Source organism: Nostoc sp. NOS(2021) (genome assembly GCF_017115025.1).
In the GTDB taxonomy this organism is placed as follows: domain Bacteria; phylum Cyanobacteriota; class Cyanobacteriia; order Cyanobacteriales; family Nostocaceae; genus Nostoc.
Genome location: NZ_JABXKM010000130.1, coordinates 57,672 through 115,342 on the forward strand (window position 1 = coordinate 57,672; position 57,671 = coordinate 115,342).

50 protein-coding genes and 1 pseudogene (2 of these 51 cut by a window edge) are annotated in these 57,671 nt (G+C 41.8%); 18 read left to right on the forward strand and 33 right to left on the reverse strand.

What is annotated here, in order from left to right; genetic code table 11:
• Positions 1 to 3,483, forward strand: partial view of a translocation/assembly module TamB domain-containing protein gene (locus HWQ41_RS16975; RefSeq protein WP_292765033.1) — the 3' portion only. Its footprint begins 2,502 nt before the window's first position; 3,483 of the gene's 5,985 nt are visible here — the last part of the coding sequence; its start codon lies off the left edge, out of view; the stop codon is at positions 3,481 to 3,483.
• Positions 3,484 to 3,497: 14 nt separating this feature from the next.
• Here the strand turns inward: HWQ41_RS16975 and HWQ41_RS16980 are convergent, their stop codons facing one another.
• A complete protein-coding gene (locus tag HWQ41_RS16980) occupies positions 3,498 to 4,325 on the reverse strand; it encodes an Rpn family recombination-promoting nuclease/putative transposase (protein WP_292765035.1) in 828 nt (275 codons plus the stop codon).
• A gap of 450 nt (positions 4,326 to 4,775) precedes the next feature.
• Complete coding sequence (locus HWQ41_RS16985; RefSeq protein WP_292765038.1) at positions 4,776 to 5,705, reverse strand: carbohydrate ABC transporter permease; 930 nt, start codon at positions 5,703 to 5,705, stop codon at positions 4,776 to 4,778.
• 126 nt (positions 5,706 to 5,831) lie between these two features.
• On the opposite strand from HWQ41_RS16985, the gene HWQ41_RS16990 reads away from it, so the two are divergent.
• Both HWQ41_RS16990 and HWQ41_RS16995 read left to right on the forward strand, forming a co-directional pair.
• Positions 5,832 to 6,494: a GIY-YIG nuclease family protein gene (locus HWQ41_RS16990; protein ID WP_292765041.1), complete on the forward strand. Its 663-nt coding sequence runs from the start codon at positions 5,832 to 5,834 to the stop codon at positions 6,492 to 6,494.
• 216 nt (positions 6,495 to 6,710) lie between these two features.
• On the forward strand, positions 6,711 to 7,130 hold the full coding sequence (locus HWQ41_RS16995) for a hypothetical protein (RefSeq protein ID WP_292765044.1): 420 nt from the start codon (positions 6,711 to 6,713) through the stop codon (positions 7,128 to 7,130).
• A gap of 195 nt (positions 7,131 to 7,325) precedes the next feature.
• Here the strand turns inward: HWQ41_RS16995 and HWQ41_RS17000 are convergent, their stop codons facing one another.
• From HWQ41_RS17000 to queA, 5 genes are all read right to left on the reverse strand, one after another.
• Positions 7,326 to 8,102 (reverse strand): ABC transporter ATP-binding protein, encoded by a 777-nt coding sequence (locus tag HWQ41_RS17000; RefSeq protein WP_292765046.1) that lies wholly within the window; start codon positions 8,100 to 8,102, stop codon positions 7,326 to 7,328.
• Positions 8,103 to 8,273: 171 nt separating this feature from the next.
• Complete coding sequence (locus HWQ41_RS17005) at positions 8,274 to 8,486, reverse strand: hypothetical protein (RefSeq protein ID WP_292765049.1); 213 nt, start codon at positions 8,484 to 8,486, stop codon at positions 8,274 to 8,276.
• A gap of 855 nt (positions 8,487 to 9,341) precedes the next feature.
• Entirely contained in the window at positions 9,342 to 10,184 is an 843-nt protein-coding gene (locus tag HWQ41_RS17010; protein WP_292765052.1) for a methyltransferase domain-containing protein, read from the reverse strand.
• A 371-nt stretch (positions 10,185 to 10,555) separates the two neighbouring features.
• On the reverse strand, positions 10,556 to 11,665 hold the full coding sequence (locus HWQ41_RS17015) for a tetratricopeptide repeat protein (RefSeq protein WP_292765054.1): 1,110 nt from the start codon (positions 11,663 to 11,665) through the stop codon (positions 10,556 to 10,558).
• A gap of 110 nt (positions 11,666 to 11,775) precedes the next feature.
• Positions 11,776 to 12,981 (reverse strand): tRNA preQ1(34) S-adenosylmethionine ribosyltransferase-isomerase QueA, encoded by a 1,206-nt coding sequence (queA, locus tag HWQ41_RS17020; RefSeq protein WP_292765194.1) that lies wholly within the window; start codon positions 12,979 to 12,981, stop codon positions 11,776 to 11,778.
• Between the two features lie 245 nt (positions 12,982 to 13,226).
• On the opposite strand from queA, the gene HWQ41_RS17025 reads away from it, so the two are divergent.
• Positions 13,227 to 13,616 (forward strand): hypothetical protein, encoded by a 390-nt coding sequence (locus HWQ41_RS17025; RefSeq protein WP_292765057.1) that lies wholly within the window; start codon positions 13,227 to 13,229, stop codon positions 13,614 to 13,616.
• Between the two features lie 70 nt (positions 13,617 to 13,686).
• Here the strand turns inward: HWQ41_RS17025 and HWQ41_RS17030 are convergent, their stop codons facing one another.
• Both HWQ41_RS17030 and HWQ41_RS17035 read right to left on the reverse strand, forming a co-directional pair.
• Positions 13,687 to 14,187, reverse strand: a complete 501-nt coding sequence (locus tag HWQ41_RS17030; RefSeq protein WP_292765059.1) for a YraN family protein — start codon at positions 14,185 to 14,187, stop codon at positions 13,687 to 13,689.
• A gap of 99 nt (positions 14,188 to 14,286) precedes the next feature.
• Positions 14,287 to 14,802: a hypothetical protein gene (locus HWQ41_RS17035; protein WP_292765062.1), complete on the reverse strand. Its 516-nt coding sequence runs from the start codon at positions 14,800 to 14,802 to the stop codon at positions 14,287 to 14,289.
• An 87-nt stretch (positions 14,803 to 14,889) separates the two neighbouring features.
• Here HWQ41_RS17035 and HWQ41_RS17040 point away from each other — a divergent pair, with 87 nt between their 5' ends.
• From HWQ41_RS17040 to HWQ41_RS17050, 3 genes are all read left to right on the forward strand, one after another.
• The gene (locus HWQ41_RS17040; protein ID WP_292765064.1) at positions 14,890 to 15,399 is read left to right on the forward strand and encodes a pentapeptide repeat-containing protein; all 510 of its coding nucleotides are present in this window, start codon (positions 14,890 to 14,892) and stop codon (positions 15,397 to 15,399) included.
• A gap of 86 nt (positions 15,400 to 15,485) precedes the next feature.
• Positions 15,486 to 15,620: a hypothetical protein gene (locus tag HWQ41_RS17045; RefSeq protein ID WP_292765067.1), complete on the forward strand. Its 135-nt coding sequence runs from the start codon at positions 15,486 to 15,488 to the stop codon at positions 15,618 to 15,620.
• 171 nt (positions 15,621 to 15,791) lie between these two features.
• The gene (locus HWQ41_RS17050; protein WP_292765070.1) at positions 15,792 to 16,571 is read left to right on the forward strand and encodes a Uma2 family endonuclease; all 780 of its coding nucleotides are present in this window, start codon (positions 15,792 to 15,794) and stop codon (positions 16,569 to 16,571) included.
• Between the two features lie 150 nt (positions 16,572 to 16,721).
• Here the strand turns inward: HWQ41_RS17050 and HWQ41_RS17055 are convergent, their stop codons facing one another.
• A complete protein-coding gene (locus HWQ41_RS17055; protein ID WP_292765072.1) occupies positions 16,722 to 18,335 on the reverse strand; it encodes a HEPN domain-containing protein in 1,614 nt (537 codons plus the stop codon).
• 495 nt (positions 18,336 to 18,830) lie between these two features.
• On the reverse strand, positions 18,831 to 20,585 hold the full coding sequence (locus HWQ41_RS17060) for an N-acetylmuramoyl-L-alanine amidase (RefSeq protein WP_292765075.1): 1,755 nt from the start codon (positions 20,583 to 20,585) through the stop codon (positions 18,831 to 18,833).
• A gap of 84 nt (positions 20,586 to 20,669) precedes the next feature.
• Between HWQ41_RS17060 and HWQ41_RS17065 the strand changes: the two genes are divergently transcribed.
• From HWQ41_RS17065 to HWQ41_RS17075, 3 genes are all read left to right on the forward strand, one after another.
• A complete protein-coding gene (locus tag HWQ41_RS17065; protein WP_292765077.1) occupies positions 20,670 to 22,307 on the forward strand; it encodes a CTP synthase in 1,638 nt (545 codons plus the stop codon).
• 101 nt (positions 22,308 to 22,408) lie between these two features.
• Positions 22,409 to 22,831: a hypothetical protein gene (locus tag HWQ41_RS17070; protein WP_292765079.1), complete on the forward strand. Its 423-nt coding sequence runs from the start codon at positions 22,409 to 22,411 to the stop codon at positions 22,829 to 22,831.
• Between the two features lie 36 nt (positions 22,832 to 22,867).
• Positions 22,868 to 23,458, forward strand: coding sequence for a Uma2 family endonuclease (locus HWQ41_RS17075; RefSeq protein ID WP_292765082.1), 591 nt, complete (start codon positions 22,868 to 22,870; stop codon positions 23,456 to 23,458).
• Between the two features lie 54 nt (positions 23,459 to 23,512).
• On the opposite strand, the gene HWQ41_RS17080 is transcribed toward HWQ41_RS17075, so the two are convergent.
• The gene (locus tag HWQ41_RS17080; RefSeq protein WP_292765084.1) at positions 23,513 to 24,178 is read right to left on the reverse strand and encodes a type I restriction endonuclease subunit R; all 666 of its coding nucleotides are present in this window, start codon (positions 24,176 to 24,178) and stop codon (positions 23,513 to 23,515) included.
• A 390-nt stretch (positions 24,179 to 24,568) separates the two neighbouring features.
• On the opposite strand from HWQ41_RS17080, the gene HWQ41_RS17085 reads away from it, so the two are divergent.
• Positions 24,569 to 25,102: a VCBS repeat-containing protein gene (locus HWQ41_RS17085; RefSeq protein WP_292765086.1), complete on the forward strand. Its 534-nt coding sequence runs from the start codon at positions 24,569 to 24,571 to the stop codon at positions 25,100 to 25,102.
• Positions 25,103 to 25,355: 253 nt separating this feature from the next.
• Here the strand turns inward: HWQ41_RS17085 and HWQ41_RS17090 are convergent, their stop codons facing one another.
• From HWQ41_RS17090 to trxB, 4 genes are all read right to left on the reverse strand, one after another.
• Positions 25,356 to 26,252 (reverse strand): ROK family protein, encoded by an 897-nt coding sequence (locus HWQ41_RS17090; protein ID WP_292765089.1) that lies wholly within the window; start codon positions 26,250 to 26,252, stop codon positions 25,356 to 25,358.
• 198 nt (positions 26,253 to 26,450) lie between these two features.
• Positions 26,451 to 26,660, reverse strand: coding sequence for a hypothetical protein (locus HWQ41_RS17095; protein WP_292765092.1), 210 nt, complete (start codon positions 26,658 to 26,660; stop codon positions 26,451 to 26,453).
• A gap of 129 nt (positions 26,661 to 26,789) precedes the next feature.
• Positions 26,790 to 27,686 carry an ABC transporter permease gene (locus HWQ41_RS17100; RefSeq protein WP_292765094.1) on the reverse strand — a complete coding sequence of 299 codons (897 nt, stop codon included), beginning with the start codon at positions 27,684 to 27,686 and terminating at the stop codon, positions 26,790 to 26,792.
• A gap of 249 nt (positions 27,687 to 27,935) precedes the next feature.
• Complete coding sequence (gene trxB, locus HWQ41_RS17105; protein ID WP_292765097.1) at positions 27,936 to 29,306, reverse strand: thioredoxin-disulfide reductase; 1,371 nt, start codon at positions 29,304 to 29,306, stop codon at positions 27,936 to 27,938.
• 254 nt (positions 29,307 to 29,560) lie between these two features.
• Between trxB and HWQ41_RS17110 the strand changes: the two genes are divergently transcribed.
• The gene (locus HWQ41_RS17110) at positions 29,561 to 30,121 is read left to right on the forward strand and encodes a type IV pilin-like G/H family protein (RefSeq protein ID WP_292765101.1); all 561 of its coding nucleotides are present in this window, start codon (positions 29,561 to 29,563) and stop codon (positions 30,119 to 30,121) included.
• 146 nt (positions 30,122 to 30,267) lie between these two features.
• The gene (locus tag HWQ41_RS17115) at positions 30,268 to 32,487 is read left to right on the forward strand and encodes a tetratricopeptide repeat protein (protein ID WP_292765104.1); all 2,220 of its coding nucleotides are present in this window, start codon (positions 30,268 to 30,270) and stop codon (positions 32,485 to 32,487) included.
• 181 nt (positions 32,488 to 32,668) lie between these two features.
• Here the strand turns inward: HWQ41_RS17115 and HWQ41_RS17120 are convergent.
• The 11 genes and pseudogenes from HWQ41_RS17120 to HWQ41_RS17170 form a co-directional block, all read right to left on the reverse strand.
• Positions 32,669 to 33,070, reverse strand: a pseudogene (locus HWQ41_RS17120) (Uma2 family endonuclease); the annotation flags it as partial.
• Positions 33,036 to 34,712 (reverse strand): O-linked N-acetylglucosamine transferase, SPINDLY family protein, encoded by a 1,677-nt coding sequence (locus HWQ41_RS17125; RefSeq protein WP_292765107.1) that lies wholly within the window; start codon positions 34,710 to 34,712, stop codon positions 33,036 to 33,038. The gene HWQ41_RS17125 and the pseudogene HWQ41_RS17120, both read right to left, overlap by 35 nt.
• Positions 34,709 to 38,566 (reverse strand): glycosyltransferase, encoded by a 3,858-nt coding sequence (locus tag HWQ41_RS17130; RefSeq protein ID WP_292765109.1) that lies wholly within the window; start codon positions 38,564 to 38,566, stop codon positions 34,709 to 34,711. The genes HWQ41_RS17125 and HWQ41_RS17130 overlap by 4 nt, the downstream gene beginning before the upstream one ends.
• Before the next feature lie 24 nt (positions 38,567 to 38,590).
• Positions 38,591 to 39,805 (reverse strand): aminotransferase class I/II-fold pyridoxal phosphate-dependent enzyme, encoded by a 1,215-nt coding sequence (locus tag HWQ41_RS17135; protein ID WP_292765112.1) that lies wholly within the window; start codon positions 39,803 to 39,805, stop codon positions 38,591 to 38,593.
• A 113-nt stretch (positions 39,806 to 39,918) separates the two neighbouring features.
• Positions 39,919 to 40,974 carry an FkbM family methyltransferase gene (locus tag HWQ41_RS17140; protein ID WP_292765114.1) on the reverse strand — a complete coding sequence of 352 codons (1,056 nt, stop codon included), beginning with the start codon at positions 40,972 to 40,974 and terminating at the stop codon, positions 39,919 to 39,921.
• A gap of 396 nt (positions 40,975 to 41,370) precedes the next feature.
• Positions 41,371 to 42,003, reverse strand: coding sequence for a NeuD/PglB/VioB family sugar acetyltransferase (locus tag HWQ41_RS17145; protein WP_292765116.1), 633 nt, complete (start codon positions 42,001 to 42,003; stop codon positions 41,371 to 41,373).
• On the reverse strand, positions 42,003 to 42,767 hold the full coding sequence (locus tag HWQ41_RS17150) for an SDR family oxidoreductase (protein ID WP_292765119.1): 765 nt from the start codon (positions 42,765 to 42,767) through the stop codon (positions 42,003 to 42,005). Before HWQ41_RS17150 ends, HWQ41_RS17145 begins: the two co-directional genes overlap by 1 nt.
• Positions 42,764 to 43,837, reverse strand: a complete 1,074-nt coding sequence (locus HWQ41_RS17155; RefSeq protein WP_292765122.1) for a ketoacyl-ACP synthase III — start codon at positions 43,835 to 43,837, stop codon at positions 42,764 to 42,766. The genes HWQ41_RS17150 and HWQ41_RS17155 overlap by 4 nt, the downstream gene beginning before the upstream one ends.
• A 7-nt stretch (positions 43,838 to 43,844) precedes the next feature.
• Complete coding sequence (locus tag HWQ41_RS17160; protein ID WP_292765125.1) at positions 43,845 to 44,069, reverse strand: acyl carrier protein; 225 nt, start codon at positions 44,067 to 44,069, stop codon at positions 43,845 to 43,847.
• 17 nt (positions 44,070 to 44,086) lie between these two features.
• Positions 44,087 to 45,106, reverse strand: coding sequence for a ketoacyl-ACP synthase III (locus HWQ41_RS17165; protein WP_292765128.1), 1,020 nt, complete (start codon positions 45,104 to 45,106; stop codon positions 44,087 to 44,089).
• 98 nt (positions 45,107 to 45,204) lie between these two features.
• Positions 45,205 to 45,603: a tetratricopeptide repeat protein gene (locus HWQ41_RS17170; RefSeq protein WP_292765130.1), complete on the reverse strand. Its 399-nt coding sequence runs from the start codon at positions 45,601 to 45,603 to the stop codon at positions 45,205 to 45,207.
• An 87-nt stretch (positions 45,604 to 45,690) separates the two neighbouring features.
• Between HWQ41_RS17170 and HWQ41_RS17175 the strand changes: the two genes are divergently transcribed.
• Together HWQ41_RS17175 and HWQ41_RS17180 are read left to right on the forward strand one after the other, a co-directional pair.
• Positions 45,691 to 45,828: a hypothetical protein gene (locus HWQ41_RS17175; RefSeq protein WP_292765133.1), complete on the forward strand. Its 138-nt coding sequence runs from the start codon at positions 45,691 to 45,693 to the stop codon at positions 45,826 to 45,828.
• A gap of 695 nt (positions 45,829 to 46,523) precedes the next feature.
• Positions 46,524 to 46,742 (forward strand): DUF4327 family protein, encoded by a 219-nt coding sequence (locus tag HWQ41_RS17180; protein WP_012407469.1) that lies wholly within the window; start codon positions 46,524 to 46,526, stop codon positions 46,740 to 46,742.
• A gap of 44 nt (positions 46,743 to 46,786) precedes the next feature.
• Here HWQ41_RS17180 and HWQ41_RS17185 read toward each other — a convergent pair whose 3' ends face one another.
• The 3 genes from HWQ41_RS17185 to HWQ41_RS17195 form a co-directional block, all read right to left on the reverse strand.
• Complete coding sequence (locus HWQ41_RS17185; protein WP_292765136.1) at positions 46,787 to 48,070, reverse strand: FHA domain-containing serine/threonine-protein kinase; 1,284 nt, start codon at positions 48,068 to 48,070, stop codon at positions 46,787 to 46,789.
• A gap of 207 nt (positions 48,071 to 48,277) precedes the next feature.
• A complete protein-coding gene (locus HWQ41_RS17190; RefSeq protein WP_292765139.1) occupies positions 48,278 to 50,281 on the reverse strand; it encodes a serine/threonine phosphatase in 2,004 nt (667 codons plus the stop codon).
• Between the two features lie 230 nt (positions 50,282 to 50,511).
• Positions 50,512 to 51,324 (reverse strand): basic amino acid ABC transporter substrate-binding protein, encoded by an 813-nt coding sequence (locus HWQ41_RS17195; RefSeq protein ID WP_292765142.1) that lies wholly within the window; start codon positions 51,322 to 51,324, stop codon positions 50,512 to 50,514.
• Between the two features lie 256 nt (positions 51,325 to 51,580).
• On the opposite strand from HWQ41_RS17195, the gene HWQ41_RS17200 reads away from it, so the two are divergent.
• A complete protein-coding gene (locus HWQ41_RS17200) occupies positions 51,581 to 52,780 on the forward strand; it encodes a PLP-dependent aminotransferase family protein (protein ID WP_292765145.1) in 1,200 nt (399 codons plus the stop codon).
• A 150-nt stretch (positions 52,781 to 52,930) separates the two neighbouring features.
• On the opposite strand, the gene HWQ41_RS17205 is transcribed toward HWQ41_RS17200, so the two are convergent.
• From HWQ41_RS17205 to HWQ41_RS17215, 3 genes are all read right to left on the reverse strand, one after another.
• Positions 52,931 to 53,554, reverse strand: coding sequence for a J domain-containing protein (locus tag HWQ41_RS17205; protein ID WP_292765148.1), 624 nt, complete (start codon positions 53,552 to 53,554; stop codon positions 52,931 to 52,933).
• Between the two features lie 224 nt (positions 53,555 to 53,778).
• Positions 53,779 to 54,390, reverse strand: a complete 612-nt coding sequence (locus HWQ41_RS17210) for an ATP-dependent Clp protease proteolytic subunit (RefSeq protein ID WP_292765150.1) — start codon at positions 54,388 to 54,390, stop codon at positions 53,779 to 53,781.
• A 120-nt stretch (positions 54,391 to 54,510) separates the two neighbouring features.
• Complete coding sequence (locus tag HWQ41_RS17215) at positions 54,511 to 55,173, reverse strand: ATP-dependent Clp protease proteolytic subunit (RefSeq protein WP_292765153.1); 663 nt, start codon at positions 55,171 to 55,173, stop codon at positions 54,511 to 54,513.
• Positions 55,174 to 55,411: 238 nt separating this feature from the next.
• Here HWQ41_RS17215 and HWQ41_RS17220 point away from each other — a divergent pair, with 238 nt between their 5' ends.
• Entirely contained in the window at positions 55,412 to 56,668 is a 1,257-nt protein-coding gene (locus HWQ41_RS17220; protein ID WP_292765156.1) for a VWA domain-containing protein, read from the forward strand.
• Positions 56,665 to 57,671, forward strand: the 5' portion of a protein-coding gene (locus tag HWQ41_RS17225) for a VWA domain-containing protein (RefSeq protein WP_292765159.1). It continues 274 nt past the right edge of the window; the window shows 1,007 of its 1,281 coding nt (coding positions 1–1,007); it begins with the start codon at positions 56,665 to 56,667; its stop codon lies off the right edge, out of view. Before HWQ41_RS17220 ends, HWQ41_RS17225 begins: the two co-directional genes overlap by 4 nt.

Consider the following 57,671-nt stretch of genomic DNA (forward strand, 5'->3'; position numbering starts at 1 on the left):
GGTGGGACGATCGCAGCCTCTAATATTCAAGTAGCTAATGGTCTATATCAGGCGCAAGTCCAGGCAAATAATGTACCGTTGCAGCAGTTGGTAGCAGTACCACCGCAGTTACGAGGGACGTTAACTGGTCAAGTGAACGTGGCGGGTTCTGTTGAATCTTTCCAACCGCAAACTATTCAAGCCAGTGGTCAGGGACGGCTGAATGTTGCAGGTGGAACGATCACAGCCTCTAATATTCAATTATCCAATGGTCGCTATCAAGCTGTAGTTAATGCTGACGGTGTGGAATTAAATCGCTTAAATCAGCAATTGCGTGGTCAATTTGGCGGTCAGTTGCAATTAGCTGGCACCCTTGGATCATCCAAATTAGCTGATGTGCGTGCTGCTGGACAGGTGCAATTATCCCAAGGTATTCCTGGTCTTGAGCAACCCTTGAGTGCTGCGATCGCTTGGAGTGGTGAAAGGCTTACCATTGAGCGAGCAACTGCTCCCGGTTTAAATGTTACTGGTAACATATTAGCCAATGCAACTAAGGCAGGTATCCCGGAAATTACTGCCCTAAATCTCAACGTCCAGGCGCAGAATTACAACCTCAAACAGTTACCGATCAATCTTCCTAATCAGGTTGCTGTGGCGGGGAGAGTAGATTTTAATGGTCAAATAACTGGTAAGTTGCCCTTGCCAAATGTGATCGGGCAAATCAACTTACGAGACTTGGTTGTTCAAAATATTGCTTTTGAGCCGTTGTTAACTGGAAACATCGATTCAGTACAGGGACGCGGTTTAAATTTGAACTTGGCGGGAAATAGCGATCGCCTGGCCTTCAATTTAGATGCCAATAATCGCCCTAAATCCTTCTTAGTAAAATGGCAGCAAGCATCAGCCACAGGTAATGTTCAAGGGAATGATTGGGCACTCAAAGTTGCAAATTTCCCCTTACAAATATTGAATTTGACTCCGCCACCAATTACTCGTCTGGGTACTGGTAAGATAACTGGGTTGTTAACTGGGGATTTACTGTTTAATCAGCAGACATTGGCAGCAACAGGAAATTTAGCGATCGCTAATCCGCAAATTGGCCGGCTTAAAGGCGATCGTTTAGCGGCTCAATTCCGCTACAGCAATGGTAAAGCCACAGTCGCAAGTAGCGAATTTGTCAAAGGCAACAGCCGCTACGCCCTTGTCGGTACTTTAGCTCAAACCTCTAAAGGCCCTCAACTACAAGGTAAACTGAACGTCAACCAGGGAGAGATCCAAGATGTTCTAGCTGTAGCACAGGTATTTGATTTACACGATTTGCAACCCAGTTCAGCAGCCCCAATCTACGGCACAGCAGCGGATCTGACCACCAACCCCCAAGGGTCGCTAAATCAGCCCTTATTAAACCAAATCCAACGGTTTTCTGAAATTGAAACTTTGGTAGCAGAACAGGAACAACAGCGACTTGATTCCACTCCCATACCGGATTTGGTAGACTTAAAGGGGACTTTCAACGGAGAAGTGGCTGTAAATACAGCTACAACCAATGGATTGTCAGTGGATTTTAATTTGAATGGACAAAACTTTGCCTGGGGTAAAAAGGAAGAACGAAATCGTTTTTATACTGCCGACAAAGTGATTGCTGAAGGCAACTTTGAAAACGGTGTTTTGAGTTTGCGACCTTTACGAATCGAGTCTCAAAACAGGCTGATTGCCTTCACGGGTAACGTTGGCGGTGATGAACAATCTGGTCAGTTGCGGGTGAATAATTTTCCAGTACAAATACTGAATAATTTTGTCAAACTGCCAGTTGGAATCACAGGCAATCTTAACGCTACAGCCGCTTTAGCAGGCAGCATTGCTAATCCCCAAGCTAGAGGGGAATTGCAAATCACAGAAGGAATACTAAATCAGAACAAAATAGAGTCAGCGATGGCAAGTTTCAGCTATGCCAACGGACGCTTAAACTTTGGTAGTACTGTAGCAGTTGCTGGGCCAAAACCTGTTGATATTACTGGCAGCATACCTTATAAATTGCCTTTTGCTTCCGTGGCACCAGACAGCGATCAAATCAGTTTGGATATGAAGTTAGAAAACGAGGGATTGGCACTATTAAACGCATTCACTAATCAAGTGGTATTTGAGAAAGGTGAAGGAGAAGTAGACCTCAAGGTACGCGGAACATTGCAAAAACCCGAAGTAGATGGAATTGCAACTGTCAAAAATGCTACTTTTTCAGCCCAGGCTTTGCCAGGTAAGCTGAGACATGTCACAGGTAAAGTGCTGTTTAATTTTGACACCATCTTAGTAGAAAATCTTCAGGGTAGATTTAGCCGTGGTCAGGTAGAAGCTGCTGGAGAAATTCCCATCTTCAACAATCAGAACGTGATTATCAACAATCCCTTAACCGTTAATCTCGAACAGCTGGCGTTGAATCTCAAGGGACTTTACCAGGGAGGTGCTAGCGGCAATTTACAGATTACTGGTTCTGCCCTTAACCCCTTGATTGGCGGTAGAGTAAATTTATTTGATGGTCAGGTATTGCTAGCAGAATCTACCGACGCTAATACATCTGCAAATAGTAGTCTTGGTGTATCACCCACAAAAGCCAATAACCAGAGTAAACCTGAAATTGGCAATGGGACAGGAAATGGGTTGGCGCCAGCCTTGCCGTTAGGCATCGCCAAATTTAATAATCTAGATTTGGAACTAGGCAAAAACGTCCAAATTACCCGTCCACCTATTCTTAGTTTCCTCGCAACTGGTAATCTCATCGTTAACGGTTCAATCAATCAGCCTATACCCGATGGTACTATCCGCTTAGAGAAAGGTGGCGTCAATTTATTTACTACCCAATTTAACCTTGCTTCTGGCTATAAACACACCGCAACTTTTAGTCCCTCTCAACCCCGCGACCCCGACTTAGATATTCGGCTATTTGCCAAGGTACTAGACGTAACTCAAAATAATGACTTCAGCCGGGTAAATTCCACAGGTTTATCAGCCTTAGAAAGTGTTCGAGTCGAAGCCACTATCAACGGTTTCGCTAGCAAACTAAATGAAAATATAGAATTAACAAGCAGCCCGTCACGTAGTCAAACCGAAATTGTTGCTCTTTTAGGAGGTGGATTTGTAGACACCCAAGGACGAGGTGACAGTACTTTGGGTCTGATTAACATCGCAGGTTCGGCTGTGTTCAACAATTTTCAGTCAGCTTTTAACCAGATTGGGAGTACCTTTGGCTTAAGTGAACTGCGAATATTTCCTACCGTTATCTCTGAGAATCCCGAAGCGGGAAGAAGCAGTTCAACTTTGGAATTAGCAGCGGAGGCTGGGGTTGACATTTCTTCTAAAATATCCGTTTCCAGCATCAAAATTTTGACAACAAATGACCCCTTCCAATGGGGTGTTAATTACCGGATAAACGACGAATTTCGTGTGCGTGCTTCCACTAATTTATCTGATGATAGTCGTGCTGTAGTGGAGTATCAAACGCGGTTTTAAAGAAATCTCTTCAATTATGAATTACTTCCTGTTCCCTGTTCTCCTTGCTTTTCAATAACTTGTCGTACCTGTTTAACATCCAATTCTAATGCTTCGGCGATTTGCTCTATACTCAAACCAAACTTAAGCAGACGGGGTATAGTCTCCAGCTTTGTTTCTTCTCGAACCTCCTCTTTTACTTCCTGCTTTGTTTCTTCCTTTACCTCCTGGTAAAATTTAGTTTGTCTCCAATCGGTTAATCCAAACATCGCTTCCAACTCCTGCTGACTTTTATTTACAAATTTATAGATAAGCATTCTCTCTACTAATTCTAAGAGATTGCTACGGTTAGCTTCATTCGTTTGTTGTACTTGATTTATCAAGTTTTTCGCTTGCTGTACGGCTTTATCTTCTGGTGCAACTACTAACTTAATCACGCCTAGCCCAATCGAAGATGATGGTACATCATCTAACTCGTCTAAATAAATTATCCGAATTTGCTGTTGAGCTAATGATGTTTGATAAATGAATGGCACACCTGGGTCGAGACTGCGTTGAGCAAAAAGTAATACTGCTTGCCAGCGACGTTGAGGTTTATATTGATTTATATACAGGAAAGCTTCTGTGATTATTCGCCAGTAAATATCATCATCGCGCTGAAACTGTACCTCAACAATATAGATTGTGTCTTCTGGGAAGTCAGGTTTGGGTAAGAATAAACCATCGATGCGACGCGCTAGTTCTTTGATTTCTACTGAGGTAAATTGGTAGTGCAACGCCAGGGATTGAGATTGTTCCAAAAGTTCAAATAAGACACCTGGAAGAGTTTGGAATAAGGTGTAAAAAATCGTGTCTGTTTTCATGCACTCTGGATATTTGAATATTTTCAGATTATCGTGACTGATCGGGCAATACGCTTGGGTTAGTGATATTTAGTGTTTGGAGATCCCCCCAACCCCCCTTAAAAAGCAGGGCTGTTTCATTCGATCTCTTAGAGATTTTGTCAAGAGTACGAGTCAGAAATTTGCTTGATTTGGTCATCGAAAAGCTACCACCTCAACGAGTAAATTTCAGTGCGAACGCGATTTTCTTGCCCAATCAGATTTTTTAGTCACCTGACTTTTTTGCTTGAAACGCTTGTAAATCAGAGCCTTTTAGGGAATGAAACAGCCCTGCCCTTTTTAAGGGGCGCTAATATCTCTTTTACCCTCTTAAAAAGGGGGTCGCCGGATGCGTGGGGGATCTTAACCCAAGCGTATTGGCTGATCGGGGATGATTTTTCTAAATTTAAGATATTTAAATTAAGTCAATATTCAGATTGTGATATTATCGTCCCCCTGCTGATTAATAATTAATCGCAAAATTGATAACCCCAAAATTATCAAAAATAGCACTAGCCCAATTGTGCAAGCATAGCTAATTTCTAAATTGTTGAAGGCTTGCTCATATAGATAATAAACAATCGTTTTCGAGCTACTGAGTGGCCCCCCTTGGGTCATAATGTATACTTCTTCAAACACTTTGGTCGCAGAAATAGCCGAAATCACCGCCACTAATGCTAGATACGGCTTCATTAAAGGTATGGTAATATCCCAATGTTTGCTGATACCATCAGAGCCATCGATCGCAGCGGCTTCGTACACATCAGTGGGAATTGATTGCAAACCCGCTAAATAAATCACCATGTAGTAGCCTAGTCCCTTCCATACGGTGACAGCCATCACGCTGGCAAGAGAAATTGGTAGAATACCAAAAATCTTGGCTGGGCTAGTTAGCCAAGGAATACCTTCTGGAAAAAGACCTAAAGCTTTCAGTAACTGATTCAGTAATCCGTTTTCTGCATACAGCCATTTCCAAGCTATTCCCGCAACTACCATTGAAATTACCACTGGGGTGTAGTAAGCTGCTCTAAACCAATTCATCCCCCGCAGTTTCTGATTTACCAAAATTGCCAGCACTAAGGGAGCAATTACTAAAATTGGTACTACACCCACAAGATATAAAAAAGTGTTTTCCAAGGTTTTCCAAAAAACTGCATCTTTCCAAAGCTTGAGGAAGTTGGCGAAACCTATCCATTGTGGCGGCTGGGCAATATCTTCATAGCGAGTAAAGCTAAGGTAAAACGCTTGCAGTGCTGGCCAAAAGACAGTTAACCCCAAAAGAACCAAGGCGGGTAGTAAAAATAAATAAGGGGTTAGCCGTTGTTTGATGAACATCCAATTTTTAGGTGTCAATTGATTCATATAAGATTTAATAGTTGTTTTCGCTTTGTCAGAACAAGAATTTGGGGATGTGAGTAGATTTAAGCTTCAATATTTTAAGGGCATATATTTGCGTAACGCTAATTAATAACTCGGAGATAAACTGCAATGGAAACTCAGCACAACTCGCCAATTGAACATCAAAATGTCCCCATAAACCACCGTGGACTACATGAATTTTTGTACAGTTCTGACGACGAACACGCCGCCATTGAGGTGAGTATAACTCCTGAACTGGCAAACAATGGTACTGAAATCATTGACCTTCAGATTTGGAGTGCGGCTGCTCAGAATGCTAAAATTGCAGGTGTTTACGGCGTATTGGATGCAGAACGCCGCACACAGTATATTGGCTATTCTCGGAATGTGTTGCTTTCCCTAAACGGCCATCTTCGCCAAAATGGTGAGCAAAAGTGTGCTTTTGTGCGTGTGCAAGCATTCAAGTTCCCTAAGCGTCAAGAAATGGAAGATTTGCGAGATGCGTGGATAGCAGAACTCGAAAGTACGCCAGCTGGTAATGCTTCCGAATGCGAAATGTGGGCTAGCACGGTAGGCGAAGCTACGAAGGCGGTAATGTCAGAGGCGGAACGCCAAGCCTATGAGGAGAAAAAGCTAAAACTGCGGAAAGCAATGGCTGACACAACCCTTTCTAAAGAGTCAGAAACAATAGATGCGAATGAAGGTGAACGTCAGCGTCAACTTGAAGCTGCTGTGAAAAACGATGACTGGAGTGTAATTATCGACGCACAGACACAGGAAACTAAGTCTTAGGTGTCAAACTAATTCATAATTAATAATTACTAATTCATAATTGCAATTAGTGTTGGCTCTGAACCCACCACTAATTGTAGACCACTAAATTGAAAATTTAGTGGGGGCTTGTACCCATTCTTTAATTATGAATTATGAATTATGAATTAATAATTATTTGGTCAATTAAATTAGTTGATAGTTTCTAAACTTAGCTAGATCATCGGTGACCTAAATATGAATCCCATTCGGAAATCTACCATAGTACTAGGTACAGTAGGCTTCATCCTATTTTCTGTACTTTTGCTTGTATTTCTACCGTGGAGCTTTAACTTCTTTGGCTACGCACTACCAGGAAAAGGAGGATTACCTTGCCGAGTTTCATACGGTCATCGGGTCTATATTGCTTCAAATAAGTGCATTGGAGTTTTTTCCTACGGGATACAGCTTCCCTGTAGGACAGAGTTAGATTTGATAGATAAAAAGTCGTGGCCGCTTACCCAAGTTAGACAAATACCTACCTTGTTGGGTGAACCCTATCCACTGTTCCTAGATGCTCCTTCTATCAAACAGATCAAGCAATGGACAGCAACAGGTGTATTTGTTCGCACTGGCAGTAACTGCTACATTGGCTATAACCTTTCAGGCGGGCCGTAAGAGTAACATATCGCCCGTGTGGAGATGCTATACCTCCACGCTTGATTAAATAGCAGTTTTCCAAACATTTGCAGACATAAACCAACCCTAGTCTAGACACGCCAGCATGAAGATGAAAAGTTAAAATACCTCTGGCAGATTATTGGGAGGTTTTTTTATTATGAAAAATTTAGGATACGATACTATGATTTGATTTTAAACAGCAGAAATGGCACAAACCTGTAAACCCACCGGTGTGTGAATAATCACTGATTCTACACCGAAGACTTGGGCGATCGCATTTGGTGTCAGAACTTGTTCAGGTGTACCAACTTCCCAAATACGACCCTGTTTTAATAATGCAATGCGGGAACTATACCGGGCTGCTAAATTCAGTTCGTGTAAAACTGTGACAATAGTTAATTCCTGCTGCTGATTCAGTTCTTTAAGCAGTTCTAATAGTTGCAATTGATAGTTGATATCTAAAAAAGTTGTCGGTTCATCTAATAGTAAAACTTTTGGTTCTTGCGCTAGTGCTAAAGCTAAAAAAGCTCGTTGTCTTTCACCGCCTGAGAGTTGTTCGACTAAGCGATCGCTCAATTTTTCTAGTTGCGTCTTTTTAATTGCAGCTTCTACTTTTACCCCATCTTTGGCGTTTAATTCCCATTGCCACCAAGGTTGATGTGGTGTGCGTCCTAAACTTACTAATTGTCGCACTGTTAAGCCAACGGGAACAGTTTGTTGTTGCGGTAATAATGCCAGTTTCTGTGCAACTAGATTTGGGGGTTGAGAGTGAATTGCTTTACCATCAAGTAGCACTGTTCCCTGCTGTGGGGAGAGAATACGACTCAACAATTTGAGTAAAGTAGATTTACCTGAACCATTAGCACCAACTAAACTCAACCATTCTCCTGTTTGCAGAGTCAGGTTAATGTCTTGAACAATTGGTACTGAGGTGTAACCGCCTGTGAGGTTTTGCAGTTCGAGTGGCATTTGCTGAAATTTCAGTAAATCACAAAGTTTTTTCCAAGAGAGCTGGTAATTCAGCGTCACGATAGTTATGCCTTGTTGATTTATTTTGGCATAACCTCTATGAATGGGGATTCTATCAGCGCTAAGGTGGAGAAGTGAGGTTATTGGTAGGTAGCCGTTGGATACTGAGGTTTAAGCTTGGTTGCGTCGTTGTTCTAGGTGCTGTTGATGCAATTCTGGGAAGTTTTCTAAGTCATCTATTGTTTGTGGCGGTGGAAATATTTTGTTATTGGCAGATTGAAACCTATCAACGTAAATTTGTAACGCCTCTTCATCATCTCTGTGGTCAAGGATATATTGACGCAATTCAGTACGGGTCAACGATGTAAAATCAGGTTTGCTCATAAATATCTCCATTCCCCGTTTGGGTAAATTACTATTTCTGTTTCTTCCCCTGCCAAAATCACTAAATTTTTTGTCCGTTTGTCTACAGTTACTAAATATAGCGCTTCTCGGTTGAGTGCAATACAGACCTAACAAGAACAGCCCCAACCCTTGTAGCGTTGGGGAGTAAGATTCAAAGCTTCTCTCCTTTTAGGAGAGAGGAATGGAAGTGAGGTCAAAGTGTATTGCTTCCATTCGAGAACCGCTAATATGGGTAGATACATTTTAGTATTTCTATAGCAGAGAATAAAGCAAGTTCTTATTTGCTCTTGTGTAGGCATATTTTAACGAGTCGCGGAAGTCCCCACCTTCAATGTACTCATAAGGTGGGGATTGTGAGCGGGGGATGAAGATTGCATCTGGAATTGATTTTTTGCTTGGTAAAAACTTTCTTCCAGATGTATGACGAATCCCCAGGATTTTCTGGTAAGATACTTACTGTCTTGACCATCAATGCCACAAGCGAAAACCAAGCTAATAGGTATATGTCGCAAGAGAAAGATTTGGGTCTTGGGAACCAGGACTCCTGCCCTTGGAGGGAATATAAGACCAAAAAAACTACGGAGTTCTGGAGGCTATTCCCGATGAATTGGGAAGCTCAGACTTCAGCCTTAGGCAAGTCTGAGTAGTTCACTAGTCTTCATCTATTACTAGGTGGTCTGGTCAGCACGACTTCTAGTTTTTAGGCTAGAGAGCCACCGTACCTTCAGGTCGGGGGTGCTGACCAATTCCCGTAATCGGCGTATGTTCTCAGGCTTGACCGTTGCGTATTTTTTTCTAGCTGAAGTTGACACGCATAAGCAATGCTGTGCTACCCTACTTATTGCCGCACAATAAGCCAAACCGAATTAACCCACGCTGATAACCGCGACGCATTAATCCCAGTGATAATGCCCCTTGAATGGTAGTCCAACCAGCATTTAGTAGGCCCCAAAGCGCTTGGGGAGTGAATGCGGAATCAATCACCACATTCCAAAAGGGGGCGACGGCGGTTGACCAATCAGCGGTGCGGATATTATGTAATGGTAGTTGATGTGCGATCGCTTCATACTCTGGCAAAGAAATCACATAAGGCAAACAATATACCCGATAAATATCCTGCAAGTGCTTTTGTTCATCCGCCGTCAGTGGTGACTCATCAGTTGGTCGATGACACCAAGTCACCATAATTAACTTGCCACCGGGCTTCAATACTCGGTAGCACTCCTGGAGAAACTTCTTTTTATCTGGCATATGTTCACCGCTTTCCAGCGACCAAACCAAGTCAAAAGAATCGTCAGCAAAGGGCATTGCTTGAGCATTTGCAACCTGGAACTGTGTTCTCTGGCTCAAATTAGCCTCTAGGGCGCGTTCCGTTGCTCTCGCGGCTTGCACAGGACTCAATGTAATCCCTGTAGCTTTAGCATTAAACTTTTGTGCGAGGTATAAAGAACTGCCGCCAATACCACAACCTACATCTAGGATATTTTCTGCTGCTTGTATCCCTGCCCAATTAAGCAGTTCTTCGATTAAATCAATTTGAGCCTGACGACGGTCTTTTTTCTGGGTACCGTCCGCACCATAGTAGCCGTGATGCATGTGTTCGCCCCAAATCTGTTCCCACAGACCAGAGGAAGCATCGTAAAATTGCTGAATTTGCTCGGAAAGTGTTGCACTCATGAAAAAACCAGTGTTAAGACAAAGCCGAATTAAAAAAACATATAGATAAGGCTAGCATGTGTGTTTTTAATTAAAATAGGGTCTTTTGGTTTGCAGAGATAATAAACTCCGGTTTTTCTCCCTTGGAAAAATTTACTAATTTTACCTTAATAAGTTGCCTTTGCTCTCAGTTGTATACCGTAATTTATCAAGAAAAATAAAAGCACCAGTCGCCAGAATTTATGCTGAATTCTGACGACTGGCTGATGAATAGAAAGTTTAATACCCCGCCTCTACAGGCTTTCTACATTGAGGTAGTGGTGTAGAACTCTACTTCAACGATTCTAACTCCTGAATTCTGACTTATTCTTTTATACCTAACTCTGAGTTTTTTATTGTTCAGGACTCGTTGAAGTAGACTGTGGTTCAACTGAGGCAGGGTTCGCGGGCGTTTTCGTAGAAGTTTCTGGTTGGTTTGGGGTTTGTGGCTGAGGTGTTTGTACTACATTACTTGTAGAATCTGAACTCTGAGAAGGAGTAGCTGTTTGACTGGCTTGAGGTTGCTGTTGCCCAGCTTTCTGGGCAATTTGCTGCATTAGCTGTTCAATTTTCTCAGCTTGCTCAATGTTCCCTTGCTGACGATACTCGTTATGGGCACGTTTCAAGACTCCACTAGCTTTTTTGATGTCGCCCTGATTATATAAAGTTACTCCCAAGTTATAGTAAGCTGAGGCATTTTTAGGATTTAGGCGAATAGCTTGCCGATAAACAGAAATAGCCTCAGCAGTTTGACCTTGAATTGCTAGCAAATTTGCCATATTGTTGTAGGCTGTGGCGTTTTTAGGATCTAGCTGCAAGGCTTGGCGATAAGTGGCGATCGCAGGCTGGATTTGACCTTGTTGTTGCAAGGCGATCGCTAAGTTAAAATAAGCATTGGCATTGCTGCTATCTAGACTAATTGCTTTTTGGTATGCAGCGATCGCTTCCTCTAGCTGTCCTTGTTCATACAGCGCCAAACCTAAATTATACAGCGCTGCTACCCTTGTGGGATCGATCACAAGGCTCTGGCGATAAGCAGTAATCGCTGCATCTTTTTCTCCTTGTCGCTGCAACACTAACCCTAAGTTGTAATAAGCTTCACTAAAATTGGGATTAACTTTAACCGCCTCTGCATATTCTTGTAAAGCTAGTTCAGGGTGATTTTGCTGCAAGAAGATATTACCTAAATAGTTCCGCGCTGCTCCAAAGTTGGGGTCATGCTGCAACGCTTGGCGAAAGGCATATTCCGCACCCTGTAAGTCTTTGCGGTTATAGCGCGTGACTCCCTGCTGGAAAAAGCTAGCTGCTTCCAAATCCTGAGAAATTGCGTTTTCTGCCAGCAGTTTGCTGACTGGGAAATTAGTAATTGTCGGTGCAGCCAAGACCAAAAACGTAGAACAGCCACAGAGTGTCACCTGGCAAAATAAATGTAACCACTGAGAAAATAGGGATTTTTCAGACATGAATTGTAGACCTATACTTATTTTTAGCTCCTCATAAGTCAGAGTACCCATCACGAAAGAAAAAATTCCAAATTCCCAACTTTTAACTCCTAACTCCTAACTCCTAACTCCTAACTCCTAACTCCCACAGCTGACGGCAAAATTAGCATTGCATCACCGAATGAATAGAAACGATAGCCTGAAGCGATCGCTTCCTGATATATATTCAATAACCGTTGTCTGCCAATTAGCGCACTTACCAACATCAGTAAACTGGAACGTGGTAGGTGAAAATTGGTAATTAAACCATCCACCACCCGCCATTGGTAGCCGGGATAAATAAACAAGTCTGTTTTACCGCAAAATGGTTGTAAATTCCCAGATTTAGCCGCCCCTTCTAATGCCCGTACTGCCGTTGTTCCCACAGCGATAATCCGACCGCCAGCTGCTTTAGTGGCGCGGATTTGCTCTACTGTGGCAATGGGAACTTCAATCCATTCTTCATGCATGTGATGGGTAGTTACGTCCTCTACTTCCACAGGGCGAAATGTACCTACACCAACGTGCAGCGTTACAAAAGCTTGATTGATTTGGCGATCGCGCAACTTTTGTAATAATTCTGGAGTAAAATGTAGTCCGGCTGTCGGAGCTGCGATCGCTCCTGGCTGTTTGGCATAAACTGTCTGATACTGATCATCAGCAGCTTCTGAGGCAGTGATGTACGGTGGTAGCGGTACTTCACCAAATACCTCTAACAGTTGCACCAAAGATTTTCCCTCTGGCACATCAAATTGCAACAAACGCCCCCCGGTGGCTGCGTCTGTTTCTAGAACCGTAGCCGTGAGTTGGGGCCTGTTTACTGGGTAGGAATCTTCCCAATCCCCAATGCCTAATCCCTGATCTCTAATGCCCAATTGCCTTGCTTCAAAAATAATCTTCGCTCCCTGTTTGAAGCTTTTTCCGGGCTTAACTAAAGCTAACCAACAGTTATACTGCCGTTCTTCCAACAGCAACACCTGGATTTTAGCACCAGTGGATTTATGACCATAAAGCCGCGCTGGAATAACTTTTGTATTGTTCATCACCAACAAATCACCAGAGTGCAGCAGTGCAGGCAAATCATGGAAAATGTGGTGTAGGGGTGCTGTTTCGGTGTCTGTAGTGGGAGAATTAACCACCAGTAACCGTGAACTATCTCTAGGAACTGCTGGGTTTTGGGCAATGAGTTCTGGAGGTAGTTTGTAGTCATAGCCAGCTACCGAGCAATCTAATTCAAAATCTTTTGCTTGTGGGCGAGAGGTGTCTTTCAAATTGGCTTGTACTAGTTTTTGCTTTATTTAGTATTTATACTCTCTTAAAAAAGCTGCTTTGAGCTTTCCCTTCTAAAGGAACTTTAAGGCATCTTCGCTCAGTTTTATCGCTAGGCTATAAGATTGATACTATTAAGTAACACGGAAAAATTAACATAAAAATTGGGTAAACCTCCCCATCTAAAAGCGGGGGCTTTTACCCTACCGGGAACAGGCATTGATTGACGAAGATAGATATGTAGGATTGGCTTTGATCCCAAGCACCAACAAACATGGAATACTTGTACTATCTGGCAAATGCCAGTCTAACCCTGAGGGTCGTTCAACACCTGCACGCTAGACCCCAGACACCAGTTTCTTTCGTCACCGTAATTCATCAAATTGATGGCTGGGTGGTTAGGATCAAACTCAAAGGCCAAGTCTCGTCCCAAGAAGATGGCGACTTTCGCGCTTTTCTAAATGAATTAGGAATTAGCTACGAACCGCCAATGAGGGTGCAAATGGCACTTTGGAGTTTGGAAGCGGGACAGTGCCCTGTGGAAGTGATGCGTCGCTATCAGGTAGCGATCGTTTCTCATGGTAGCCCAGAGAGAGACGAAATTGAGGCGTTCCGGCAACAATTTGTCCGTGGCTTAGGCTACTGCCCAGAAACTTTGGCGTGACACTATTTGGTTGTAACGGCACTACAAAATTATTGGTCATTGGTAATCAAGATATTTTATCCATTACCGATTAACCATTATCAATTAAAGAGTCGAAAGCTGCGGGAATGTATTCTTGCAGCTTAAACTTGTATTCGGCTGCTGATGAAGTAGCTAGAGCTTCCTGGGTTGCTGTAACCCCACTGATAATTTTTGATATCCTCTGACAGTAGACAATAGCAACATCGAATCGGCAAGAATAATCTGCCTTCTCAGGATACTGGGCTAAGAATATTCCAGCTGTGCGCCAGATTTTTGCTTGCTTTTGTGGGGTGATTGCGCTTCTTCCCCCTGCATCCCAACTGCCTGAACTGCGGGTTTTAACTTCAACAAATGCTAGTAATGAGTGCTGAGTACTGAGTCCTGAGTTCTGAGTAAGGAGTTTTTCCCCTACTCCTCCATCATATTGGGCGATGATATCGATTTCTCCCCAACGGCTAGAAAAGCGACGATGGAGAATTATCCAACCTGTAGATTGCAACCATTGGGCTACTAGGTCTTCTCCTAATTGACCACTATTTGTACAATGCATATAAACTTTAGTATAGTATTCTGGGTTATTTAATGACTTAATTCAACAGGAAAATAAGAGTTTCTAGCAGTTAACCAAAATCATATTCCCATGATGTGCTTATTCTTCCCTTCCTGGCGTGGCATTCCCAACAGTCAAAATAAAGTGATCATAATTGGGGTAAATATCCATAAAAGAGTGATGCTCGACATATATGCCACCACCGCATTCCAGAAAGGTGATGAACGGCTCATAAGGGTCAGGAAGACCATTCGCTGGGACTGCATCAAATTCCCGTAGACGACACCAAAATAAGTAATTACGTACCCCTAGCACAACATAGACACTACCACGCCTAGTTGGTATCCGGTCGCTGTTGTATAACTCCTCCAGCCATTGCATTAGGGGAGACGCGAGTTCAATGTCAGGGCGAATCTGGACAGCAAGATTTTCAAAAATATGCTTCTGTTCGCTCTGCAAAAACTTTGCCCATTGTCTTACCCGCGACAGAAATTCTAACATCAGTTCTGTAAGTCTTTCGTCTTTCTCCCCCATTCCCAGCGTATCCCACTGAATAGCCTGAAGTCGTGCGAAGGCAATGTTCAAATCGTCATATGAACTTGAATTAGTATTCATAAAAATATTTTTAAAGGATTTTTGCGCTAACATCTCTGACTCAAGGATAATGAGATGGAGGAGGGTTCGCCATTGGCTAAAAATAGCATGAATTTTAAGTTAAGCGCCCGGATTTGGGCAAGCATACTCAGCCTATTCCTGTGGGGAATAGTTGCCATCACCGCAACAGTCGGTTTTGCTTCCACAGCTTTGGCACTCGAATATAATAAGGAAATTTTGGTTGAGGCTGATTTCTCAGGACGTGATTTAACAGATTCCAGCTTTACCAAAGCTAATCTTCGCCAGAGCAACTTCAGCCGAGCTAATTTGCGCGGTGTCAGTTTCTTTGCGGCAAATTTGGAGTCTGCGAATTTGGAGAGTTCTGACTTGAGAAATGCCACTTTAGACTCAGCTCGTTTAGTCAGAGCAAATTTGACAAATGCATTGTTGGAGGGTGCCTTTGCTGCTAACGCCAGATTTGATGGTGCAATCATTGACGGGGCAGATTTTACCGATGCGCTGCTGCGTTCCGATGAGCAAAAAAAATTGTGCAAACTTGCCAAAGGAACTAATCCGATTACAGGACGAGATACGCGTGACACGTTGTTTTGTCCTTAGTATTTTCTACCTGGGCATTGGGGATTGGGCACTTGTACTGACTTGTACTGAGCGGCGTCGAAGTAGCGTTGCCGAAGTATTGGGCATTGGTTATTTCCTCTCTGCTCCTCTGCTCCCCATTTCCTGCTTATAAAATAGTGATATATCTTTATGCATCTTGGGCGATCGCACTGCCATTACTCAATAAAATAGCGATCGCTCCCACCATGCCGCCTATTTAAAAATACATACAGTTTCAAAATATAAGATTTCATATATTTCTACCCGCAATCAAAGCGGTTCTGGCAGGGTAAAAGCACTGAAATCAAGACAGAGCAAGGTGTTATACTAGTTCGGAACACCTTATGGGAAGCGTAAAGCACTAAACAAATAGCTGCAATACTTTTCAAAGTATGAGTGAAACACTTGCTGATATTGCCATACCGCCTCAGTTTCCCGATCACACTCAACTACCAGAGTCTGATGGTACGTTTGTGAAAAATTTTCAAGAGCATCCCCAAACCGTCATTTTGACAGACTCAATTGCTCAAGTTTTGCAACGCCTACATCCAGATGGACAGTATTGCATTGGTCAAGATTGTGGTATTTATTGGCGAGAGACTGAACCACCAGAAAAAGGAGCAGCAGCACCGGATTGGTTTTATGTCCCTGGTGTACCACCAAGGCTAGATGGCAAAAACCGTCGCTCCTATGTTTTGTGGCGGGAATACATACCGCCATTGATTGCCATAGAACTAGCTAGTGGTAATGGCGATGAAGAACGAGATGTCACTCCTTTACCTCTAGCTGGTAGTAGGGAAGGCGCAAAACCAGGTAAATTCTGGGTATATGAGCGAGTAATCCGAATTCCCTACTATGCCATTTATGAAATCAGTAATGAGAAACTGGAGGTTTATCACCTGGTAGATTTTTCTTACCACAAAATGCAGCCTAATGAGCGAGGCCACTACCAAATTCCTCCTTTAAGAGTGGAACTAGGGTTATGGCAGGGAACCTACTTGAATAATCCTGAGCAATTTTGGTTGCGCTGGTGGGATTTAGAGGGAAATCTGTTGCTGATTGGTAAAGAAGAAGCTGAGTTGCAAAGGCAAAAAGCCCAGCAAGCAGAACGAAAAGCTGCACAATTAGCAGAACGGCTCAGGGCAATGGGTATCGATCCAGAAGTAGAGTAATATTTACTAACGTTATGGCAAGCCGAAAAACTTAGTAATTATAGGCAAAAGCTTACCACAGACTTCAACTAGCTTTTCAGTAGTGGACTTAAAGCATTCTAAGCCCAAACTCTCAACACTGCAATCAATATTTGCAACGGCAAAGATTTATTATTGTCGCATTAAAATTTGCTCAACTCTCCTTTTTATAACTTCTTCATTCACACCTAGAAACCTCATAATGCAACATCTTAGTAAAGCTTCTAGGTGATTAGAAAGTCTATACAGTTGACGATATTCAATTATAGATTGGATATCTGTATTCTCATCGAGATGTGTGAGTTTATTTCTAATAAGAACTACAGAGCCTATAAAATTATCGCGTAACTCCTTTTTAGTTATAAACCCTGTTGGAAAGCAAGATTGATTAAGCCGAATAAGTTCCTTAAGACGTTTTCTAAGAGAAAATTCATATAGATAGGATAGCCTTAGCTTAAGGGAGTCTTTGAACTCTGAACTCAGATTATATAAATTTGAATCTGATTCGATTACTTGTAAAAGGCTTTGATAAATGCCATTTTCATATTCTTGTTTATCAATATATCTGCCACCAAACAGAATTCTATGAAATGCTTCTATAGCTTGTGCAAGGGTGAGAAATCTTTCTGTTAAATACCTTTTGGGAAGATAGAATAGTCCAAGATATAGATTTATTACTGGTTCTATTTTTTTGGAATCGCTATACCATTTTAAAAATACAATGTCTAAAATATCTTCAACGTCAGCAAAATAAAATAAGACTTTATCTTCATCGAAATTCTCCTTAGAGTCTGATATCGATATACGAAAATATATTTTTATTGGAACTATTTCCTCAGTTTCATCTTCAATTACTTTTACATCAGATTGATTGCTTATACTGAAATATTCATTTTGGAATATTACATTTTCATCACTATGAGGCATTTTTTTGATTAAAGATTCAATATCGCCTTCAATTTTTGGCTTTTTTACTTTTGTTTTGAAAAGTGTCCCTACTTCTGTCAAGTTGGTAGATTGTCCTGTAGCAAATACCAAAAAATCTTGAACTTTAAAAATGCCTTTTATATAACTGTCTAAATCATTTGGCTCAGGAGAGTTTAGTTCAAAAAGCTTATCCTCTAGTATGTTTACCTCTCCAATATGCTGACTAAAGATTGATGCAAAGTATAACCCTGTCGGATTTATTGGTCTATCCTTTATACCTAAATTAAAATCTCCTACATCGCATAATGATTTTCTAGGTAAAGGATTATATTGTACACGAAGCTCCTCAATTCTTGTCTTGGAAAAATCGGAAGTCATTGTTACATTAATATTCTGGATGCGAAGCCACTTCTCTAGATTCACGAAATGAAAATATATATTTTCTAATCGAATGTCTTCTTCCCTATAGAAGTGAAATCCTCTTAAAATATAAGCTGGTATACATTTAGTTTGCACTAATCCTGTACTTATACCTTCACCATAAACTACATTTTTGTAAAGAGTTACTTTCTCTCCAATAGTTTCACCATTTGAGAGAACACCAAGGATAATGGGTATATTTTCTTTGCTAAAAGCTTTTTTTAACTGTTCCTCTACAGTTTCTTCCATCCTCTCAATTAGGCTTCCAACTAATTTTAATTCTGGAAGCTCATAAGGTGAGAATTTTAGTATTCCTACTACACCATAATCAGGATTCTCTGGCAAAAACCAACGTCCTTGAACTTCAAACTCAGGAAAAGTTAATTTCGCAGTAACCATCTAAAATCACTCTTAGCTGAAGGAACATTTAGCGTTATCAGGAGTTTCGGAGCTTAAGTTATACAACAAAACTGATATTGACAAGTAGCAACCAGCAGGAATTAATTGCACCTCATGCTTCCTTTAATATAACCAGTTTAATAGCAAAACTCAGCCTTTTACTTAGGTTTACACTTCGTTGCAATACAGAAAAGTGCAAGGAAGTTATATAGCATTGGCTTAAAAAACCCTTGTAGTAACGTACTTTTCACTTTGATACCACAAGCATTTTTTACTTTTGACTTATTAGAACTCTCAAAAATGACGCGCCAAATCCTTAATGCCCAATGCTGTATTCGCAGTCTTGCCCGTGACGATCGCACTATAAAAGTCAAAAAGCTTGAACAAAGACCGATCGCAACATTGAGCAGGAACTAGCTAAAAAAGAGCGTTAGCGCTAGCCTTGTCGTCAGACATCGCACTCCACCAAATACAACACTAGTTGTACCTCCAAATTTACTTAACACTTCTAAGCCACTCAGTAATTCCCTGAGCGATCGCATTTGCCGTTTTCTTCTGTACCTCTGGGTTCACTACCTGCTCAAATTCATCGGGATTGCTCATAAAACCCAATTCCAGTAACACCGATGGCGCAGCTGTCGGACGTGTTAGCGCCAGGTTATCCCAAAACACACCATAGGAAGGTCTACCGAGTTTTTTGACTACATAGTTGTGTAAAAACATTGCGAGGTTCTGGGCTTGGGGTTGATACCAAAATGCGCCGAATCCCTTGATTTTTTCGGCATCGCCATCATCTGGTAGAGAGTTGTGGTGTATGGAAAGTGCGATCGCTGGTTCTTCTTTACTAATAATTGCCTGACGTTCTACTAGGGAAAGTTCGCGATCGTCCTCCCGCGTCATCACCACTGTCGCCCCTTGCTTCACCAAATCGTCGCGCAGCAACTTAGATACCACCAAATTCACATCCTTTTCTAAATATCCAGTTGGGCCACTGGCACCAGTTTCTTTACCGCCATGCCCTGGATCTAGTACAATCTTGAAATTAGCTAAAGGCTTGCGTCTTGTGTTCCCAATTTTAGGCGGATGACGCAAAGCTAAAACCAGGGTTGTACCGTCGTATCTCAGCTTATATCCCCACTGTTGAGCTTTTTTGAGGTTAAAGGTGTATTTTACTTGTCCTGGAGCTTCCTGTTGCCAATCTAGGCGAGAAATTAGGGGGTTATCATCCAGGCGAATAATGTCCGTTTGAGCAGTGGTATTGTAGAGAGTGAGAGCGATCGCTTGCTCATTTTGTTGTACGCTCACAGGTATGGGAACTTGCAAAGGGAAAACTATCTCTGTCGCACTAGGGAGTTGACGGTATCCGACACTGCGAATTATTGTTTGTGGCGGAACTGCACCAGGTAAAATGCGGGTTTCTTTACTATTAATCCAAGCGCCATAGTCTAGGCGCAACCATTCACCTTCCCTACCTGTAACTGTTGTGCGTGTGCCTTTGGGCAATGGTGTGAGTCGAGAATAATCGCTGCTTGGGCCAGTGCGTGCAATACCTGCGTCTACCGTTATCTCAGCAACTGGCAACTCTGCTCTTGAGAGGATTTGAACTTTACCAGATCCTGGTTGAGTTATCGTCTGGCCATTAAGCGTCAGTTGAAACTGAGGTTGTCCCAGAACAGCGGCTGTTGCCCCTGTGGTGCAACCTTGATAATTGCCTACGCTAGACTGAGCATGAGGCTGATTTTGCCCTGTCAAAGCTGCCGAATTACTTGGTAGTTCTGCCTGTTCGGGTTGGGGTGAAAGGATAACTGTTTGATTAGCCAGGTTGACAGAGACATTGGCATTGGGGGGTGCTAACGCGCTAAAACAAATTAGTTCTCCCGGTAGTCTGGCTATGTCAACTGCGGGAGTCAGGGAATCTTTAGCAAAGGCTAACCCCTGTGGTAGCTCAGGGCTAGTGGTAAGCCTTGTCACTTCAATCTTGAGTTCTTGATTGTGGTAACGCACAGTAAAAAGATTCTCCCCCAACTGCAAGGGGAAACTAGGGGAAAAATGACCAGCTTTGCTGCGGGTAATTGGCTTACTATTGATCAAAACCTGACCATCTGGTGGTGCAGTGCCCAGAAAGAAGATTTTTTGGGCACTTGTCTGGTAGTTTGTCTGGGGAAAAATGACTATAAGAGATGGCTGTGCCAATGCTATCGAGGAGGAGAGAATAAAGCCTAATATTACTAATCCTAGAAGGTTTTTCACAGCAAGTCACAGAAGATTACACCACAACAACTGTGGCACAATGACGGGATGTATTTTTAGAAGTTGTTAGAAATTCAAACTACTATGACTAAGTTTATCTTTGTAACTGGAGGCGTAGTTTCCAGTATTGGTAAAGGCATTGTAGCAGCAAGTCTAGGGCGTTTGCTCAAGTCGCGCGAATATTCGGTGTCGATTCTCAAACTCGATCCTTATATCAATATCGATCCTGGCACAATGAGTCCCTTTCAGCATGGGGAAGTATTCGTTACCCAGGATGGTGCGGAGACAGATTTGGACTTGGGGCATTACGAACGCTTTACCGATACCTCAATGTCGCGCTTGAACTGTGTTACTACTGGCTCAATTTACCAGGCAGTGATCAATAAAGAGCGACGCGGAGACTACAATGGCGGTACTGTACAAGTTATTCCCCATATTACGAATGAAATAAAAGATCGGATTCTGCGAGTTGCTAAAAGTACAAACCCCTCTGTAGTGATTACGGAAATCGGCGGTACAGTGGGAGATATTGAATCACTGCCGTTTTTGGAAGCAATTCGCCAGTTCCGCAAAGAGGTGGGACGACAAAATGTGTTGTATATGCACGTAACGTTGGTACCGTGGATTGCCTCTGCGGGTGAGATGAAAACTAAGCCAACACAGCATTCAGTTAAGGAACTGAGATCCATTGGCATTCAACCAGATATTTTAGTTTGTCGCAGCGATCGCCCCTTACCCAAGGGATTAAAACAGAAATTGTCGGGATTTTGCGATGTGCCGGAAGAATGCGTCATCACTTCCCAAGATGCCCAAAGTATCTATGAAGTACCGCTGAATCTGGAATGGGAAGGAATGGCAGAACAAGTGCTGGACTTGCTGCAAATGGAACAACGCAAACCAGATTTGACGCAGTGGCAAACCCTGGTAAAACGGTTACATAGTCCCAAACACGAGGTAGAAATTGCCATTGTCGGGAAATATGTGCAGTTAAGTGATGCCTACCTATCTGTAGTGGAAGCACTCAACCATGCTGCAATCTCGACTTATGGCAAACTGCGCCTGCGTTGGGTGAACTCAGAAGATTTGGAAACTGAACCAGCCGAAACTCATCTTCAGGGTGTCGATGGCGTAGTTGTGCCAGGAGGTTTCGGTGTTCGGGGGGTGGATGGCAAAATTGCCGCCATTAAATACGCGCGCGATCGCCAAATTCCTTTTTTGGGTTTATGCCTGGGAATGCAATGTTCTGTGATTGAATGGGCTAGGCACGTAGGGGGATTAACAGAGGCTAATAGTGCTGAATTTGACCCCTATACAACTGATCCGGTAATTAATTTATTGCCAGGACAGCAGGAAGTAGTTGATTTAGGGGGTACAATGCGCTTGGGACTATATCCTTGTCGTGTTATACCTGATACTCTGGCTTTCAAGCTTTATCAAGAAGATGTGATTTATGAACGACATCGACATCGATATGAGTTCAACAATGATTACCGCGATCTGTTATTGAAGTCTGGCTATCTGATCAGTGGTACTTCTCCCGATGGACGCTTAGTTGAAATTGTGGAATTACCCAAGCACCCATTCTTTCTTGCTTGCCAATTTCATCCAGAATTTCAATCACGCCCCAGTACCCCTCATCCCTTATTTAAAGGGTTCATTCAAGCAGCGATCGCTCTTTCTCTCTCAACCTCTGGTACTCCAACACCATTGGAGGTGTCATAACAATTCATAATTCATAATTAATTGCAACATTAACTTAAGGCTTCAGCAGTTTTGGACATACAGGGTGCATCATTCGTAAATTTCGGACTTGAGGAGATGTTGTGGCGTACTGGGTGAGAATCCTTTACGAGAGGAGAGAATATGTAGTGAATTTTGAGCGTGTCCATGCTTTTTGTTATGAAGTGAATGGCAGGGTTACTTTTTGGTTGCCCGATAGTGCCATTCCAATAGTGATTCACCCGCAAACTAACTTAGAAGATTATCAAAAGATTCTTGATTATTTAGAATGTGTGACGGGGTTAAAATTAGATCATGCCTACTGGGTGAAAATTATTTACGAAAAAAACGAATATGTAATTAATCTCAACTGCATCAGTTCCTTTTGTCATGAACCGAACGGCAGGATAACTTTTTGGTTGCCAGATGGCACTATCCCCATCATTATTAACCCTGTGAGTAATCCCGAATCCTATGAAAAAGTCGTGCAATACATTAAGGAAGCAACAGGATATTCTTTGTCTTAGTATTAATTGTTAACGTGAGACACGAGGAAAGATTCAATGAATACTGTTGTGCTTAATCTAGAACCGATTGCTCATTTAACCGATGAGCAATTTTATCAATTGTGTATTGCCAATAGCGATTTAAGCCTGGAAATGAATGGAGCCGGAGAATTAATAATTGTGCCACCAGTAGGAGGAGAAAGCGGAAACCAAGAAGCAGATTTAATTACAGACTTAAATAATTGGAATCGTCAAGTTAAATTAGGCAAAGTTTTTAGTTCTTCAACTATCTTTATACTTCCAAATGGTGCAAAACGTTCCCCTGATGCGGCTTGGGTAAAGTTGGAACGGTGGGAAGCTTTAACACTAGAAGAACGAAAAAAATTTCCGCCACTTGTACCCGATTTTGCAATTGAACTGCGTTCCGAAACAGATGTCTGGCGACAAGCCGCTACGCGTCTACGGCTTGCACCTATCCAAGCGAAAATGAGGGAATACATAGAAAATGGTTTGCGTTTAGGTTGGCTAATTAATCCTCAAGATAACCAAGTGGAAGTTTACCGACTTTTGAAAGCTGTAGAAGTTATTCAAATGCCGGCGATTCTTTCTGGAGAAGATATATTACCTGGATTTGAGTTGCAAGTATAGGTAGTCCATAAGCCTGATGGCATGAATTTACTTACTGCATTGTTCACAATTTTGTCATTCCGGGGGTAAAAGCCCAATTAATTCTCCAAGGCGCTTCAAGATACTGAGTACTTGGTGTAGTTCTGAATCACGTTCAATTGATAGCGCATAAGATCGTGCATACCAAGGATGTTCTTGTTGAATCAATTTGATAAAAACAAATTCCCTACCGTTGATTAGTAAACCAAAAGTTGCTTTTGCAGGATTTGGACGATCAAGCATATAAGCGAGTGCTTGAGGTAGGGCTGTCATCACATCAAATTTACTGCTTTTAGATTCGATGACAAGTACCCAAAAACGTTTTTGGATGACAAGAACATCAATATTTCCTTTAACGATAATGCTTTCGTCTTCAGCAGAAATCTCCACAGAAGTCTCGGTTTCAATCTCAAAAGGAGGTTGATAAAACCCAGCTAAATCGAGTAAAGGAGACAGCACTACCATCTTTACCGCTTCTTCTGACATCAGACGGTGCTTATTCAAGTTTAAATAGTTGCTTTTGACTCGCGCGTAGACGCGTAACGGCTTGTCGTTAGACATCGCTTGCTTTTCACTATCAGTCAGAGTTGGTAAATTTTCTGTCCATTCTGTAAAAAAGTTGGTGTCTGTGGCAAGTTGCAAACCAAATTTTTCTTCTAATTCGTAAAGACTGATATCTCTAGCTGGGATTGCTTGAACCATAATCTAAAATTCTGAATAGTGTTGCCATATCAACAAAAATCAAAGAATATATCTTTAAAAATGAGCGATCGCTTTTAAACGAATGCTGTTTACCTCCTGACTCGCGATCGCACAAACCCCTATTTTCTCCTCAGTTTCCGAAAGTTTGTGATCTACTGAATGTAAAAGTTTGTAACCAATTGGATAATTCCTAAAACTTAGCCGTAATTCTACATATAGGACTCTTATTGGATTTTTGAAATATACATAGGGTGTCTTGGGAAAACGTAACGCACCCTAAATATACTTAGACTTTTTCAAAAATCAAATCGGATTCCTACAGGTGCGTAGTTTTATCGTGCAATATTACTATGTGCAACTTTGGTAGTGTCTTAATCAAGGAAAACAGCTATGCAACATAACACTGACTTTAATGGCGACGGCTTAAGCGACTTCATCCGCCAAGAAAAAGGTACAGCGGTGGATGGCATTCGTGATGTTGAAGTATATCTGTCCAAAGGAAACGGTACCTTTAATCCAGGCATCCCTTTAATAGATGCCTTTGCTGCAAACGGGAACGTTGCCAATCTGATTACAGGAGACTTTAATGGCGACGGCTTAAGCGACTTCATCCGCCAAGAAAAAGGTACAGCGGTGGATGGCATTCGTGATGTTGAAGTATATCTGTCCAAAGGAAACGGTACCTTTAATCCAGGCATCCCTTTAATAGATGCCTTTGCTGCAAACGGGAACGTTGCCAATCTGATTACAGGAGACTTTAATGGCGACGGCTTAAGCGACTTCATCCGCCAAGAAAAAGGTACAGCGGTGGATGGCATTCGTGATGTTGAAGTATATCTGTCCAAAGGAAACGGCATCTTTAATTCGGGCATCCCTTTGATAGATGCCTTTGCTGCGAACGGGAACGTTGCCAATCTGGTATAGAGGCTAAACCTAGAAAAACTGTCATCTAGTCATACCGTTTCACTTTAAGATTGATATAAATAGGCAGCATGGGGAAAGAATTAGAGACTAATCATTTGTATCAGGCATTTCGTGAAATGGTATGACAAGTAGCCTAAAAGTATTGCTCTGAATAGCTTTCGGTAGTATGCACTTAGCTGAAAGCCACATTCAACACAAAAAGAAGCCCCACGTCTCATCCGTCAGGGGAGCGTGGCGCTTATTTTTGTTTTAGCTAAAATCCCGAATAGAGTTGCCATGCCAACTTTGCTGCACCTACTATCCCAGCAAAATTGCCTAACTCTGCTGGCAATATTTGTAAACCCGCCCGTGATAAAGGCTGCACTCGCTTCTCAATTTCTGCCTTCACACCTGGTAAGAAAAACTCAAAGCTGCCACTTATACCGCCACCAATGACGATCGCTTGCGGTGTGAGTACATAAATCAAACTCGTCAAACCAATTCCCAAATTATTACCATATTCTTGCCAAAAAGTCAAGGCTGCGGCATCTCCTTGTTGGGCAAGAAAACCCAATTCGACGGGTTCCTTGAGAGTGCGGCGGCGAATTGCAGTGGCACAGGCATATTGTTCCAAAGAGCCTTGATTGCCACTATTACAAATTGGGCCATCAGGATTTAATGAAATTAAACCCAATTCCCCGGCGGCTCCTTGATGTCCAACAAATAGTTTGCCATCCAGGATAATTGCGCCACCAACCCCAGTTCCTAAAGTTAGCAGAATCAGATTTTGAAAGTGGCGACCGGCTCCCAACCAAGCTTCTCCCAAAAGAGCGCAATTAGCATCGTTAGCGATCGCAGTCGGTTTGCCAGTTTTAGCTTCTAACCAGTCTGCTAAAGGCACATCGCGCCATTCAGGTAAGTTAATCGCGATTTTGGCAATGCGTCCTGCTGCATCGGCTGGGCCAGGAGTACCAACACCAATCGCAACAGTTTGATTATCTGGATCAATTTGAGCGATCGCATCTACCATCACTGCCAGCACCGCCCCTGGTGTTGTCGGTTGGGGAGCTGCCACAGTCAAAGATAAGAGACAAGTACCATCGGGTGTAAAACGCCCCAGCTTAATAGCTGTTCCTCCCACATCAATGCCAATTACTTGAGAACTCACCACATTAAAATCCTCACAGCAAGCCGCAAATTTTCGACTTTAACAAGCATCGTAGTACAGCTTTGCACAAGTTCGTAGTCAATAAAATAGCCACGTAGCAAACCTCTGCGCCCCTGGAGCGTTGAAATTTCACCCCTGAATTCGCCACAATTTTCCGCAAATCTGTACTTAGCGTCTTGGCGGGAAAAAATTCTAAATTTTCTATTCTATTGAGTGCGAGTCGTTTTCATCCCCAATCTTAAGACGCGGGACTTTAAACTCCGATTTCTGTAAATTAGCAACAGTCGTGGTGCGGAAACTCGATTGCTCCTGCCAAGCAGTAATTGGCGCACCTCTTAAGATACCAGCAAGAGCAACGGAAAGGATAAACCCGCCAGTAGCGGCAGCAATTAACGTTAGGTTATCTTTCATACAAATCTCTCTATTGTTTATTTGTCCTTTGTCCTTTGTCCTTTGTCCTTTGTCCTTTGTCCAAAACTAATGACTAATGACTAATGACCAATGACCAATGACTAATGACCAATGACCAATGACCAATGATTACTTTCGGATTCTATTTTCTCTCCGTAATCGGGGATTGACAAATTCATTTAACCCCTCACCAAGTAGTGATAACCCTACTACCATAAATGTCATCGTTAAACCAGGGAAAAGCGTAGTCCACCAAATGCCAGTAGGTAGAGCTTCTAGGGCTTGTTTTAAATCATGTCCCCATTCTGGCACTTCTTCGGGAAGTCCTAGCCCCAAAAAACCCAAACCGCCCAACACCAAAATCGCATCAGCGGCGTTGAGTGTGAATAGGACGGGTACGCTTTGAATGACGTTGAAAAACAGATAACGAGAAAGCACAACCCAAGTGGAAGCGCCCATTGCTTGAGCAGCTTCGATGAACACTTCAGTTTTCACGCTAACGGTGTGGTTGCGAACAACGCGATAATATTGGGGGATGTAAGCAATGCTAATAGCGATCGCTGCATTTAATATCCCACGCCCCACCACAAAGGCCAGTGTCACAGACAGCAGTAGCCCCGGTAGAGTGTAGATGCTATCCATAATAAACAGCAACACTTTATCCAATTTCCCGCCGAGATAACCACTCAGCATCCCCAAAGGCACACCGATAATCATACTCAGCGATGTTGCCAAAATCACCACCAGCAAAGCAGCTTGAGCGCCAAACAATGTCCGGGAAAACACATCATAACCCAGGCGACTAGTACCAAACCAATGTTTAGCTGAGGGTGGCTCGTGAATTGGATTTGAGAGAAAATCTTTCGGGTTTTGCAGCCATCCCCAAGCCTGGAATACGGGAGCGAAGAATGCCAGGAAGATGAAAAAGAGGGTAATGGCTAACCCGATAAGCATGAGTTTTTGGGAAAGATTGGAAGTTTTGGCAAACTGTAAAAATGTCGGTAGTCGCCGTTTTGTAATGGCCATAAAGCGATCGCCTGGATCAAGCAAGATACGCTGACTATTTTACATATCAGATGGGGGATTGGGAATTGGGGATTGGCAATTGGGCATTAGATATCTTGCAAAAGTCCCTAACACCCTACCCCTTAATTCCCTCCGCGCTCTTCGAGAGGGGAGACAAAGCGTAGCTTAGGCGGGGTGGGGTTCTTATTTGTGATTTATCCAAGAGGTCTATTGGTTATTTCTCCCTCATCTCCCTCATCCCCCCATTCCCTAAAGATTACTTTCAATCAACTGGCGGTATTCGCTCTTTTGCTTCACGCCTTTGACTTCTTTCACCATTTCCTTATTTTTGAACAATTGAACTGTTGGCGTTCCTGTCACACCAGCATTTTCAGCAATATCTCGGTCTTTGTCGATATCAATTTCCACAAAGTGAATTTTGCTGTCAAATTCATCCACTACTTTATTTAAAATTGGCTTCAGGGTATGACAAGGGCCACAACCAGGAGAGACGTATTTAACAAGGAGTAAGCGATCGCTTTCATGGAACAATTTCCGTAAAGCATAACCTCCTTCATGGCGCGTCCCATTCAAATTAAATCCAGCTTCTTCCTCAGCTTCAGTCTTTTTGGCTGGCTGATGTTCTAATTCATTATCTGCTGTTTCTGCCTGTTGATGGAATTCTTGAATCAAGCCACTGGATGACAACCAACGTTCTGCCAACATCGCCGCCATACAGCCAGTACCCGCAGCCGTTATTGCTTGCCGAAACTCATGATCTTGGACATCGCCAGCAGCAAAAACGCCTTCTACACTGGTTTCCACAGTACCGTGCTTGGTGACAACGTAACCCACTTCATCCAGTTCTAATTGACCTTTAAATAGAGAGGTATTGGGACTGTGACCAACGGCGTAGAATAAACCCTTAGCGTGCAGTTTGCTTTCTTCACCAGTTTTAGTATTGCGGACTTTCACCCCTTCCATATGACCGTTACCGAAGATATTCACGGCTTCTGTGTTCCAATGCACTTGGATTTTTGGGTTGCTCAAAACCCTGTCTTGCATGGCTTTAGAAGCCCGCATCTTATCGGTGCGTACCAACATATTCACCTTAGAACCGTATTTGGTGAGGTAAATTGACTCTTCCGCGGCCGAGTCGCCAGCACCAATCACAGCCAATTCTGCGCCGTGGAAAATTGGTGTTGCACCATCGCAAATCGCACAAGCGGAAATACCCCGACTCCAAAATTCATGTTCGTTGGGTAAACCTAAACGCTTTGCTGTTGCACCAGTAGCAATGACAATGCTGTTGGTTTTAATTTCCCTTTCTTGCGATCGCACTGTAAAGGGACGCTGACTCAAGTCAACTGATATAACATCTTCAGTATATAGTTCAGCCCCCCAGCGCTCCGCCTGCGCCTTCATCTGATCCATCAGTTCCGGCCCGGTAATCCCTTGGGGAAACCCTGGAAAGTTCTCAACTTCCGTTGTTGTCATTAGTTGCCCACCAGGCAAACCCCCGGCTTGGAAACCTTCAAATACAACGGGTTTCAGGTTAGCGCGTCCCGCATAAATTGCGGCTGTGTACCCTGCTGGTCCAGAACCGATAATTACCAAGTTTTCTACTGTCGGGTTAGTCATGATCATATATAAACTCATAACGACTACGCTTAATATAGCATAATAAACTGTGATTGGCTATGCCCAAAGCAGGCATCGCAAGTTAGAAAAATCAGGAATATCGTGAGAGCGATCGCAGGTTGCCACTTGAAAGGATTCTGGATTGTGTAACCGCATCTACCCAAACTTTTTTTCTGAAGGTGATAGGAAAGCGATCGCAGGTGGGTAAGTTACATCTAGAACACCCAATCACTTCCTACTCACGGAAAACACTTATGAAAACCGAATTAAAAGCCAAGTTTCTCCAACACATCCTCGCCAAGAAGAAGGGAGAAGAGGGTTTTACACTTATTGAATTACTAGTAGTAATTATCATCATTGGTATTTTATCTGCGATCGCTTTGCCTTCTTTCTTGAACCAAGCTAACAAAGCCAAGCAGTCAGAAGCTAAAACTTATACAGGTTCGATGAACCGCGCGCAGCAAGCTTATTACTTAGAAAATAATTCATTTACAGCTTCAATTGGTAGTTTAGGACTTGGTATTGCAACACAAACCGTAAATTACCAATACGCGGCTGTCACGCTGACGGGCAATAGTGTAGTAACCAACCAAGCAATAGTAAATCTAGCCACTGCGCCTCTCAAAAGCTATGTTGGTGGTGTAGAGGTGACAAACCAAGCTGCTACCAGTGAAGCTACTACTATAGCTATATTGTGTGAAGCTAGCGCCGCTATGGTTAACGGTGGTGTAAATGCAGCTGCAGCTGGCTCTCAATTTGCCTACACCGCTGGAGCACCTGTTTGTCCCACCGGCTACACGACTTTGGCTAAGTAATCAATCAAGGATAAGCAGTATATAAACTGTCTCTCAACTAGATATTTTCCAAATTCCAAAGTGGGTAGATGCTTCTATCCACTTTATTTCCATTATGTAAGTCCTTCACAATTATATTCCTCATAAAATTTTCTCAGATAATTACAATGATTACTGATATATATAATTGGCAAAATGAAGCTGAACAATACTTCATTAAAGAAAAATATTCGCAAGCAGCACAGTTATATGAACAAGCAATATCAATAGATCCAAATGCTATTTCTTATTATTGGCATTTAGGGTTACTATTGCTATTACAAGGGCAAGAAGCAGAAGCTCAAATGACTTGGATGCTGCCAATGACAGAGGCAGATGAAGAACAGTTGCAAATTTGGACAAATGAACTATTTCAAGTTTTGCAAATAGAAGCTGAAAGACGCGAAACACTGGCGGAATATTCTCTAGCTTGGTTAATTCGCCAGCATATGCGGGAAATTAATCCTAGTTATATAAATAATTTGCTTCAAATTCTTATACTTTCTATAAAGTTGCAAAAATTTGAAGAAATTGATGATTTAAATGAATGGGGATTAATTGAAAGCTTAAACGCAAAAGAAAATATAGAAATCAATCCCGAATTATTAATCCAAGTTTTAAAAGAATTTTTAAATACTGTTCCTTTACATCCAATTAATCTAAATTTAATAGAAGCTAGTCTTCCTTATTTCTCTGAAACTGATCAATGCTTCTCTATACTGCTTCCTGCTGCTATGGAAATTGGTCATACTTTGCGGCAGCCTTTACTAGCAGCATCTCTGCTAGAATTGCATTTACGATTGGAGCCAAATAATGTAGAAATTTTACGGCACTTAGCGACTTTTTATCAAGATGCTCGTAATTATTCTCAAGGAATAGAGACAGCTAGATTGTGTTATTCCTTATCAGAAGGTTTGGCTGATAAAATTTTTGCCCTCCATTTGCTGTTAAGGGGTCTAATGTCAGCAGGGGGATATTGGCAAGAGATATGTACAACTTGTCAAGAATTGGAAACTGTATTTCAACAGTTTATTAAAGCTGAACGAACTCCTTTAGAAGAAGCAAGAATATTACGGTTACTTACGCCATCTTTTGCGATCCCTCACATTAAAGATGCTCCTGCTGAATTTCGAGTTATTCATAATCAGGTAGCTGATATTTTTAATAATTATATCCAAGCTCTTGCCCAATCAAAAGGAAAAAACTATGATCGTCAAATTATTAATAATCAATCTTTAACACACCATCCGAAGAAATTAAAAATTGGTTATATATCTTACGCTTTAAGGAATCATTCTGTTGGTTGGCTAGCTCGGTGGTTATTTCAACATCATAATCGAGATAAATTTGATATTCATACTTATTTTGTTAACTGCAAATTAGTAACCGATTATCTCCAAGAATGGTATCTAAATCAGGCAGGGAATGCTCATAAATTAGGCATGAATGGTCTAGAAATTGCTGACCAAATATATCAAGATGAAATTGATATTTTAATTGACCTAGATAGCATCACTCTAGATGTTACCAGTGAAGTGATGGCACTCAAGCCAGCCCCAATTCAAGTTACTTGGCTGGGGTGGGATGCATCAGGCATACCTGCAATTGATTACTTTATCGCAGATCCTTATGTACTACCAGATGATGCCCAAAATTACTATACAGAAAAAATCTGGCGATTACCCCAAACTTACATAGCAGTAGATGGTTTTGAAGTTGGTGTACCAACTCTCCGCCGCGATGACTTGGATATCCCTATGGATGCCGTTGTATATCTCAGCGCCCAAAGAGGATATAAACGCCATCCAGAAACGACAAAGTGGCAAATGCAAATTATCAAACAAGTACCTAACAGCTACTTTTTGATTAAAGGGCCTGCTGAAGAGGAAACAATTAAACGGTTCTTTTACCAAATTGCCGAAGAAGAAGGTGTAGATTGTTCTCGGTTACGATTTTTACCACAAGTTCATTCAGAGTCAGTTCATCGTGCTAATTTAGGCATTGCTGATATTGTATTAGATACATTTCCCTACAACGGAGCGACGACAACCCTAGAAACATTGTGGATGGGTATCCCTTTAGTGACAAGAGTTGGTGAACAGTTTGCAGCGCGTAACAGCTACACCATGATGATAAATGCGGGGATCACAGAAGGCATTGCCTGGACAGATGAAGAGTATATTGAGTGGGGTGTGCGCTTAGGGAAAGATGAGGCTTTACGCCAGCAAGTCGCTCTGAAGTTGAAAGCATCGCGGCAAACAGCACCGTTGTGGAATGGCAAACAGTTTACCCGTGAGATGGAAAAGGCTTACGAGCAGATGTGGCAGAAGTATATTGAGGGAAAATAAGCTCGTGGTGAGCGATTGAGCGCTCCTTTCTTAGAGGATGTTTACGCCGTGTGCAACTTTCTCTCAAACCTAACCCCCAACGCCTTCCCTACTAGCGTTGGGGAGCAAGCATCAAAGCTTCTCGACCTTTCGGGGAGAGGCTTGGAGAGGGGTCTTAAGAATAAGTTGCACATTGCGTTAATTAACCCCATATAATCTGCAAGTTTAAAACAAAAGCAGGTAATATATTTTCTCCAGATAAACTTGTAGGGGACTCTAATACTTCTTTTGGTTGTGCTTGTCGATAAATATCAACACGGCGTGTTTTTCGCTCAATAAGCCAGCCTAGCTTTACTCCCACGTTCATATATTCTTGCATTTTTGCTTGTGTTTCACTCAAACTATCAGATGGGGACATTCGCTCTAAAACAAAATCGGGGGCGATGGGTGGAAACTTTTCGCGTTATTCTGCTGAAAGGGCGATCCATCTGGTAAGTTTGATCCAGGAAACATCAGAAGAGCGATCGAGACCATTAGGGAGTTTAAAGCAAGTGGAAGAGTCGAAGACTTCACCCAATTCTGTTTGTTCGTTCCACAGCTTGTATATAAAAGGCTTCTAAACCTGCAACACAGGCTTTATCATCAAAGAGACGATCGTGATTTTGGCTCATTCTTTCGGCAATAGTGCCTCGCCAAGTCGGGTCTAGTCCTAATTTGACAGCAATTTCGAGATATTCAGTTTCATCTTCAGCAATGGTATCTGTCACTCCTAGCATTTTCAGAAAGCTGTCAGAGTGACGACCCCGCATAAATTCTCCGGGACAGGTAACAATGGGGAGATTACAAGCGATCGCTTCTAAGGTAGTATTACCACCAGACCAGGTGAATGTATCTAGATAAACGTCTGAAAGTAAGTTAATCATTAGATAGTCGAGTCGCTCTGGAATACTAAGAAATACACAATAATCCTCGCTGTTCAAACCGATAGCAGCAAAAGCACGCTTCAGGCGTGGCTGAAGTATAGTACCACGCAAAAACACAAATTTAGCTTGCGGAACGCGATGAGCAATTTCTGGATAAATAAAATCATATTGCGGTAGATACTTGAAAGGAGCTTGGCAGCATAAATAGATGACTGCATCATCTGGTAGCTGAAAATCTGAGCGGGTTTTGATAACTGGCGGAATATATGGTTTAGGATAAGAAACGCCAATATTAGGCAAGCGAATTAATTTTTCTGAATAATGTTGTTGGGCATTTTCAGGTTCCATTAACTCGCTAGATAAAAAGTAATCAATTGTGGGTAAGCCAGTTGTTACCGGATGTCCCCAAGCCGTACATTGTACAGGCGCAAGCCGCAGACCTGCCATTTGCATAGTTTGCGGATTCATCCCAATTTCGGGAAAAACTAAAATGTGCAACTTATCGGCAATTATCTGTTCACAGGCTGCTGATAAATTATGAGGAATATGGTGGAAAACATTACTATATTCTTGAAATTTTTGGGTAATTGTATCTGGCTCATTTCCTGTGTAATAGCAGTAGATTTCAAAGCTTTCATGATTGCTATGACGCAACCAACCTGTTAACCAAAGTGTTCCACTATAAGAATGCAGGTAATGGGAAACGTAACCAATACGAATTTTGTTATTAGGCTGAAGCTTAGGCATAGATAAAGGAACGACCCATTGTGGATAGTTAACAGCCATAATTTCATGCACTAAGTTTCCATATTGGCGTTGCAAATCTATATCATTTTGTGCTTGATATGATAGGTAAAAGTTTGTGAGGCGACCTATACCGGCTAAAGTACTATGTTGCTCTTCTGTAGTTTTAATAGATGTTTGCTCAATTAAATCTCGCAATCCTTGAGTGTAGCGTTGGCGATAAAAGTTAATTTCTCCCTGATTCTCATATATTAATGGCACTGTTAAATATTTTATGAGTTGAAAAGTATAATCATCAGGGAAGCATTTAGCAGCATTCTCTGCACTTAAAATTGCTTCTTGAATACGTCCATTCTGCCGCAAATCGATGATTAATGAAAAATGTAGTCTTTCATCTGTAGGGTAAAGTTTAATTCCTTGCTGGAGAGTACTAAAATATTCATTTAGCAGGTTTAATTGTCTATAGCAATAGCTCAAATTCCAATAAATATCTGCATCACCTGATTGGATTTCTAGGAGTTTTTGATATTGGGCGATCGCTTCTTTCCATCTTCTCTCAAAAAAGAATTTATTGCTCAAGCAAAAAAAAACTGTTCAGCTTGTGCTTGACTAAAGCTTTCTATTTCGTAAGATGTGAGAGTTTCTGCTTTTGCTTGACTCAGCGCGTTTTTATCTTCGTATTCCAAAACAATTCTTGCATGTATGCGAGGTAGCAAAGCTTCCCACTGAATATCAGCCAGGTTTTCCACTAGAGAAATTTCTAATTCTTCGGTAACATCAAAATCTTCCTGTACCAAAAGATTCATAACCACACTAGATAAAAATAGTTCAGCATCCTCACCAGCAATGTTACCAGTATCGATAATTAGGGTAGTTTTTTCACTATTAGGATGAGTGGCGATCGCCTTCATCACTCGTTGCAATTCTAAACCGATTAACTCTTCTGGCTGTAACCAGTCTGGGAAAATAATTAGGTTAATATCTTTTAAGCGGAAATTTTGACTCAGAGTATCTGCAAGATATTTACTAAATAGTTCTTGAAAGAGGCTGCCTATTTTAGCTGAGTAAGAGCGGCTATCCATAAAACTAGGATTACCTTTCATTTTTTCCTTGATTTGGGCGCTCTTTTGTTGGCGTAATTCAGGATCAGTTCCGAGTGCGATCGCTAACTGTATATAAGACTCTTCACTATCGGCAACTAAATCAGGTACATCTAATGCTTGCACCATTGCAGCGCCCATTGCAGAGCGAAAACTAGTTCCCCGTCTAGCAATTACTGGTAAATTAACCTGTAGTGGTTCTATCAAAGAAGTTGTTCCAGCAAATGGAAAAGAATCTAAATAAACATCGGCAATACCGAAGTATGCTTTAACTTCTTGTCGATTTGGTACGGGCTGAGGATCTAAGACTATCAATCGGTCTACTGGTATTCCATGCTTTGAAAATACTTTATTCAAGTGATTCACAAAAGCTTTTTTAGGATAAACATCTGACCAATTGGGGCCGAATGGTAGAAGTACTAAAACAGAATTTGGCACTCCGAAAATTATTTTTGCCCACGTATAAATCAGTTCAGGGATAATTTTGAAGTAGTTAGCACCAGAGATAAAAATAATAGCATTGTCAGCAATACCTAAACTTTGTCGCTCACTTTTTACAATTACCTTGTCTTCTTCATTGCCATAACTAAAGCAATGAGCAGTTCCTTCCAGTTTCACCAATTTTTCTTGATGTTGCTGTTCTGCCGTTGCCGATGGTTCGGTTAGTGTACCAGAGATATAATAATCAATATGCCGCATTCCTGTTGTTACCACAGAGCCACCACTTGTGACTTGTATTCTAGCTAACCGATGTATTGATAAGAGGCAGATTTGATTCGTTACTGCCGTCACATTGGTAGCAATGAATAATATATCGATATTATCAGCACGAATAATATTTACCTGTTCTACTAAATCTTGTGGTAGTACTTTAAACGAGTTTGCACAACTACGGCAATATTGCTCTAAAGGATGATCAGTTTGATTAAGAGAGTACAAGATTACTTCAAAATCTCTACTGATATACTCATAAACAGGAAGGTAAGCAAATGTTTCAGATCCAGGTAGAAAATGTGCAGCTAGGACACCCAACCGTATTTTTTTTCTGCTTATAGGTCTATCAGTAAACTCGTAATCTACCTTATAACCCTTAAGTTCTAGTAAAAACTCTATAATTTCTCCCCGTTTAACATAGATATCTTTAAGATTAGCCTCATTAAAATATAGGGGAATAAAATTAGCAATTGAAGCAAAGTTATTAACTATTTCATCCCACAACTGAGAATCAGAATTTTTGAATATCGATGTGTGTAAGTAATCAATCCACCCCTGCATATAGTAATAGTAATTATCTGCATCACCCGGTTCTTGAAAGTGGACTGGGGAAGAAAATAGGAATTGTAAATAGTCCTTAACTAACCAACGGGGTATGCGAGACAAGTCATGCTGTAATGGTAACTGATCAGCACGGCGATAGAGCATAGCTGCTAGTAAATGCTGAATTGCTTTTGGCTGATCAAAACCTTGAGATATACTTTTAACGATATCATTAACGAAAATCTCTTCTTCATCAGTCAGACTTTCATATAAGATGCTACTATTCACTAACCTTTTATGTGTTTTACCTAGCAGACCCACATACATATCTGTTATCTGCTCATCTGAAATATTCAGGCATTCTTCTGCTATTTGTTTTCGCAACTGATGCAATTCTGCATTTTGTTCACTCAAAGTTGCGTATTTATAGATAGCTTGTTGTCTCGTTGCTTGAGGATATCGTATATCACTGTAAATTGTCTGAAACAGTTTTTGATAATCTAATAAAATAGCATCCTTTAAAGCAACATTTCGACGAGTTTGTTGTTGTGAATGTATCCTAAAGTGAGATAAAACTTTGTCAACAAAACCAACTTTGTATTGGCTCATAATTCTAAGCCACATTTCCAAATCTACAAGTTGACAAAACTCAGAATTAAATAATCCTACTTTTTCAAAAACATCTTTTCTAACGAGGACTGTGCTTGGCTCTCCAATTTTATTAATTGGATTATCAAGTATATTTGAATCTTGCAAAAGTTGCTGTCCTAGTTGAATTGGCTTTAATCTTAACCAAGCTTTGTGTACATCCTTAGCTTCGTGATGCATTAAAAAATTTGAATCATAGACGGTATTGCCAGTATTAGTGAAAAGTCTTCTCGGCGAAAAAACTAAACCTATTTCTTCATCTTGTTCAGCCAAATTGAGCATTTCTTCAATAGCGGTTGGCTCTAATAAGTCATCTTGAAATAAAAACTTTATATATTTACCTTTAGCTTGAGAAATACAGAAATTCCAATTTTGAGCTAGTCCATACTGACTGTGTTCGAGAATTGAAAAATCAAAGGATAATTTTTGGTTAAATGATTTAGCAATCTCAACTGTTCTGTCAGTAGAATTATCATCAGATAAGATAATTTCTATATTTGGATAGGTTTGGCATAACACACTATTAATAGCTTCTGCAATAAATCTTTCACCATTGTAAGTAGGAATACAAATACTAACTAACGGCTGTCCTTGCAAGAAGTTAGTTTTCTTATAAGCAGTTTGTTGCTGTGATTTATTTAATTCTTTATCCTTTAAGACACTAGCTAGTTGTTGAGAGTAGAAACTTATGGATATATTTATAATTGCTTGATACTGAGAACTAAGATTATATTTTATAGTGTCAAGCATTCTAATAGTTTCTGTTATTTGCGATTCTCGGCTTTTACTAGACCATACTCCTTTTGCATGAACCCTATATGCTGCCATCACTTCATCAATATATCCGATTTTTCCATGCTGTGCATTTAAAATATGGAAAGTCCAATCTCCCATACTTTGTTCAGAAAACCAATCGGGAAACTCTTGTACCAAACCAGCACGATACATTACTGAAGGAGTAGAAATAAAATTGTTTATTAACAAATTTTCTATAGTAGACGTTTTTGGCTGATTATGTAGGAAAATAGCAGGTGAGTAACTGTTATCTTGCCAAAATACTAATACATTGTGAAAACATATAGCGAAGTCTAGATTTTTATCTAGAAAATCTACTTGTTTTTGCAGCTTTTCGCTAGAAGTCCAGTAGTCATCACCTTCTAAAGCTGCGATATACTGACCTTGGCAAGCTTGCAACGTATTCATAAAGTTTTGGTGCATACCAAGATTTTTATCAGGCAATAACAACCGAATTTTTTCGGGATAATTCTTTTGGTAATCAATTACAATTTGGCGTGTATTATCTGTAGAATAGTCTTCTCCTATAACAACTTCATATTCAAAATTAACTTGCTGCATTAAAACACTTTCAATGGCCTGGGCAATATAATATTCATGATTATAGGTAGTCATTAAAATACTTACTTTCATACTTTTACCTCTAAGATATAAATTTTAGATATGTGAATAATATCGAACTTTGGAAAGTTCGCAAATATTTGTGACGACTAACTTGATAATTTGACAAATTTTACTAATATCTTCTGGTTTTAATGCTGTGCCTGTTGGTAGGCAGAGTACTCGATTGACAAGTTTTTCAGTTTTAGGTAGCAATAGCCTATTGTAAGGAAAATAAGAACGATAAGGTTCCATATTATGGCAACCTGGATAGAAGTACTTTCGAGCAATAACATTTTCAGCCTGTAATATTTCAACTAAATAATCTCGGCTTATACCAAAATCTTTCTCATCAATTTCTAAAACAATATACTGATAATTACATTTTTGTGTTTTGTCATAAGCAATAAGTCTTAGCCCAGGAATACCCTGCAATTCTTGTTTATATTGTTGGTAATTACGATAATTGATAGCAACAAACTCTTCTAAACTTTCAAGTCCTGTCAAACCCATTGCCGCTGAGGTTTCATGCATTTTCCCGTTTGTACCAATATAGATAACGTTATCGATACCGGCAAAACCAAAGTTAGTCATCAGGCGAATTTTTGCAGCTAATTCATCATTATTAGTCACAATTGCTCCGCCCTCAAATGTATTCAAAAATTTAGTAGCGTGGAAGCTAAAAACTTCGGCATCTCCAAAGCTACCAATCATACGTCCTTGATGTGAACAGCCGAAAGCATGAGCAGCATCAAACATTAATTTTAAGTTGTGGGTACGGGCAATTTTACTTAAAGCCTCCACGTTACAGGGACGACCCCATAAATGAACGCCAATAATACCTGTAGTACGTGGGGTTATTAATTGCTCTATTTGCTTTGGATCGATGTTGTGGGTTTTAGGGTCAATATCACAAAATACAGGGGTAATTTCTTGCCATTGTAGAGCGTGTGCAGTTGCGATAAAGGTAAAAGAAGGGACAATAACTTCGCCTTTTAAACCCGCAGCGCGGATGGCTATTTCTAATGCTATTGTAGCGTTACAGCTAGCAATGCAATGCTTTACTCCGACAAATTCAGCAATGCGTTGCTCAAATTCTTGTACATAAGGACCATTGTTCGTTAGCCATCTTCTATCTAAGATGTCATTGATGCGATTAAGTAAGCGTTCGCGGTTTCCAATATTAGGACGACCAACGTGTAATTTTTCTGTGAAGGTTGGTATGCCAGTAAATATAGCTAAATTATTCAACTGTTGTTTGATGTGAAGCATTTTTTAATTTTTTATTGGGGAAAACTTTAGAAAAGATTTTAAACAAATCACTATAGGATGTTTTAAAAGTGAGGGTCTTTGATATATTAAAAAGCGAAAATTATTTCTGCGGTTTATTCCATAACTTTGGGGTAAAGTACTGTTTCTTCCGAATGTATCGTGTAATGATCTATATACAACTGGTAGCCAATATCTAAACTATGGATAAAAATCGGAATATCAAAAATATCATTTGGTCTATGATATATAGAAATAGCAAGTTTTGGACGGAACTTACGGATAGTTTCTACAGCCCCATGTAAGGCACTTAACTCAGCACCTTCAATATCCATTTTAATAAAATCCACTCTATCTATACTTTTTTCATATACAAGTTGATCAATTGTGGTAGTAGCGATAGGTATTTCCGATGGAGTGTTACTAATATTTGCACCAGGTCCATCGCCATGTAAATAAAGCTGGGTTTCTGAACTATCCGTTAGAGCATAATCACTAATAACTACTCTCTCTGCCAAATCCTCATTTTGCATCAAATTGTAGCAAAATACATCTAAATTATGTGGCTCTATTTCAAACGAAAAAACTTTGCCTTCTGAACCAATACTTGATGCAAAAGCTATTGCTGTATCACCAAAACACGCACCAGCATCAATAACATAATCTCCTGGTTCAGGACATATTTGAACATTATTTATACTAAAGTAATACTGCTTGAACAAAAATGTCCAAGCTACATTGGCCCACCAGCAATCAATAGTAATATGTTGATCTTCAAAGCTAACCGCATACTTCTGCAATTCACCAAAAATACCAGAGTAATCTGTATCAGATTTTGAAACTATCATTTCCCTAGCTTTCTGTCTGTCTCGCCAGTGTTGTTCATTATTGCTAGGTAATTTAAAGTGTAGATGTCCTATCAGTCGGAAAAGTAATAAGTTTGTTAACCAATTCTTAGACTCAGAATCAGCTAGAATTTCGTGAACTTGCTGAAGATTTTCCTGATTTTGGAAAAGAAACTTCAGATAATAACTGTATGAGTCTATAAAAATCTGCCTATTGGTATGATCCTTTTCTGATGTTTTAAACCTATCATAATCCCAGTTATTTTCCTGAAAAGTATGAATATTTACATAAAAAGCATGGATAATATCATTGATAAATTGGGACATAACTTTTCTGTTACCATATTTCAATTGTAATTGCTCTATTTGCTTTGGACGCTTGACTAAATAATCATTCCCTGAACTTGCAATGCTACAAAAATTGTTGCGGTCAAAACTTCAGCAGCCCTTCTTGTGATTAGGCTACCCACAACTCTGCAAAAACTATCATTTGAAAATGCTTTACTTTCTTATCTGATAGGACTTACGCAAAACTACACGCAGTAGGGGCAATTCATGAATTGCCCCTACCGAAAAATAACGGTTTCGGCTATTGTTTGCGTAAGTCCTATCTGACACTCAATTTCCATAAAAATACACAATAATGCTTTTTTGTCCGAGTGTCGCCGATGGAAAAGTAACAAGCCGTAGTTATTTCGTAACTTTCGGCTAAGAGGATTCATCTTACAGCTTCCTAGCTGGATCTGCGAACATAGTAGAACCTTCGGTCACTGATCTCACGATTAATGCTCCTGCTCCTATTTTTGCTGAATTACCAATAGATACATGAGGCAGAACTTTAGCCCCAGTTCCAAAAAATACAGAATGACCACATTTGACACCGCCAGTTAGGTCTACACTGGCACTCAGAGTTGTATAATCACCTACTATAACGTCATGGCCAGCTCCTGAGAAACAATTAAAAGTTACGAAATTACCAATATTAGCGTCCGCTGAGACAATAGAAAATGGACATAAAATCACACCTTCACCTAGACGAGCCGTTCTTGCAATCACTGCTGTTGGATGAATCATAGTGGTAAATTTAGCACCTCTATTTTTTAAAGAAGTTACTAAACTCTCCTTGTCTTTAGGATCACCTACGCCAAGCAAAAATAAGTCTTGAGCAGCAGGTTGATAAGTACTAATTTGACCAAGCCAAGTTAATTTATAGTCAAAACCATCAAGAACATTGGGGATATCACTAATAAATCCATCTAATGGTGGAAATATGCCATGAGTCTGAGCATCATAGACCCAATTAATTAACTCTCGCCCAAACGCCCCTGCTCCTACTAATATGCAACGTTGTTCCATTACCGCACCATGTACCCACCATCAATGACTAAGTTTGTGCCAGTAATCCATCGTGAGGCATCAGAGAGTAAAAATAGGACGGTATTTGCTACATCTTCAGGCTTTCCAAATCCTAGTAAATGTCTCTCTTGAAGTTCCGAAATTGCGGCTGTAGCACTGACTGCTCTCCACTCAGCGATCATCTCTGTTTCTACTGCTCCAGCCAAAATGGAATTAGCCCGAATTTTACGCGGTGCCAACTCACAGGCAAGTGAGCGAACCATACCATCAACTCCTGACTTTACGGCAGAGTAAGCAGTCATACCTAGCTGACCTCTAGAACCTATGACAGAAGACATAAACACAATTGATCCACCATCGATTATTACACCTTTAGAAGATGAAGCACGAGCGATACCAAATGCTGCAAACAAACTGCTCTGAAGGAGACTTTCTAAATGAGATTGTTTGATCATTCTTGCTGGTAGAACTAATCCTAATCCTGCTGAATGAAATATGCCTGAAAGAGAACCGTACTTCCCAGGAATAGACTTTACCCAATCAGCTACCTCATCAGCATTAAACATCTCAAAAGGCAAAGCTACATGATTAGCTCCTGCCATAGCTTCAATACAAGCTGCCAACCTAGATTCGTTGCGACCAGAAGCCAAAACCTGCCCTCCACATTTAGCAATCATTATTGCAGCTGCTTTTCCAAGACCTGATGAAGCTCCTGTAACCAGGAAAACTTTTCCTTTTAGCGCATCGGGAGCAAATATACTCATAACTGAAAGTCAATCATCTCAACAACATCAAGTGGACCAACACTAAGTACAGTAGAACCCCAAGAATAACCTACACCGAAAGCAAACATTGCCAAACGGACAGATTTTTCTTGTAATAACAAACCCAGATTATCAGTCATGAGTAATGGGATAGAGGCACTACTGGTGTTCCCAAACTTATTGATGTTGATGGGAATCCGATCCATTGGCAATTTTGTCTTTTTAATCAAGTGTTTGAGCATAAATAAATTGGCCTGATGAAACAGAAATGTATCAAAATCCTCTGCTTTGTATCCTGAAAATTCAAATGTCGATGATATCAAGGGAGGAACTACTTGCATAGTGAAGGTAAATATTTCAGTACCATCCATGTAAAGACAGTTTGGGTCTTTACCTTCTAATCTTGGATCGTTTGCAAGAGAATAATCTTTAGATGCACCACGAGGGATAATCAAGTTATGAGATCCCTTTCCATCAGTACCAAGTATAAAAAAAGCATCATTTGAAGAATTCTCACAATACTCTAACGCAGTCACAGTTGCCGCATCTCCAAATAGCATGGCGGTAGACCGATCGGACGAACTTATAACCTTACTGCTGGTGTCACCAACTGCCAGAAGAACACGTTTAGCAGCCCCTGTTTGAATCATATTTAAGCCTAGCCACAGAGCATAGGGATAAGCTGAACAGCCAAGATTAATATCAAAGGCTAAACACGAAGGCTGAAGTCCAAGACGACCATGAAGTGAACAAGCAGTGGCTGGTAGACGATAATCTGGTGTTTGAGATACGAAAATCAAAGCATCAATGGATTCTCTTTGCCAGTCTAAACCGCTTAAAAGACGTTCTGCTGCTTGGTAACAAAGGTCTGCTGTTGAAACGGCTTCATCTACCCAACGTCGATGCTCAACACCAATCATCTTAACTACTTCCTTAACAACATCTGCACCAAATTGTTCTACAAAATAGTCATTAGAAATTTGACGATTTGGCAGACAAGCTACGACTCCGGCTATACGACCCCCTTTTGTTCTAAGTTGCTTGCCAACTGGTGTGTTGATGACACTCATATATGAATTATCCTCTTTGCTTTTGGGAGATGAGTTTTTCAATATCTCCCACTGTCTGAGAAGCGGCAAGAGAGTCTCCATTCAGCATCACATTAAAGCAGTCATCAACTAGCGCAATTGTAGAAATAAATGCAAGTGAATCCCAGTCCATTCGAGTTAGGTCAAGGCTTGGAGAAACTTCGTTGACATCAATTTCAAGTATTTCAGCTAGACCTTCGTAAAAAGCTTGCATGATTTAACTCCTAAAAATCAAAATTTAACTACCGTTCCAGCCCAAGAATACCCAACTCCAAACCCTAATAGCAATAATCTATCTCCTCGCTTTAAGCGAGATTTATTAAGCATTGACTCCAGGGTAAGGGGTATGCTTGATGATACTGTATTTCCGCACCTCTCTAAAAAATTGGGAAACTTTTCCTCTGGTAAATCGAGCTTTTTTCGTAAGGCATCGAGGATAAACTGATTAGCCTGATGCAAAACAATATAGTCAAAATCATCTAAACATCTGCCGCATTTTTTTAGCAAATCATTTATCGCTTTTGGCACGGAAGAAAGTGTAAACGCTATCACTTCAGAACCATTCATGTATAGGTTGTCTTGTGACCTCACATTCCCAGAATCATCAACTTCTTCTTTTGCCGTATGTTCAGACCGTGCAGAACGGAAACCACCTGTTTTCACGATTATGTTATTGGCTCCATTGCCATCAGTTCCAAATACAAAAGGCCCGATAAATTCTTCATCTGTTTCGTCTGATGCTTCAATTAAGGTGGCTGTTGCCCCGTCGCCAAATAAGGTACGTACACTCTTATCCATAGGATGAATGAATTTTGAGTAGGTATCTGCCGTCAGGAAAAGAAGCCTACGAGCAGATCCGGTTTCGATGAGTCCTTTAGCAACAGATAAGCCATAAACAAAACCAGAACAGCCAAGGTTAATATCAAAGGCCCCAGCAGTATTAGGAATTCCCAGACGATCTTGGAGTAAACAGGCGGTGGTAGGTAAAAAGTAATCTGGTGTTTGAGTACAGAGAATAACAAAGTCGATATCCCCAGGAGTAACAGTATTTTGTTCAAATAACTTACGGGCTGCCTTAAAAGCTAAGTCAGCAGCAGTTTCATCCTCTACCGCAATATGTCTTTCAATAATTCCTGTTTTTTGATAAATCTTTTCAGAAGACCAACCTGGATATATTTTGGTTAATTCATCATTATGCAAAATTTGTTTGGGCAGATATGATGCAATGTCAACTATTCGAGAGCGAAACATATTTTTTTATAGAAATATCGAATTAACGATTATTCATGGACGAGTCCAAAGTTGAAATAATTTCATCTTACTGTTAATAAAGTGAACTAATTAACCACTTAGCGATCGCTCTTTCCTTCTTGCTTCTTAATCTGCTCTAAAACAACTTTGTAATCTTGCCGTTCAGGGTGCAACTTCACCAGCTTCTCCAAAGGTTCCATCGCACCTTTAGCATCCTTCAAGTGCAACCGCACCACAGACAGTTTCTCTAAAGCAAGTTGGTTTTCTGGTTCCCGTTGTAAAACCAGCTCGTAGCCCCGCGCCTGTTGCTGTAATCCTGACTCAGCAGAAGGAGAGGCAATTGCTGGCTTAGGTTGACTAGCCTGTTGTATTACCGGAATGACTGCAAACACCGTAGAACCAAAAAATGAGAATATCGACACTATCGTGACAATCTTTTGTCGCCGCTCAATCTGCTTTTTGCGGGTAATTAAGTATTCTTCCCCCGAACTAGCCATCCCTTACATACTTGCTGTGGTAAATACTTAGGTATCAGCAAGCCTCCTCTTATGAAGATACCCATCTGCCCAACAGAAACTAACATCTTGGCTACAAATTTTTTACACAAAATTCAAATGCTGACTCTGAAGACGAGGGAACTTTATGGTAAGCCCATGCTGTACCGACAATTTTGCCATGCGATCGCTCCTATGCTTCAAAGCAAAACCCTCTCCTGCACCTAAACAGGGCAACCCTTTAGGTTTTATTCTCTAGGCAAAACATTAAAATTATATAAAGATTTGCAATTCATTTGCCTAATGCCAGATGTTTGCGATATTCTTAATAACGTTTAAAGAAACAGAAACAGTAGACATTTCTACTCAATTGCAAATTTCCCTGTCAGTCAAAAACTTTCAAACTAGCCCGTGTCCTATGGGTTCTTCAACAACCAGACATATTTTTCGTGATTCAAACAAATAGAATTTTCCCAGTCGTCCTCAGTCACACTACTTAGTGCAACTTTCCCAAGGACTAATTATTCTGCTCGGCGTCCATAATATATCTCTTACAAAAGGTACTGTTGCACTCTTGTGTAGAAAGGGTAAAGGTTAAGAGGAAAAAGAAGACGGGAAAAGGGAAAAGGGAAAAGGGGAAACATAAGTATCCCTTACCCCTTCATCCTTTAACCCTTACTCCTGAGCCTTTGTCTGGCTTCTGCAAAAAGTTTAAGGACTGCTTGGTGGAATTGGAGTTTTGTGGTGGTAATTACCGTACAAAACCGAATTTACCAGTAATTTAGTAGAGTTTGTTATGGTATAGTTAGAAAGTTAAGACTAGCTTTACCAAATTACACCACTCTACGGACCGGCAACAATTGCAGAATGGGAAGCGGTTTTAATTAAGTATTTACCAACAAAATCTGAATTCAATCGAGGTTATGACTCAGCAAGTGATTCACCCAATGGTGAAATTGCAGCGCAACGTGCAATCACTCATAGAATCGAATATTATCAAGCCAAGCGATAGCATCTGGAAAATCGCTTTGCTCTACGGTAATGAATGGCAGCACTGGAAACAGGAGCTGCTGGACTTTGGCTTTAGTATGCAAGACCCAGTTAGTGAATTGTTAGCTGTAGAAACTTGGGATGAAGAATAGGGCAGAGGGCATAGGGTTTTTTAATATTCCCTACTCCCCACTCTCTAAACTTTGCAAGCAGCTAAAGCCGCAGCTAGCTCCTTTGCAGTTTGGTAACGAGCGCGTGGCAATGGTTCTGTAACGCGGTCAATCACATCTCTTAATTGGGAACTAATGGTGGGAACCTTTGCCACATCAAACCTGAAGTTTCGCCCTCGTTGGCGGTAATACTTGAACGGGTTTTCTCCTGTGAGCAGAAAAATCAGCGTTGGCCCAATTGCATACAAATCAGATTGAGTCAAAGGTTGTCCTCGTTCTTGTTCAGGAGCGCAGTAACCTTCTGCACCAATTCGAGTACCGGGCGCTGTGCCAATTTCCTTAACTGCGCCAAAATCTAGCACCACTATACGATTCAAAGAACTTCGCACCATTAAGTTGGCGGGTTTAATATCGCGGTGAATAAGTGGAGGCTCTAGGCTATGAAGATAGTCTAAGATATCGCAGGTTTGGATCATCCAAGCGATCGCTTGGCTTGGTGTAACTGGCCCAGTGGTATAAACGCGTTTCTCTAAATCTTGTCCGTGGATTAGTTCCATTGCCAAGTATTTTTTTCCGTCTTCTACAAAGAAATCGTAATACTTGGGAATTCCAGGATGGTTAAGGGATTTTAGAGTGTACGCCTCCCGCTCAAATAACTCTTGAGCTTTGGCAATTTTCGCCATATCAGCATTCATTTGCTTCAACACCAGCAGTTGTGGCATACCCGCAATTACACCAGCCGCATCCCAAGCGAGATAAGTAGTACCCATACCTCCTTGTCCGAGAATTCGCAACACCTGATAATGGCGAATCCTCTGTTGCACTGAGAGAGGTTGACCGCAGTGGATGCAAAACAGATTGTTCGGTGAGTTACCTTCGTGCGTGCAAGTGGAGGATGAATTTGCCGGATTTTTTGCTGAGTAAAGTGTCTCGGCGGCGTTTTCCACTGTCCCTTGCATTTGTTGCGATCGCAAACCAGTTTCCAGTACTGTTACCTCCTGAATTTGGAATTGCAGTATTGGGCCTCCCTGTGCCAGTTGCAAAAGGGAATTATCTGGTAACGGACTCTGAATCACAAGGACACCGTTGAGGAAAGTGCCATTTGTACCCTGACTAATCAGTTGCCAAACATTGCCATTGCTAGGGGAAGCGACTTGTCTCAGTTCTAGATGATGCCGCGAAACCAAACTATCACTTAAAACAACGTGATTATCTGCCGCTCGACCAATCCGAATTATGGAGGAGTTCTCAAAGCACCACTGCTGGAGGGGCGTTTTCTGTTGCGGTTCTAACAGAGTCAGACTAACCACAATACAACCTATAAGGTAAATGGATCAGGGATTGGGCATTGGGCATTGGGCATTGGGCATTGGGCATTGGGGATTAAACTTATCCGTAAATTTAGGTTTTAACCTCTGATTTGTAAGGCTTCGAGGTTAATTCACGGATATGTCTATTGGGAATTGGTGATTATTCTTTCTTATACCCTATGCCCCATGCCCCATTTTCATTTATGATTAACTTTCCAGATTTGGGCGTACTTTTGCCCGAATAAGTATACCAGTAATGTTGTCATGACCATTGTGTTGGTTCGCAAAATCAATTAAGTCTGTAACGCCCCGTTCTAAGTTAACGCCAGAACTAAGTAAGGGTTCTAAGTGGGTCTGCCAATGAGTTTCTAGTAAATCATTATCTGATAGACCGTCCGATGCCAACAGCAGAAGAGTATCTTCATTGATCTCGAAAAAGCCGACATCGGGATTAATCGAGTTTTCATCACGAGGCCCCAAGGCTTGGGTGAGTTGGTAGGCATCTGGGCGGGCGTAAGCTATGCTTGCTTCTACTCCGCGCGTAATTTCCCGTTGCCCAACTTCGTGATCTACTGTGACTTGTTCTAGTCCCCGCTTGCGTGTCAAGCGATAGAGACGGCTATCTCCCACATGAGCAACTGCTGCTTGAGTATCTTGAATTAAGAGCATTACCAAAGTTGTACCCATGCGCCCCACTCCAGAACGGGCATCTTGTTGATTGAGCTTGTAAATCGCCTCATTAGCTAAATACACTGCCTCACGAATGCTATCTTCTGTTGGCAGTTGGTTAGCAATCCAGTGTTCTTGAAAGTATTGCCGTAGGGTGTTGACTGCTAACTCGCTGGCTATCTCGCCGCCAGCGTGTCCACCCATACCATCACAGAGAATATACAAACCATGCGCTTCCAGGACTCGACTTTTGGGCAATTCCAGCTTGTGAATTTTGGTTTCAATGCCAAAGTAGTCTTCGTTATGATGACGTTGACGCCCCACATCTGTGCGTCCTGCATCTTCTAAGCTACTTAACTGCATCGCCAGCACAACAGTTGGCATATCATCAGTTTTGCTAATGATATCTTCTGGCTCATCTGATTGCGGGATAGTTGGCACAGCAGTATTTTTCTCCTTTATGGGGGGCAAAGTTGCGGTTCCTAGTGCTTCCAGTTCAACAGAGATTTCCTCCAAACGCGATCGCAATTGTGCGATTGTGTGAATCTTACCTACATCTAAATCCCCCAACATCTGGACTACAGAGCCAAATTGAGTGCGTTGAGACTGCCTAAATAGCGCTTGCCAAACCCGCCCCAAAGCTTGGATAGTTAACGGTTGCTCTGGAATAGCAGATGTTTGAGCTTGGGCATCTTCTGGCGACTCGGTGGCGGGCTGAGAATTCGATGATTCCACATACAACCTCTGTAGCGCCAGCGTTTGGTCTTCATCCAATCGCAAATTCGACAAATCTAAAAGGCTTTGACGACAATTTACTGGTTCCAATAATGCCCAAAGTTGGGTCATTTGATAACACCAGTGTAAAATTTTTAACGAACTCGTTGTTTCTTCTTGCCACAGGTCGAGTAAATGCTGCCAATCCGAGCGGTCTTCGATTATTACTACCTGGATATCACCCTGCTGCCATGCATCGTGAATCGGCGGTATCCCCCGCTGACCTTGGGATTGTAAGGCAATATAAAGTTTAGCAAGGCGAGGAATTCCACTTGCTTCCACTGATGGCGTTACTAAATCTGATTGCTGACTTGCTAGTATTACCTCAATGGGTGATATTTGATACGGCTGGCAGTCTAGAACTCTCGCACCCACATCAGTCATGGTGGCAGTTTCTGTTTGGGCAGGTAGCGAATCTAACAATTGATAGCGCTCTTGGGGGTCTAAATAGGAGCCTAATGCAATCTGAGAACTAGGGGATAGAGGAGATGAGGAGGATATTGCTCCCTCATCTGCCTCTACTGCCTCTACTCCCTTATCTCCCTCATCCCCGTCTATTCCCAAAGCTTCCCCACTCTTTTCCTTAGCAATAATTGCCCAAAACACTGTTCCACATTCCGTGCCACAGTTTTGACAACGTAGTGCATTCACAGGTACATCATCGGTACTGCATTCAGGACAGACCTTGTGGGTCAGGGACGTGCCACAGTTTTGACAGAATTTGTTGCTATTGGGGTTTTCAAATTTACACTGAGGGCAAATCAGCATAGTGGAAGTTCCTTAATTCCCGTTCCAAGGTGCTTCTAGCCACTAAGATCCAAGGTGCCACAATTGGCTGTCCCTGACTACAGTAGACCTACAAGAGATTGTAGTTGATCAATGAATTTTGGTGGCAGTATTAATTGTGACGCATATTAGATAAATATTTAATATATTATTGGCAGCCAATTTCTTATAAATGGGTGAGTGGGGAGTAGGGGAAGCAGGGGAATGAAGAACTATTGATTATTGACCAATGCCCAAGAATCTGGTAATTGCGGAGGTTCAGCGTTAAACCATTTTTGATAAATTTGCTTGTAAGTGCCATTGGATAACAAAGTCGCTATACCTTTATTAATTGCATCCAGATGGGGGGAGTCTTTAGGTGTAGCAATCCCGTAGTATTCTTGGGTAAGCAAATCGGCAACAACTCTGATGCCTTTGAGTTTGCCATTTTTAATCGCATACAAAGTAGCGAAAGCATCGCTAACCACAGCATCAACATTGCCATTGAGTAAGTCTTGGAAAAATTCTGGCCCAGAATTAAAAGTACTAATTTTGGCGTTGGGGATGGTTTTGGCAAAATCTGCCCCAGTGGAACCAATTTGTACAGCAATTTTTTTACCTTTGAGACTATTGAAGTCTTTAATATTTTGGTTATCTTCGCGTACAGCGATCGCTAGTCCGGCTTTAAAATAAGGTCGTGAAAAGGAAATTGTTTTCAGGCGTTCTGCGGTAATCGTAATCCCACTAATTGCGGCATCGACTCTTTTCGCTTGTAAAGTGGAGATCATGCCATCAAAGGGCAGACTTTCAAGCTGGACTGCAAAACCTGCTACTTTAGCGATTGCATTCATCAAATCAATATCAAAGCCTTCCAAGTTCCCGCTAGCCCTTTGGATTTCAAAAGGGACAAAGGTGGGGTCTGTCGCCACCTTGAGAGGTTTAGCATCTGAGTTAGTAGTGGGATAGAAACTTTTACAGGCAATCATTAGTAGCAGACAGCCCAAGCTGAGAATTAGCTGCTGCCACTTGAAATTAATTAATTTCACTCTAGTAATTCCATTCTATTAGTCAATATTCACGATACTTGTCATGATGTTAATAAGAAAGAATACATCCGTCAGGAGCCAGAATCCACAATGAATTTTGGAAGACTAACGAAAGTTTAAGACCCCACTCTCTTAAAAAATGACGCTCCTGCGTCGCTAATATTGCCCTAAAAGATTGGAGGCTTCCTGCGATCTGACTTTTAGCTAATTACCTTTTTGTGTGTTCTGTATTCTGACTCCCAATTTTTAATTGCTTATGGCTCCCACCACCCCTGCTTACCAAATTACTGATTTATTCGCAGAACGAGCTAGAAATCTGACACCACCAACCTATGGTACAGAGTTAACCAAAATTATCACCGTTAGCTTTGCCTACGGTCTAGCTGATCCAATTCTCTTTCCCCACGCTGACTTGGCTGCTGCAAGTGCCGCTGTGCTGGCAGAAGAGGCTCCGATCGCCCTTAATTATGGGCCACCTTCAGCCCAATTGTATGAACAAATCATCCTCCGCTTGCAGGCTAAAGGAATCGCTACCGATCGCGATCGCGTGATCGTTGGCTACGGTTCTGGTCAGATTCTCGGCTTACTACCAGATGTGTTTGTCGAACCTGGTGATGTGGTAATTGTGGAAGGCCCAACTTTCCTGGGAGTAGTTAGTAGATTTGTCCATGCTGGCGCACGCCTGATTAGCATTCCTGTGGATGAGATGGGGATGGATGTGGACGCCCTAGAAGAAACTTTGAGCGATTTGAAGAAACAGGGCATTCGACCCCGGTTTATTTACACCATCCCCACTTTTCATAATCCCACAGGCGCTACTATGCCGTTATTTCGCCGCCAAAAGCTGGTAGCGTTAGCGGCTGAGTATGGCGTACTGGTGGTGGAAGACGATGCTTACAGCGATTTGCGTTTCCAAGGTGAAACTGTGCCACCCTTGGCAACCCTCGACAAGGAGGGGTGGGTGTTATACGTGAGTACCTTCTCGAAAATTATTGCGCCTGGCGTAAGGCTAGGCTGGGCTTGTGGCGATCCAGCAATTATTGAGCGGCTGGCAATGTTCAAAAGTGAGGGGCCTGTGGGGCCGTTTGTCAGTCATGTGGTCGCCCGCTACTGTGCTACAGGCAAACTAGATCATCACATTCAGGAGCTAATTGCCTGCTATAAGCATAAGTGTAATTTGTTGTTAGAGGCGATCGCTCAAGAGTTTCCCAGTGATATAGTTGCTTTGCGTCCCGATGGCGGCTTCTTCGTTTGGTGTAAATTGCCACCAGATATCAGCGCCAAAGCACTTCTAACTGCTGCTGGTGAACACGGCGTCAGTTTCCTGCCAGGAACTCGCTGCTATGCCAATGGACAGGGAGATGATGCCATCAGGTTAGCTTTTAGCTTTCAAACAACTGAAAAGATTGTCGAAGGAATTGCTACCTTGGGAGCAGTGTTGCGCGGATGGCGGTAATGACTAGGTAATTCGTAATTCGTACCTCGTTCCCAGTCTCCGACTGGGAATGCCTTTTGGAAGGCTCCCCCCTCCCGTCTAAGCGGCAGAACCCCAACAAAGAGCATTTTCTTCTTTGACCTGGAAACGAGATTTAAAATTTTGTAAACTTTAAAAAATTTGTTCTAAGCGCTGGAAATCGCGCTGCACTTCATACCAGAGACTTTTATTATGGGGGTCTGTCTTCAGAGCTTTTTTGAGATAAATTCTGGCTTTGAGCAGTTGGTTTTCGGTAATTAGTGCCCGTCCCCAAATTTGATAGGCGATCGCTAGCCATTGGCGAACTTCTGCATCTGTTGACAAACGATCTGCTAAAGCTTCCGCCAGTGCGATCGCTTGAGGAAATCGTCTTTCTTGCAAAAATCGCTGCAATTGCTCATAAGTCTTCCACTTCAGCCGTTCTTCTATTTCCAACAGATTAGGCGGCTTTAATTTCCCTGGTTGTTGGCTTGTCACCGTTGTTACTGGTGTTTTCTGCCAATGCGTTGCTTTAGCGTCATCACGCCCAGATGTTGACACCTGACTTAAATGTGCAGCTGTTTCCTCTGGCAGTACTACCGTCAGCAGGAGTTTATAAGCCTCTGTCAAGGCAATAAACTTATCTTTGGCTTTGTTGTCATCTGGGTTGATATCGGGATGATATTGCTGCGCCAGTCGTCGATAAGACGCTTTGATGTCAGCAAAAGAGGCTCCCGACCTTAAACCCAATAAACGGTAGCAATCTCCAAGATCCATCTTGAGCTATGAGCTATCGAATATCCACCTAGAGGCTATCAGCTATCTGCTTCAAGCCTGAACTATTAATAATAAGGGCTAATTTGCTATTTTAAAGTTCAATGTTGACAGTTTGTTTAGGGAAGGGAGTAGGGAGTTAGGAGTTAGGAGTTAGGAGTTAAGGAGTTAGAATTCTTCCCCTGCTTCCTCATCCCCCCTACTCCCTACTCCCTACTCCCTATTCCCTACTCCCCTACTACTACGGAGGTTCGTTCTTCAATCACACGGTCAATTAAACCGTATTCCTTAGCCTCTTCGGCAGACATAAAAAAGTCACGATCCATATCTTTTTCAATTTTTGCTATGGTCTGACCCGTTTTATCGGCATAAATCCCATTGAGCTGGTGACGAATCCGCAGAATCTCTCTAGCTTCAATTTCGATATCGGTTGCTTGTCCACGGGTGCCACCTGAAGGCTGGTGAATCATAATCCGTGAGTGAGGCAATGCTAGCCGTTTGCCTTTGGTGCCAGCTGCCAGCAGGAAAGACCCCATTGAAGCCGCTAAACCTACGCAAATAGTCACTACATCTGATTTGATATGTTGCATGGTGTCAAAAATAGCCATGCCAGATGTAACCATCCCACCGGGGGAATTGATGTATAAATAAATATCTTTACCTGGATCATCTGAATCCAGATACAGCATTACAGCAATAATTTGATTGGCAATTTCATCATCAATATCTCGCCCTAAGAAAATAATCCGTTCCCGGTAAAGGCGATCGTAGATGCTAATCCAATCTGTATATTGTCCTCCGGGCATCCGGTAAGGAACTTTAGGAACGCCTATAGGCATAATTTGCTCCGTTTTTAATAATTTGGGGATGATCGCAGATTGAGGACTTAGGAGTTAGGAGTGAGGAGTTTTCAATAACTCATAACTCATAACTAAATTAAAGGACACTAGCAGGGAGTGTTAAAGGACACTAGCAGGGAGTGGGGGATTTGCGAGTTCTTCTTTCTCAAAAACTCGGTCAATTATCCCGTATTCTTTCGCTTGGTAGGGTGTCAGATATAACAGCCGATCCATATCTTTAATAATTTTTTCTGGAGGCTGTCCGGTGGTGCGATGCAAGATATCAACTAACGCCCCTTTATTTACCAAAACTTCCCTGGCGCGAATTTGAATATCCGTTGCTTGACCTTGAGCGTAGCTCTTGGGCTGATGCAGGATAATCGAGGAGTGAGGTAAACTAGCGCGGCAACCTTTTGTACCAGCACTGAGGAGCATCGCTGCCATACCCATCGCGGAACCGACGCAGATGGTGTGGATAGGAGGCTTGATATATTTCATGGTGTCAAAGATGGCGAAGGCTTCGGTTTCAAAGCCTATGGGTTCGCCACTGTAACCGGAAGTGCCGGTGGAGTTGATATAGATTTTAATCGGCTTTTCGGGGTCGTCGGACTGCAAAAACAACAACTCGGCCACGATTAATTCGGTGACAGCAGGCACCAGTGGCATCCCAATATAGACAATTCGCTCCTTCAACAAGAGGGAAGGTAAATCTGGCGGCGGTGTCCGGTAGAAGTTATCGCCGTAATAAGGGGCTTGAACAGCCTTGATTGGGGAAATGTCCATAGCAACTGATCGCCTGAAACTATGCCGTTAACTGTAATACATCCTAGCGCGATGCACGCTTCCCTCAAGGTGCGGATTTCTCCCTAATGCATAAGGTGGCTTAACATCTGCCAATGCTTGGCTTCTAAGATATTCTGATTATATTAGTGTATTTGTGTTGGATAAGTTTTCCGTAGAGCTAAAGTAGTGCTTTGAAGTTATTTATAAATATGTATATCCTGAATAGGGACTTTGAGTTATGAAGGTTAGTTTGCAGCCTGCCTTGAATGATGGTAATTTGGACGCAAATCAACTGAACAGTCAACGTCAGTTGGGAATTTCGATTTCAGCGATCGCAGAAAATCAAGACCGCCACGTACCCCTGAATTTATGCTTAATTCTCGATCATAGTGGTTCGATGAACGGGCGAGCGCTAGAAACGGTCAAAAAAGCAGCGATTCGTCTGGTAGATAGGCTAAATCCTGGCGATCGCCTCAGTGTTGTAGTTTTTGATCACCGTGCCAAAGTCTTAGTACCCAGTCAAAGTATCGAAGATCCAGAGAAAATCAAACAGCAAATTAATCGCTTATCTGCCGATGGTGGAACTGCGATTGATGAAGGACTGCGTTTAGGGATTGAGGAGTTGGCAAAGGGCAAAAAAGATACTGTTTCCCAAGCCTTCCTATTAACCGACGGGGAAAATGAACACGGTGATAACAATCGCTGTTTGAAATTCGCCCAATTGGCTGCTAGCTATAATTTGACTTTGAACACTTTGGGATTTGGTGACAATTGGAACCAAGATGTTTTAGAAAAAATTGCCGATGCTGGTTTGGGTACTTTATCTTATATTCAAAAACCCGAACAGGCAGTGGAGGAGTTTAATCGCCTGTTCAGCCGCATTCAAACGGTGGGATTGACTAATGCTTATCTGTTATTATCTCTAATGCCCAATGTCCGGCTAGCGGAACTCAAACCAATTGCCCAAGTTTCCCCAGACACAATTGAGTTACCACTGCAACAAGAAACTGATGGACGTTTGTCTGTGCGGTTGGGAGATTTAATGAAAGATGCGGAACGGGTAATCTTAGCTAATATTTATTTGGGACAATTGCCAACAGGTGAACAAGCGATCGCTAATGTGCAAGTCCGCTATGATGACCCAGCCGCCAACCAGGTAGGTTTAGTTACACCAAATATCCCAGTTTATGCCCATGTAGTGAAAAATTACCAAGCAGACCCGAATCCTCAGGTGCAACACTCTATTTTGGCATTAGCTAAGTATCGCCAAACTCAGTTAGCCGAGACGAAATTGCAACAGGGCGATCGCTCTGGTGCGGCGACAATGTTACAAACGGCTGCTAAAACTGCCCTGCAAATGGGAGATAAAAGTGCGGCGACGGTGTTGCAAACTTCTGCCACCCAGCTACAATCTGGTGGAGATTTATCTGAAAGCGATCGCAAGAAAACTAGAATTGTCTCCAAAACCGTTTTGCAAGATACCCCTCCGCAATGAAAGTTAAATTGCTATCGGCGTTAAATGACAATAATGTTGATGTGGCTCAAACAAGTAGCCAACGTCAACTAGCAATGACAATTTTTGCGATCGCTGGTGAGTTTGACCAAAATCTGCCTCTTAATCTCTGCTTGATTTTAGATAAAAGTGGTTCCATGCATGGACAACCAATAAAAACGGTGATCCAGGCAGTGGAAGGATTAATCGATCGGTTGAAAGTAGGCGATCGCATCTCAGTTGTGGCTTTTTCCGGGTCTGCGGAAGTGATTATCCCCAACCAAGTGATCCAAGACCCCGAAAGCATCAAATCTCAAATTAAAAGCAAACTCAGTGCTAGCGGCGGTACTATAATCGCTGATGGTTTGGAATTGGGAATTACAGAACTGATGAAGGGTACAAGAGGCGCTGTTTCCCAAGCGTTTCTCCTTACGGATGGGCATGGTGATAGCGGTTTGCGAATTTGGAAGTGGGATATTGGGCGAGATGACAACAAGCGCTGTCTTCAACTCGCGCAAAAGGCTGCCAAGCTGAACCTAACTATTAACACTTTTGGATTTGGCAATAACTGGAATCAAGATTTGCTGGAAAAAATTGCTGATGTCGGTGGTGGGACTTTAGCCCATATTGAACGTCCTGAACAAGCAGTGGATCAATTTAGCCGACTGTTTGGACGGATTCAGTCTATTGGGCTAACTAATGCCTACTTGCTATTATCTCTAGTGCCCAATGTCCGACTAGCAGAATTGAAACCCATTGCCCAAGTCGCCCCAGACACAATCGAGTTACCAGTGGAACCAGAAGCTGATGGTAGCTTTGCTCTACGTTTGGGAGATTTGATGCAGGATGTAGAACGGGTAGTTTTGGCTAACATTTATCTCGGACAGTTAGCAGAAGGAAAGCAAGCGATCGCTCATCTACAAATTCGCTATGATGACCCATTGGTTAACGAAGAAGGTTTACTTTCGCCCTTGATGCCAGTGTATGCAGATGTAGTACTGGCGTA

Coding starts and splice junctions, on each gene's coding strand:
- HWQ41_RS17220 (WP_292765156.1), top strand. CDS start 55,412: ATGAAGGTTAGTTTGCAGCCTGCCTTGAATGATGGTAATTTGGACGCA.
- HWQ41_RS16995 (WP_292765044.1), top strand. CDS start 6,711: ATGAATCCCATTCGGAAATCTACCATAGTACTAGGTACAGTAGGCTTC.
- HWQ41_RS17200 (WP_292765145.1), top strand. CDS start 51,581: ATGGCTCCCACCACCCCTGCTTACCAAATTACTGATTTATTCGCAGAA.
- HWQ41_RS17010 (WP_292765052.1), bottom strand. CDS start 10,184: ATGAGTGCAACACTTTCCGAGCAAATTCAGCAATTTTACGATGCTTCC.
- HWQ41_RS17085 (WP_292765086.1), top strand. CDS start 24,569: ATGCAACATAACACTGACTTTAATGGCGACGGCTTAAGCGACTTCATC.
- HWQ41_RS17130 (WP_292765109.1), bottom strand. CDS start 38,566: ATGAAAGTAAGTATTTTAATGACTACCTATAATCATGAATATTATATT.
- HWQ41_RS17100 (WP_292765094.1), bottom strand. CDS start 27,686: ATGGCCATTACAAAACGGCGACTACCGACATTTTTACAGTTTGCCAAA.
- HWQ41_RS17080 (WP_292765084.1), bottom strand. CDS start 24,178: ATGGTTCAAGCAATCCCAGCTAGAGATATCAGTCTTTACGAATTAGAA.
- HWQ41_RS17050 (WP_292765070.1), top strand. CDS start 15,792: ATGAGTGAAACACTTGCTGATATTGCCATACCGCCTCAGTTTCCCGAT.
- HWQ41_RS17140 (WP_292765114.1), bottom strand. CDS start 40,974: ATGTCCCAATTTATCAATGATATTATCCATGCTTTTTATGTAAATATT.
- HWQ41_RS17065 (WP_292765077.1), top strand. CDS start 20,670: ATGACTAAGTTTATCTTTGTAACTGGAGGCGTAGTTTCCAGTATTGGT.
- HWQ41_RS17145 (WP_292765116.1), bottom strand. CDS start 42,003: ATGGAACAACGTTGCATATTAGTAGGAGCAGGGGCGTTTGGGCGAGAG.
- HWQ41_RS17115 (WP_292765104.1), top strand. CDS start 30,268: ATGATTACTGATATATATAATTGGCAAAATGAAGCTGAACAATACTTC.
- HWQ41_RS17155 (WP_292765122.1), bottom strand. CDS start 43,837: ATGAGTGTCATCAACACACCAGTTGGCAAGCAACTTAGAACAAAAGGG.
- HWQ41_RS17160 (WP_292765125.1), bottom strand. CDS start 44,069: ATGCAAGCTTTTTACGAAGGTCTAGCTGAAATACTTGAAATTGATGTC.
- HWQ41_RS17215 (WP_292765153.1), bottom strand. CDS start 55,173: ATGGACATTTCCCCAATCAAGGCTGTTCAAGCCCCTTATTACGGCGAT.
- HWQ41_RS17180 (WP_012407469.1), top strand. CDS start 46,524: ATGACTCAGCAAGTGATTCACCCAATGGTGAAATTGCAGCGCAACGTG.
- HWQ41_RS17170 (WP_292765130.1), bottom strand. CDS start 45,603: ATGGCTAGTTCGGGGGAAGAATACTTAATTACCCGCAAAAAGCAGATT.
- HWQ41_RS17150 (WP_292765119.1), bottom strand. CDS start 42,767: ATGAGTATATTTGCTCCCGATGCGCTAAAAGGAAAAGTTTTCCTGGTT.
- HWQ41_RS17015 (WP_292765054.1), bottom strand. CDS start 11,665: ATGTCTGAAAAATCCCTATTTTCTCAGTGGTTACATTTATTTTGCCAG.
- HWQ41_RS17075 (WP_292765082.1), top strand. CDS start 22,868: ATGAATACTGTTGTGCTTAATCTAGAACCGATTGCTCATTTAACCGAT.
- HWQ41_RS17205 (WP_292765148.1), bottom strand. CDS start 53,554: ATGGATCTTGGAGATTGCTACCGTTTATTGGGTTTAAGGTCGGGAGCC.
- trxB (WP_292765097.1), bottom strand. CDS start 29,306: ATGACTAACCCGACAGTAGAAAACTTGGTAATTATCGGTTCTGGACCA.
- HWQ41_RS17030 (WP_292765059.1), bottom strand. CDS start 14,187: ATGCATTGTACAAATAGTGGTCAATTAGGAGAAGACCTAGTAGCCCAA.
- HWQ41_RS16985 (WP_292765038.1), bottom strand. CDS start 5,705: ATGAATCAATTGACACCTAAAAATTGGATGTTCATCAAACAACGGCTA.
- HWQ41_RS17095 (WP_292765092.1), bottom strand. CDS start 26,660: ATGAAAGATAACCTAACGTTAATTGCTGCCGCTACTGGCGGGTTTATC.
- HWQ41_RS17000 (WP_292765046.1), bottom strand. CDS start 8,102: ATGCCACTCGAACTGCAAAACCTCACAGGCGGTTACACCTCAGTACCA.
- HWQ41_RS16990 (WP_292765041.1), top strand. CDS start 5,832: ATGGAAACTCAGCACAACTCGCCAATTGAACATCAAAATGTCCCCATA.
- HWQ41_RS17040 (WP_292765064.1), top strand. CDS start 14,890: ATGAATTTTAAGTTAAGCGCCCGGATTTGGGCAAGCATACTCAGCCTA.
- HWQ41_RS17035 (WP_292765062.1), bottom strand. CDS start 14,802: ATGAATACTAATTCAAGTTCATATGACGATTTGAACATTGCCTTCGCA.
- HWQ41_RS17165 (WP_292765128.1), bottom strand. CDS start 45,106: ATGTTTCGCTCTCGAATAGTTGACATTGCATCATATCTGCCCAAACAA.
- HWQ41_RS17210 (WP_292765150.1), bottom strand. CDS start 54,390: ATGCCTATAGGCGTTCCTAAAGTTCCTTACCGGATGCCCGGAGGACAA.
- HWQ41_RS17110 (WP_292765101.1), top strand. CDS start 29,561: ATGAAAACCGAATTAAAAGCCAAGTTTCTCCAACACATCCTCGCCAAG.
- HWQ41_RS17190 (WP_292765139.1), bottom strand. CDS start 50,281: ATGCTGATTTGCCCTCAGTGTAAATTTGAAAACCCCAATAGCAACAAA.
- HWQ41_RS17005 (WP_292765049.1), bottom strand. CDS start 8,486: ATGAGCAAACCTGATTTTACATCGTTGACCCGTACTGAATTGCGTCAA.
- HWQ41_RS17135 (WP_292765112.1), bottom strand. CDS start 39,805: ATGCTTCACATCAAACAACAGTTGAATAATTTAGCTATATTTACTGGC.
- HWQ41_RS16980 (WP_292765035.1), bottom strand. CDS start 4,325: ATGAAAACAGACACGATTTTTTACACCTTATTCCAAACTCTTCCAGGT.
- HWQ41_RS17055 (WP_292765072.1), bottom strand. CDS start 18,335: ATGGTTACTGCGAAATTAACTTTTCCTGAGTTTGAAGTTCAAGGACGT.
- HWQ41_RS17025 (WP_292765057.1), top strand. CDS start 13,227: ATGGAATACTTGTACTATCTGGCAAATGCCAGTCTAACCCTGAGGGTC.